Below are 56555 nucleotides of genomic sequence, written 5' to 3'. Positions count from 1 at the left end.
ATGATCGCGATGGACGATCCCCGCCACACCCGCCTGCGCAACATCGTGCGCAGCGCATTCACGCCGAGAGTGCTCGCAATGATCGAGGATTCGGTGCGACAACGCGCGCGGCGCCTGGTCGAGGAGATGATCGTCGCCCACCCCGACGGGCACGGCGATCTCGTCTCGGCGCTTGCAGGGCCACTCCCGCTCCAGATCATCTGCGACATGATGGGCATCCCCGAGCAGGACCATGCGCGAATCTTCCACTGGACGAATGTGATCCTGGGCTTCGGCGATCCCGACATCGCCACCGACTTCGACGATTTCATCACTGTGGCCATGGCGATCGGGGCCTACGCCAAGCAGCTCGCCGAGGATCGTCGGGATCAGCCGGGCGACGACCTGACGACCAGCCTCGTCCACGCCGAACTCGACGGTGAACGGCTGACATCGGCCGAGGTTGCGTCGTTCTTCATCCTGTTGGTCGTCGCAGGCAACGAGACCACCCGCAACGCGATCAGCCACGGGGTTCTTGCACTCAGCCGATATCCCGAGCAGCGTGAGCTGTGGTGGTCGGACTATGACGCCATTGCGCCGACCGCGGTGGAGGAGGTCGTCCGCTGGGCCTCCCCGGTGGCCTACATGAGACGCACCACCACCCGGGATCTCGAACTCGGCGGCGTGCCGATGGCAGCGGGTGACAAGGTCACGCTGTGGTACGGCTCAGCCAACCGCGACGAGTCGAAGTTCGTCGATCCGTGGATGTTCGACGTTCGCCGGCACCCCAACCCTCATCTCGGTTTCGGAGGCGGCGGCGCCCACTTCTGTCTCGGCGCCAACCTGGCCCGGCGGGAGATCACTGTGGCGTTCGAGGAACTGCACAACCGGGTGCCCGACATCCGGGCCGTCGACGAGCCCGACCTGCTGCACTCGGCGTTCATCCACGGAATCAAACGCCTGCCGGTGTCCTGGACGGGTTAGCGCGCGGAGGTGTCGCGCGCGGTGGTGTCCGGCTGCATCCGGTCCGCCGTGCCGGTGCCGGGATCCGGGGTGCGGGGATCCAACTCGTCGGCGCGTTCGCGTCGTGAGGAGAGTTCGTCGCGAGTGGTCGTGACGGCGTCGCGGTGGGTGGCGGCGGTGTCCGCGAGCCTGGCGGCTTCGGCGGCCTTGGCTTCCGCCTCGGCTTTCGCGGCCCGCGCTTTGGCCTCGGTCTCCTCGAGCAGGGCGGCCTTCTTCTCGACACGCCGGCTGTCCTGGTCCACCTCGTCGCGAATGCGGTCGGCTTCCTGCGCCTTGCGGCGGTCGCCGGCCTTGCGCGCCGCGAACACGACGGCTCCGATGACGACGATCGCGACGATCACGGCGATCACGATCCACACTGTGCTGTCCATGCGGGTTCCCTCCGATGAGGGGCGATCACGCTGACGGCCCCGTTGATTCGACGGGTGCCCGCGAGATCAGCGAACTAAACCGGTTATGCCGACCCCGCGCCTGATGTCCCGGTCCGGCACACCGCTCAGAGCGAGCCGGAGATCGGACCCTTCTCCTGGCAGAACTTCTGCGGCGGATTGCCTTTCACGGCGCAACCGCGGCCGGTGCTGATATAGGTGGTGCCCGGGCGGAAGGGCTGGAAGAACACCTGGGCAGGCAGGATCCCGTTGTTGCTCACGCACTGGCCACCGCCGTCGCTGCCCTGCATCTTGATGCATGCCACGCTCTGGATCACGACGGCGCCGTCGCAGTCCCGTGGCGAGACCGTTGCGGTGACCACGTCGGTGCCCGAGACGTTCACCACGCTGGGCGGCGACAGCTCGTATTTGCACGGTGACGGCGCCGGTTTGGCACCGGCGACCGCTACGGTCGAGCCGAACATCAGCGTGGTGGCCGCCAGCAGGGCGAACGTCCGAGACATCTCTGGATGGTAAGTCACCTCGGCGGGCGATTATCGGGCAATGCGCCGAGCGCATGCAGCATCCCCGCCGCCGAGCGCGGCCAGCTGAACTGCTCGGCGCGCCGGCGGGCGCTGCGCCGTCGCTGCGTTTCCGGTCGCACCATCACCGAGGTCACGGCACGCGCGATGGCGTCGGCGTCGTTGTCGGCGGTGGCGCCGCTGTCGGTGGTGAGTATCTCGGCCAGTGCCGAGGTGCGCGACACCACCGCCGGGGTGCCACACGCCAATGCCTCCAGCGCGGCCAGGCCGAACGTCTCGTGGGGCCCCGGCGCGAGGGCGATGTCGGCACTGGCGAGGATGCCCGCAACGGTGTCCCGACAGCCGATGTAACCGGTGAAGTCGACGGGCAGCCGAGCGGCCTGGCGTTCCAGACGTGTCCGCAGCGGCCCCTCGCCGACGATCACCAACCGGGCATCGATGCCCGAATGACGAAGCGCGCCAACGGTGTCGATGCTTCGGTGCGCGTGCTTCTCCACCGAGAGCCGCCCGCAGTGCACCAGCAGCAGTTGATCCGGGCCGGCCCAGCGTTGCCGAACGGTCGACGATCGCCGTCGTGGGTGGAACTGGTCGAGGTCGACCCCCAACGGCACCGTCAGCAGGTTCGTCGCACCGATCCGGTCGAACTCCTCGCGGGCGAACGCGGTGGTACACACCACGGCGTCGTAGTTGGCCGCGGTACGCCGGTTGGCGGCATCAGCCACCGCGCGGGCCAGTGTCACCGGAAGAAGTTGTCCGACCAGTCGGTCCAGACGTTCGTGGGAGATCATCACGGTCGAGACTCCGTGGCGCCGGCCCCACCCGCCCAACGAGCGCAGCGTCAGTCGGTCCGACACCTCGAGTGCGTCGGGGCCCAGGTGCTCGAGCAGCGCGACGACCGGACGCGGCAGCACCGCCCGGTACCCTGCCGTGAACGGGATCAGCCTGGCGGGCAGCGAGATCCGGATGACCCCCGACGGCAGGGTCGTCGTCTGGAAGCAGGGGCCCGGCACGATCAGGAACACCGTGTGTCCGGCAGCGCAGTACTCGGCGCCGAGGCGGTCGATCGCCGTGCGCAGGCCACCGGAGCGGGGGCCGTAGAAGTTCGCCACCTGGACCACGCGCATCGCTGCATCAGAACGCGGGAGCGTGTGCACGGTGCAACGCCCGACAGACCAGTCGCCGAACAGCAGGTTTCCGGTCGGTGCCGGTCCTATCCGACGTGCGTTTCGAGCCAGTCCGTCATCCTGCGCCACGCGTCGGCTGCCGCGGTCGGGTCGTACCGATCACCGGTGTCGTTGAAGAAGGCGTGGTTGGCGCCGGGTTCGGTGACGAGTTCGTGGACCAGGCCCGCTCGCTCGAGGGCCGCTTTGGCGACGGGTTCGGTCGCGTTGACCCGTTGATCGAGTTCGCCGTAGAAACCGAGTACCGCGACGTCCCGCGATCCGGAGAAGTCGGGGTCGTCGGGCGTCGGCCCGTAGAACGGGAACGCCGCGGCGAGTTCCGGTGTGCCGCTGGCGAGCAACCGCCACACCAGGCCGCCCCCCATGCAGAATCCGACCGCCGCGACGGCGACCCCGGGCGTGCGGCGCTGTACCTCGGCGATGCCCGACTCGAGGTCGGCGACCATGGCCTCCGGCTCCAGATTTCCCAGCGCGGCGGTCGCCTCTGCGGGGTCGGTGAACGTTGCGGTGCCGCCGTTTTCTGACAGGAGGTCGATCGCCAGGCTCGAGTAACCGGCACCGGCCAGGCGGCCGGCCACCGACCGGACCCAGTCGTTGAGTCCCTTGTTCTCGTGGATCACCAGGATCCCGCCCCGTGGTTCTGCGGCCTCGGCCCACGCGCCCTGCAGCTCACCACGCGGGCCTGCCCAGGTGATCGGAGCGGTCGGCAGGGCGGCGTCCATGCCCGGCGGCGCTGCGGCCGCGGAGGTGGGTGACTCCGACTCCGCGGACGCCGTGGTCGTCTCGGGGTCCTGCTGGTTGTTTCCGCACGCAGCGATCAGAGCTGTAGCGGCGCTCGCGCCGACGCCGAGCAGGGCCAGTCGGCGCAGGGCCTCCCGACGGGAGAGCAGACCGTCGACGTGGTCGGTGGCGATTTCCTCGGCGATGTAGCGCTGTAACGGAGTCACCTCCGCGATTATGCGCTCTTGTGGCGTCGGTGCAGTTCAGCGACGGAAGTAGACAGTCGAGAAAATCTGTTCACCGATTTCGTTGACACCCGCCGATGCGGGCTGTTCGATGGGCGTAGTGAGCACCGATGTGAACTACGACACGATCATCCGCAACGGCCGTTGGTTCGACGGCACAGGCGCACCGTCGGCCATCCGCACCCTCGGAATCCGCGAGGGCCACATCGTCGCCATCACCGCAGACGATCTCGACGAGACGGACTGCCCGCAGGTCATCGACGCCGGCGGCAAGTGGGTGTTGCCGGGCATGCTCGACATCCACACGCACTACGACGTCGAGGTGCTCGGTGGGCCGTCACTGTCGGAGTCGCTGCGCCACGGCGTGACGACGGTGCTGCTCGGGTCGTGCTCGCTGTCGACGGTCTACGTGGACGGTCTGGACGCCGGGGACATCTTCGGCCGCGTCGAGGCGATCCCGCGCGAATACGTCATCGACGCCGTGGATCGCCACAAGACCTGGGCCAATGGCGAGGAGTACATCGCGGCTCTGGAATCGCGTCCGCTCGGCCCCAACGTCGCGGCGTTCCTCGGACACTCCGACATGCGTGCATCGACGATGGGCCTGGACCGTGCCACCCGCAGGGACGAGCGTCCCACCCGGAGCGAGCAGGCGCAGATGGAACGAATGCTCACCGAGGCATTACGAGCCGGCTTCGTCGGAATGTCCTCTCAGCAGCTGCTTTTCGACAAGCTGGACGGTGACGTCTGCCGCTCTCGCACCCTGCCGTCGACGTATGCGAAGCCACGGGAGTTGCGCCGGCTCAAGTCGCTGCTGCGCCGCTCCGGCCGGGTTCTGCAGTCCGGACCCGACATCAAGAACCCGTTCAATCTGGGCTCCCAGCTGCTCCAGTCGCTCGGCATCGTCCGCAACCCACTCAAGACCAGCCTGCTGTCGGCCGCCGACGTCAAATCCAACCCGGTGGCGGTGAAGGCGCTCGGACCCGCTGCCCGGCTGATCAACCGGATGGGCGGAAACTTCCGCTGGCAGCACCTGCCCGTTCCGTTCGAGGTGTACGCGGACGGCATCGACCTGGTCATCTTCGAGGAGTTCGGTGCGGGAGCAGCCGCGCTGCACCTGCGCGACGAGGTGGACCGCAACGAACTGCTGCGCGACGAGGACTACCGGCGGCGCTTCCGCAAGGAGTACGAGAGCAAGTTCGGGCTGCGGGTGTGGCACCGGGACTTCTTCGACGCCGAGATCGTCGGCTGCCCCGACGAGTCGGTGATCGGTAAATCGTTCGGACAGGTGGGCCGAGATCGCGGCGGCATACATCCGGTGGACGCCTTCCTGGACCTGGTGCTCGAGCACGGCAGCGGTCTGCGGTGGCGCACGACCATCTCCAATCACCGCCCCGAGGTGCTCAAGAAGCTCGCCCGGGACTCCGGCATCCAGATGGGCTTCTCGGATGCCGGCGCGCACCTGCGCAACATGGCGTTCTACAACATGGGCCTGCGTCTCCTGCGGCATGTCCAGGAGGCCGCACGCTCGGGTGCGCCTTTCATGACCATCGAGCAGGCCGTGCATCGGTTGACCGGTGAGTTGGCGGACTGGTACCGCATCGACGCAGGCCACCTGCGGGTCGGCGACCGCGCTGACGTTGTCATCCTCGACCCTGAGCGGCTCGACGGCGCCCTGGACGACTACGCCGAGGCGCCGGTCGACCAGTACGGCGGCTTGCAGCGGATGGTGAACCGCAACGACGACACCGTGGTCGCCGTGTTCGTCGGCGGTCGTGCCGTGTTCCTCGACGGCGCGCTGACCGAGTTGGTCGGAACACGTCGCACAGGCAGATTCCTGCGGGCCGCCCACACCGCGCCGGCGTTGACAGAGCAGGAAGGGGCGTTGGCACATGTCGGTTGACGAGGTGAAGGAGACCACGCAGGCGGAGGCCGTGGTCCACGGGATGTGGGAGGCGCTGTCGGCCCGGGACTGGGACGCGCTGAAGACCTACCTGTCGCCGGAGTGTCTTTATCTGGACATGCCGGTGGGGCCCGCAGCGGCCGCCCGCGGACCCGAAGACATCGTCAAACGCCTGAAGATCGGGCTGGAGTCGCTGGCCTCCTATCAGAACTTCACCGGCCTGATGGTGTCCGACGGCGCTAACGTGATGTACGAGCATCACGAGGAATGGCATTGGCAGACAGGCGAATCCGCCGTGCTGCAGTTCGTCACCGTGCATCGTGTGGAGGACGGGAAAATCACCCTGTGGAAGGACTACTGGGACATGGGTGGGCTCGCCAACCACGCTCCCCCGACGTGGCTCGAAGACTTCGCCAACGCGGACATGAGCTGGGTCTTCGACGCCACCGGCCTGGTGTAGTCGCCCGGTTGCTCCGCGGAGTTGGTCAGGACGCCAACACCGCGTCGATCTGGTTGGCCGCTGACGTGGCGCCCTCTTCCACGCCCATGTCCAGAATCTGCTGCAGCGCCTCGGTGGAGTCGTAGGTGCTGACAAACGTCGACCGGGTGCCGCCCTGGTGTGCGCTGAACGTGAAGACGTTCTTCGACACCGGCAGGTTCGGGTCAGGGCTGAAGTCCGGATGGGCGAATCCGTCGTCGAAGGAAAAGCTGCGCGGTTCGTCCACCGCGGTGATCTGCCAGTAGCCCGAGTATTTGTCGCCGTCCGGTCCGGTCATGAAGTACGTGACCCGGCCGCCGGGACGCAGGTCGTGGTCGACCACGGTCGCCGGGTATTCCGGCGGACCCCAGATCTTCTCGAGTTGGCGTGGGTCGGCGTAGATCTGCCAGACCCGCTCCACGGGCGCCGCGAAATCGGCGACGATGGTCAGGGTCCGCTTGTCGAGGTCGTGCCGGACGTCGATCACGGGCATGGTTCAGTCCTCCGGTGGGGTCGGGTCGGATGCGATGAGTTCGTCGATACGCGCGATGCGGCCGCGCCAGATCTGCTCGAGTTCGTCGAGAAGTGACGCCACCGACCGCACCGCGGTGACTTCGCCGCTGGCCAGTTGCTCGCGGCCATGGCGCCGCTTGGTGAGCAGTCCGGCCCGGTCCAGCACCGCGACGTGTTTCTGCACGGCGGCAAAACTCATCCGGTAATGCGCCGCCAGCGTCGAGACCGAGTGTTCACCGGCCAGCACGCGGCGCATGATGTCGCGGCGGGTGCGGTCGGACAGGGCGTGGAAGAGCGCGTCCGCCCGGTCCTCGTCCTGATCGATCACGGGTCCAACATACAACCATTTGGTTGTACGTTGTCAAGCTACGTCAATTCGTAGACCCGCCGTGCGTTTCCGTGCGCGATCAGGTCGGCGACCCGGACGGCGTCGGGGTGGCTCCACTCGCCGGCGTCGACAAACTGCTGCATCACCGTGGCCATGCCACTGCGCCAGAGTCGCGCACCGAGGTAATGCAGTTCGGCGGGGCCGAACCCGTCTGAGGAATAGAGGATCTTGCGGAACGGCGCCATCTCGAGCAGGCGTTCGATGAAAGCGCCCGAGCGTGCGCCGAGGTGGTTGATGGCAAGGCCGCCGTCGAGGTAGACGTTGTTGAACGCCTGCGCCAGGTAGCCGGCCTCGCGTTCATAGGGATAACAGTGCAGAAGCATCACCGGCGTGTCACCGCTGACTCGCAGAAAATCGAGCAGATGAACGGGATTGGCGGTGTGCAGATCACAATCGCGGTCACCGAAACCGACGTGGAACTGCAGCGGCTTGCTGAGTCGCAGCGCGCGGTGCAACCCGAAGCGCAGCAACACCCGATCGGTCAGGTGGACACCGCCGGCGTCCCGCCACCGGGTCGCTGCCTGGGCGACCTCGGCGGGCGACGGGTCCGACAGGTCCCCGATGAAACCGCCGCGGTAGGCCAGGATCGACTTGGTCGCCACGGCATCCCGGGTCTGCCGCGACAGGAGCTCGTCGAAGGCCGACGCGTAGTCCCCCGGCGCGGCCGCGGCCTGTTCGGCAACCGACTCCAGCCGGACCACCTCGTGCACCTCACCGGCCATGAGAGTCGACATCTCGCCGAGATCTGAGACACCATCGGCGAATCCGGTGTCCACCAGCCAATCAGATGCGCCGGCGGCGGACAGGAACAAGCGTGCCAGATCGGGCTCGGCGACCTCGCCGCGGCGACGCCAGTAGACGTCGGCATCGGCGTGGCGGGGCAGGCCGAGCAGCGGGCTGCAGTGGGCCCGCACCGCGAAACCCAGCTGGGTGTCGAAGGCCGAGTCGTACGCCGCGAGCGGTTCGGTGTTGGCCTCATTGAGGGCGTTCTCGAACCGCGTGCGGTCGCCGGACGTGAGCCAGCATCCATGCACGTGATGATCTATCAGTGGGACTGCCTCGAGGTGCTCGCGCAGTGCCGTCACTCACCCACTCCAGGCGAGGCGGAACTTGTCGGCGAGCTCGTCGGCACTCAGATCGGCGAAGTTCTGATGTTCGTAGCGCCGCACCGCAACCACCGCGTCGACCACTTCGTCCCCGAGAACAGTTCTCAGCAGCGCGGATCGGTCGAGCGCGTCGATCGCCTCGGCTTGATCCTGCGACAGCAGACCGACGCCTGCCGATTCGCGCTGCGCGTCGGTCAGGGTGGCGGGGTCGACGGTGACCTGCTCGGGCAGAGTCAGCGCGCCCTCGATTCCGCCCAGCGCCGCGCCGAGGATCGCGGCCGATGCGAGGTACGGGTTCGCCGATGGATCAACCACTTTGACCTCGACGTGGCCGCCGTGCGGGTTGGCCGGACCGGCGGGCAGGAAGCGCACAGCGGCCTCCCGGTTCTCGGTGCCCCAGCAGGTGAAAGCACCCGACCAGTGACCGGGCTGCATGCGTAGACCCGACACGATCGAACCGCAGAACACGCCCTGGGCCTGCGTCAGTGCGGCGAGCACACCCGCGACCGCGGACGCTCCCTCAGTCGTCATCCCCTCGGCACCCTCGCCGCCGGAGAACAGCGGGGTGTCACCGCGGGTGAGTGAAAAGTGCTGATGGGCACCAGATCCGACGCTTCCGGCGAACGGGACCGGCGACAGACTGACCCGCATCCCGTACCGGCGGGCGACCCGGCCGACGATGATCCGCATCAAGATCAGCTGATCGGCTGCGGCCACGGGGTCCTGCGGGGCCAGCGAGATCTCGAACTGGTTCGCCCCGTACTCGGGATGGAACTGTTCGATCGCCACTCCGGACGCGGTGGCGGCGTCGGTGACATCGCGGACGAAGCCCTCGAATTCGAGCACCCCGGCCAACCCGTACTGCGCCCACATGTGCGAGGGCAGGCGCTCGCCGCCCGGACCCACGAGGACGAACTCCATCTCGTGACCGACCAGGGCGTCGATCCCGGCGTCGGACAGCCGGGTCTGGATCCGGTGCAGTGCCCCCCGGGCGCAGTAGGGATCCGGGGTGCCGTCCTGGCGGAAGAAAGAGCCGGGGGCCCAGGCGAACCCGTCACCGAGAATGCGCAGCGCGCCGAGGTCGATGCGGATTCGCTGGTCCCCCACCACTCCGGTGGATTCGCCGAAGACGATGCCGGCCTGATCGATGGCGAACACATGCCAGACCGGGCTCGCGCCCAGTCCGGGATCGGCGAATGCACCCATTCTGCGCAGTGGCACCGTCTTGGCATGGGTGAGTCCCGCGGAGTTGACGACCGTGCCGATCAGGGTGGAGACCCCATCCGAAACGAGATCGGTCTCCAGCTGAGCGATGGCTGCGGCGGCGAGCGGTTTGGCGGCCATGTCAGCCATCCCTACCAGGCCCGGTGCCGTCGCGCCACAGAACTACAGCGTGATCTTGCAGCTTTGGCCGATGTCGAGGGTCCGGAGCATGCGGCCCATGCCGACCCACATCGCACACGAGATCGCCAGATCCGTCAGCATCTCGTCGTCGAAGTGCACGCTCGCGCGCTCCCAGAAATCCTCGTCGTCCCGTAACCCGGTGTGGTCGGTGGCGAACCGGTGCGCGAACTCCATCGCGATGCGCTCGGTGTCGCTGTAGCCCGGCCAGGTCCGCCATTGCGTGGCGTAGTCGTAGAACTCCTCGTCGATGCCGTTGGCCTCGCCCTCCGAGTCGCGCGTGTTCTGGCAGACCACACACTCGTTCGCATAGGCGATCACGATCCGCGCCGCTTCCCGGACCCTCATCGGCAACCGGTTCTTGGTGTAGACCGCGTTGGAGAACTTCGCCATTGCGGTGCCCAGGTCGGGCGACTTGACCGCGAAAGCGCTCACGTCATCGTCGGCGAAGTCTCCGATTCGGCTCATCGATGAATTGTAACGTGTTTCACTTTCCGGTCGCGGCGAGTTCGGTCCGATCGTCATCCCAGTCCCGCTGCACCAGCAGCCGCATCGCGATCCGCTCCAGGGCCGCTTCCACGTCGTCTCGGTCCGGGCGACCGTCGAACGACGGGGAAGCAGCCAGCTTTTCCACGATCCGGCTGACCAGGGCCGCGGAAGCGGCCTCGACCTGCCGCGCGCCGTTCTGCGTCAACCACAGCTGGTCGTCGGTGCGCAGTGCATGGCCGCACTCCACGAGGCGGCCGAATGTCGGCTCGAGCACTTCGATCGGCAGTCGCAACCGCTCGGCGATCTCGGTCAACCGGGCGGATCCGAAAACCTGGCTCTGCCGGTAGATCTGGATCAACGCCCACAGCAGGGCCACATCCGATTCGCACCCGTGCTGCCCGGCGATGCTGCGGAGCCGGATCTCCGGAGACTGGCGCACCAGCCGGCCGACGGCGGCCTCGAGCATCTGTTCGGGCGAATCGGTCTGCGGCATGCCGAACCCCTCGCCCAGATCCACCGCGGCGCCCGAATCGATGTCGCGCAGCGGTACCTGTTTGAGCGTCAATGCCACCAGGAAGCCGACCAACGCCACCGGCGCCGCGCACAGGAACACCAGGCCGAGCGAATCGGCGTAGGCCGCGACGATCGGTCCCGCGACGTCGGGCGGGAGTTGGTGCAGCACCTGCGGCGACTCCGCGGCTTCGGGCGGCGCACCGCTGGCTGTCAGTGCCGAGGTGACACGGCCGCCGAGGAAATTTGCGAACAGGGAGCCGAAAATGGCTGCACCGAAAGAACTCCCGATGGTCCGGAAGAAGGTGACGCCGGACGTCGCGACGCCGAGGTCGGAGAAGGCAGCAGTGCTCTGGACGATCAGGATCAGCACCTGCATGCACAATCCGATGCCGGCGCCGAGGATGAACAGGTACACGCTCTGCTGCAGCAGCGGGGTGGTGGCATCCATCTGTGACAGCAGCACGAACCCGAGCATCATGACCGCAGTGCCGACCACAGGGAAGATCTTGTACCTGCCGGTTCGGCTGACCAGGACGCCACTGCCCATCGACGTCAGCAGTAGTCCACCGACCATCGGCAAGGTGCGCAACCCGGACTCCGTTGCCGAGACGCCGTCGACGAACTGCATGAAGGTCGGCAGAAACGTCAACGCTCCGAGCATCGCGAAACCGACGATGAAGCCGAGCACACAGCACACCGTGAACACCGGGCTGGCGAACAGCCGGATCGGCAGGATCGGCTCAGCGGTAAGCATTTCCACCCGCACGAACACCGCAAGCGCGACCACCGATGCGACGAACAGGCCGATGATGATCGGCGAGGACCACGCGTAGGTGCTGCCTCCCCAACTGGTGGCCAGGGTCAGGCCGGAGGCGCCGACGCCGATCAGCAGGATGCCGGCGTAGTCGATCACCGGACGGATGCGTTCGCCCAGCGCCGGGATCGTCGCCATGGCGACGGCGAACACGACGATGGCGATCGGCACGTTGATCCAGAACGCCCAGCGCCAGCTGAGGTGGTCGGTGAAGTAACCGCCGAGCAGAGGCCCGATCACGGTGGTCACGCCGAAGACCGCGCCGAGAGCACCCTGATAGCGGCCGCGGTCCCGCAGCGGGATGACCTCTCCGATCAGCGCCATGGCCGTGACCATGATGGCGCCCCCGCCGATGCCCTGGAGCGCGCGTGAGGCCACGAGCATGGTCATCGAGGACGCCATTCCGCACAGCACCGAGCCGACGAGGAAGAACACGATGGCCACACCGAAGACCGACTTGCGGCCGAACAGGTCGCCGAGCTTGCCCACCACCGCTGTCACGATGGTGGACGCCAACAGGTAGCTCGTCACGACCCAGGATTGGTGGCCGGCTCCGCCGAGGTCGGAAACAACCGTCGGTAGCGCCGTGGCCACGATCGTCTGGTCGAGCGCGGCGAGCAGCATGCCGAGCAGCACCGCAACAAAGATCAGGTTGCGGCGCTGCGGGCTGACCGGCTCGAGGTCGGTCGGCGAGTAGGGCACAGCCGTGGGCGGCGACATACCTACCTCTCCTGGGTGACCGGGGAACTCCCCATTACATCGTTAGGCCATCTAGGAAAGTTACGGCACCCAGCGAGATATTCCCCGCCGGGGCGCCGCCCGAACCGATAACGTCCGAACCGGTTACTTTGGCGGGCGGGCCACGCACTGGGCCGAGTACAGCTCCTCGCCGAGCTTGCCCATCAGCTCGAGTTGGGTCTCGAGGTAGTCGATGTGCAACTCCTCGTCGGCGAGGATCTTCTCGAGGAGGTTCGCCGAGGTGGCGTCACCTTTCTCGCGGCACATGATGACGCCCGGTCGCAGGCGGCCGACGACCTCGTACTCGATCGCGAGATCGGCTTCGAACTGTTCACGCAGGGTCTGGCCCACCCGCAGGGAGAACAGCCGCTGATAGTTGGGTAGTCCGTCCAGAATGAGAATGCGATCGGTGATTTCCTCGGCGTGCACCATTTCTTCGAATGATTCTTTGCGGGTGTGCTCCGCCAATTCGGTGAATCCCCAATTGTCCTGCATCTTGGAATGCAGGAAATACTGATTGATCGCCGTGAGTTCGCTCGTCAATTGCTCATTGAGCAGCTTGAGAACCTCGGGATCGCCTTGCATGACTACTCCTCAACACCTGGATGACTGTTCGCGTTCGCTATCTGCACGGGCTGTTGCGCGTACGTCCAATCTAGTGCAGAACGACCGCTGAGTGCGCGCCATTATCGCTGTGGGCGGCGTGTTTTGGCGGGAACTCTCGGACCGCGGGGGGCGATGGAACACATACCGGCCTGCCGGTCTGGACTGCCTAGGCTAAGTAAGGTTAGACTCTGCTAACTCTTCAGCGCGCCGCGATCAGGTAAGGATAACCAATGGGTGAGTATGATTTGCACTCATTCATTCTTGCCTGCGATTTCCGCGTCGATGATGTCGACCGAATGTGGGAATGGCTGAAGAAACACCACGACGGACTTCAGTCGATGGGCGCCCATCATGTGGTTCTCTATGAATCGATATGGGAACCGCGGCGGGTCCTGGTGACAATCGGAATTCGACATGCCAGCTCGATTCGGGATGTCCTCAGGTCGCCCGCGATCTTCGAATGGTTCGATATCTCCGGCGCCGACGATATTCCGCCGATCTTCGGAGGAGAAGTCGTCGAGAAGATCGATCTCGACCCGCCCACTCCCGAGGAACACATCGGCCGCGTCGTGGTGGGCGTCATGTCCTCGGTCGAGGATGTGCCCGCGCTGATGGTCAAGGTGCACGACGGCCTCGAGCGATTCAAGCAGGGCGGCGTCCGCAAGATCTGGGTCTACCGTGCCTTCGACGACGGCCACGAGGTGCTGATCCTGCAGGAAATCGACGGCGAGGCCAACGCGAGGCAGTGGATCGAGCACCCCGACGCGGCGGCCGAGTGGATGACGAACGCCGGACTGGGTGCCTATCCCACCCGGTTCGTCGGCAGGTTCGCTCATCTGATGAGTGTCGGCGAGCAGGGGTAGGGCCACCGATGTTCGTCTGTCTGTGCACCGGAACCACGAGCCACGTGGTCAGTGAGATCGTGGCCAACGGTGCGCGGACATCAAGAGAGATCGCCGCCGCGTGCGGCGCCGGCGGTGACTGCGGCAGATGTCGGCGAACGCTGCGAGCGATGATCGAGGCTCATTTTGCGGCGGTCGACTCCGCCGCGGAGACGGTCAGTCGTTAGCGCTCAGCCCTTGCGCTGACCGGTGAACTCCGCGAGGGCGGCGGCGTTGGCGGCTCCCCCGAGCAATTCCATGAAGTGGGCGTTCTCGCGTTCGGTGGCTGCTGCGATCCCCGCCCGGTACGGGTCGACGATCGTCTGTTTGACGGCCATCAGGCTCGGGATCGAGCGTGAGGCAAGGATTTCCGCGTGCCTACGGGCTTCCGGCATCAGATCCTCGGGCTCGCAGACCTTCCAGGCGATACCCATCCGCTGGGCCTCGGCTGCGTCAACCCATTCCGAGGACAACAGCAGCCACGACGCGTTCTGCCTGCCGATCAGCTGCGGCAGTAGATACGACGATGCCGCTTCCGGTGCGACACCGAGGCTGGTGAACGGGCACTTCAGCCGGGCGGTTGTCGACATGAACACCAGATCGGCGTAGCCGAGGAGCGTCGTGCCGATCCCCAGGCCGACACCGTTAACCGCGCAGATCAGCGGCTTCGGGAGTTCGGTCAGCGCACTGATCATCGTCGAAAAGTGGCTGCCGTCCGAGCTCAGCGACGAATCCTCGATACGTGCCTGCATCTCCTTGAGGTCGTTGCCGGCACTGAACGCCCGGCCCGCGCCGGTGATCAACACGACCGCGATCTCGGGGTCGTCGGCCGCGTCGCGCAACGCCGTCGCGGTGGCGAGGTAGAGCTCTTCGTTGAACGCGTTGAGCGCCTCGGGCCGGTCGAGAAGCAGGGTGCGGACCCGGTTGTCGTCGGTGATCTGCAGAGTCACGGCTGCAGCGTAGCCGCCGGCGCGAACGCCGTGCGAAGCACGTAGCGGCTCGTCGGCACGGTGTCGACGTCGCGGTTGGCCCCGAACGCCGACGTGCTGGCCACCATGCGTGTCATGCGGTCGTTGAGTTGGTCGTCGTCGGCTGCACCGAAGAACACGTGCAGATCAGAGGTCGCCTCGATCGGGAAGAGTTCCTCGACGATCGCCGAGATCGGCGGAGCGTCCTCGGTGAGTGCCCGGACCACAGCGTTCTGGACGTAACCGAAAGTCGACTGGGTGTCGATGGCGACCTGGGTGTGATTGTTGTGCCAGCGGTCCAGCCACGTCGCCTCGTCCAGTTCGGCCGGCCGACGCAGCAGCGCGACGTTGGCGAACCCCGGAGTCCGTTCGCCGGGCTCGGTGACCGGAGGCGGCAAGGGAACCGACTCGGTCACCAGGTATGCGGCGACGTGTTCGCACAGCCCGCTCAACAGAGTTGTGGCCGTGCGGATCTGCTCGCCGTAGCACTGCTGGGTCCACAGGGTGACCAATGCGATCACCGGTGGGTCGAGCGTCGTGAGCGTCATCAGTGAGTCGGCGACCACTGCGTCGCGGACGTTGATCGCCAGACCGGGCACCTCGGTGTCCAGCAGATCCTGGGCGATCTCGGTGCGCAGTCGGGTGCACCACGCGTCGTCGCCGGGGGTCCCCCGCAGGGTGATGATGACTTTCTCCACTGGGCGAACATAGCCCGGGCCAGAATGGACAGGTGATCAAGGGCTTGACGCTGCCGGAGGTGCCGGATCCCGCCGCGGTGCTGCGAAGCCTGCTGGGCATCGTGGCGGTCACGGTGATCGCGGTGAACTGGGGTCCGGGGGGCTCGGCCACTGCCGTTGCAGGGGCGGCCGCGATCGCCGGGGCCACCGCGTTGCAGGACAGTCCGCGGGCGCGTATCCCACTGGTCGCTGCGGTCTCGGCGCTGTTGGGTGTGGCTGTCCTGCTGGGGGCCTTGACGTCGGCGTACCCGGTGGTCTTCGTGATCGTGGCTGCGCTCTGGTGTTTCGGCGCGGCGATGCCGTGGGCTCTGGGCGCCCATGCCGGATTGATCGGAGCGGCATCGGCTGCGTTACTGGTCATCACGCCCCCCGTGCCGCCTACGGTGTCCTCGACCCTGGGGACGTCGGCACTGGTTGTCGTCGGCGGGTTGGTACAGGCTGGCCTCATCGCGGTCTCTCCGCCGCGCCGATGGCGTGCCCAGCGCCGCGCGCTCTCCGCGGCCTACCGCTCACTGGCCGCGGACGCCCGAGTGCTGTCCGAGGGAGCTGCCTTCTCGGGGCCGCCGATCGACTCCGAACCGCTGATCGCGCTGCGGGATGCGTTCACCCTCGAGGACGGGCAGGCCACATCGCGACCGGCCGAGTACCGCGACTGGTACGGCCTGCCCGAACGGATCGCCAAATCTCTGGTCGCCGTGGCCGGCAGGCCCGCCGCGACCGACGTGTTGGCTGCAGCCGCCGACACCTTGGCGGCGGTGGCCGAAACCCGTCGCTCCGCACGCGGGGACGCCGACGCCGCGATCCGGCGTCTGTACGCGGCCGCCGACGAGCTGGCCGGACCCGAGTCGGCGGTGGTGCAGCGGCTCTCGACGCAGTTGCACGAAGCGGTGGCGGTCCGGTTGGGCGATTTTGTGCCGTCCTCCCCCGACGCCCTCCGTCTTCGTCGGCCTGAGCTGAGGACCTCGGTGCGTTCGGCGCTGGATCTGACCCGCCGCCATCTCGACCGGCATTCCCCGGTGTTCCGGCATGCAGTGCGCCTGGCTGTCGCCGTCGCTGTGGGCTGCGCCATCGAGCGTTACGCCGAAGTGGCACAAGGTTACTGGATACCGCTGACCGTGTTGATGGTGCTGCGACCCGAGACCGCTCACACCTACACCCGTTGTGTGGGGCGGTTGGCGGGAAGCCTCGTCGGCATCGTGGTGGCGGCGGGCGCGCTCGTCTTGATCGATCCGGGCGCGGTGGTGTCGGCGGTGCTGGCGATCGCCTGCGTCGGGATCGCCTACGCCGCTTCCGGAGTCGGCTACCTGGCGCTGTCGGCGGCGCTGACGGCCGCCGTGGTCTTCCTGATCAACATCGACCGGACCGGCGACGCGGCCACCCCGAGTGCGCTGTTGTTCGCCTCGCTGGTCGGCGGCGCGATGGCGGTGATCGCCCACGTTCTGCTTCCTGATGACGCCTTGACCAGGTTGGGGCAGCGGGCCGGTGAGCTGTTGAAAACTGAGGTCGACTACGCCGCAACGGTGATCAGGGCCTGCGTGCACGAGGTCGACAACCCCGCCGACACGATGTCCGCGGCGTGGCAGCGGGCGTTCCGGGCGCGCGCGGCTTTTGAGGCCGCTGCGGGTGCCACGCGCATCGACACTCGCGAATTGCGACACTGGCTGAGGTCGTACCGGACGGCACTGAACGCCGTCACCGCATCCTGCACGACTCTGGAAGCCAACTTCCCCGGCAACCGCTCGGCGGACTGGAGTCGGGAATTCGTGCTGGCCGTCGACGAGTACGTCGAATCGCTCTGCGGTGACCCGCCGACGCCGGCGTCGCCGTGGTCGGTGGACACCGTGGAGTTGGCAGCCGCCGACCAGCGACTGCGCGATGCGGTGTCCGAGCGTGGCTCCGAGGACGGCGGGGCGCGACTGCTGGTGACGGAGATCGGCACGATCACCGTCCATCTGTCGGTGATCGCCGTCAGTCCCGGGCCCACCGCGGTTCGATGAAGACCCCTTCGGCCTCGACCGTCACACCCTCATCGTCGGCGAGGTGCCCTATGGCGTAGGTCTTGAAACCCTCGCTACGGGTGACCCTGGCCTCGGCGCGCACCCGGCCCAAAGGCGTCAGTCGCCGGTAGCGGACCGTGATCGTCCCGGTCAGACGGTGTTTGCCCGGTGTGCTCGCCGCATCCCCGAGTACGTGGTCGAGGATCATGGCCGAGACGCCGCCGTGGACGTGCCCCGGTGGACCTTCGAACGCCGCACCCAGATAGAAGTCGCTCGTCACGGACCCGTCGGGCATCCGTCGGATCACAAGTGGTGGAGCGGTCGGATTGCGCACGCCGATCACCGCGTTGCCCCACGGCATCGAATCCCCGTCGGCTCCGAACTGGATTCCGAAAGACCGATCCCGCTGCTTCACGCGCAACCGTGCTGTGGCCGAATCGATCTCGGCGGTGGCAGCGGCGACCGCGTCGGCGTCGACTTCGGTGCGGATGGTTGCGTCGACAAGATCGCGCACCGACGTCGTCAGCGGCTCGTAGACGGCGCGGAGCCGCTGCACATCGGCGGCGCTGAGGTTCTCGACACGGGTGTAATCCAGCACCCGTCGACTAGAACACGTTCCGGTTCGTCACCGCGGGGCGGGTCCCACCAGAAGGTCTCTGATGATCGGGCGCACCCACGCGAGAAGTTCGTCGTGGCCCATCGCCGTCGCCGCCGGAGCCTCGAGTACGTAGCGTGTCGTGGCCATCCCGAGAATCAGGGAGCCGATCAGCGCCGCCCTCTGACCCGGATTGTCGGGCGCAACCGCGGCGATGGTGGGCGCAACCTGTGTCGCGAACACCTTGCGCATCGTGTCGGTCGCCGTCGAACTCGTCATCGCAGCGCGCAACAGCGCGACGAAGGTGGACTCGGCCTCCCAGAGCGCGAAGAACCGTTGCATCATCGCCGCGGCCATGTCGTCGGGCTTCAACGTCGTCAGATCGGGCAGATCCAGTGTGAATTCGACGGCGGTGGCGAAGAGTTGCTGCTTGTTGCCGAAGTAGCGGATGACGAGCGCGGCGTCGACACCGACGTCCGCGGCGATCGCCCGCAGGGTGGTGCGCTCGTATCCGTCGCTTCCGAATCGCGCACGCGCGGCGGCCAGGATCTCAGCCCGAGTTCCCTCCGCATTGCGCGCCCGCGTCGTCGTCATCCCGACAGCATAAGTCACCGGGCGTTGACATTGGCGCTGGCGTGCGTATCGTAAGTCACCAGTTGTTGACTTAGTAGTGAGGAGCTCTCATGGCCACCTCTCCGGCCATCCCGGTCCTGATCGTCGGCGCGGGACCCACCGGTCTGACCGCAGCGCTGGAACTGTCGCGTCTCGGCGTCGCTGTCCGCATCGTCGACCGGTCCGCACAGCCGTCCTCGGAATCTCGCGCGCTGGCGGTTCAGGCGCGCACGTTGGAGCTGCTGCGGGTGCGCGGTGTCAGCGACACGATGCTCGCGCTGGGCAACCGGGCGCATGCCGCCGCACTGTATGCCGACGGGCGCAAACTCGCTCCGATCGAACTCCACCGCATGCCCAGCGATTTCAACTTCATCCTGATGCTCGCCCAATCCGAGACCGAGCGGCTGCTGGCCGAACAACTGGAGCGTCAGGGCGTCAAGGTCGAGCGCGGCGTGGAGGTGACCGCGGTCCGAGATCGGGGGGCTGAGCGGCCGGTCGAAGTCACGCTGAGCAGCGGTATCGGCGAGCGGGAGGCGCTGGCCGCGTCCTATGTGATCGCCGCCGACGGGCCACACAGCACGATCCGGAAGGCGCTGGGTGTGGGGTTCCCCGGCCGGACGCTCCCCCACAACTACGTACTCGCCGACCTCCGTGTCGAGGGCGCCGTTCCCCAGGATCAGGTGTCGATATTTCTCGCCGCCGGTGGCTTCATCGCCCTTTTCCCTATGGGAAACAGCAGGTTTCGGCTGATGGCTACCGATCCCCGGAAAACGGTCGGCGATGACGATCCGACGGTCGCGCAGATCCAGGAGCTGTACGACCGGGCGGCGCACATCCCTGCGCGGTTGCATTCGCCGAACTGGAGTTCGCGCTTCCGCATCAACAGCCGCCACGTGCCCGCGCTGAGGTCCGGCCGGGTGTTCCTCGGCGGTGACGCCGCGCACGTCCACAGCCCGGCCGGCGGACAGGGCATGAACCTCGGCATCCAGGACATGATCAATCTCGCGTGGAAGCTCGCCATGGTGCTCGACGGTCGGGCGAAGCCGGACCTGCTCGACACCTACAGTTCCGAGCGACTTCCCGTCATTCGTCGGCTCATCCGAGTCACCGAGATCGGCACCCGGATCTTCAACTCCACCAATCCGATGCTGCACGCGGTGCGGATCCGGATGGCGCCGCGAGCGCTGTCGCGCAACCGCATTCAGAATGCGGCCGCGTCGATGTTCGGTCAACTGTCCGCCGGCTACCGCGGTGACGCTCTCGCCCGGGCCGCCGGCGGCCTCGACGACCTGCGCGCCGGTGATCGGGTGCCGGACACTTCGGGCTTGTACGACGCGCTCGACCTGTCGGCGCTGACACTTTTTGTCGAAGACGGAGCGGTCGCCGAGGTGGGGCGCTCCTGGGACGGGATCGTCACGCTACGAAAGAACCCCGCTCCGGACGCCGGCACATGGATGCTGGTGCGGCCGGACGGCTACCTCGCCGCGGCGGGCGGGCCGGGTGACGGCGCAGCGTTGGATCAGTGGTTGTCCCGGTGGTTCGTCAAGCCTCGCTGATGCTCGGCGTCTGTCGAACTCACTTGTGTCACAGTGGTTTCTGGAGTCACATTGCGGACCGGATTTGTCGGTGGTCGAATGTATGTTCGAAGGATGTCGGGGACGGGTTTGCAGGAGGCGGTGACCGCGTTGCGGGCCGCCTTCGACGCCGTGGCCGCCTGCGACATCGACCTGCTGACCCGCGCTGAGCTGATCGGGCCCCTCGACGATCTGCAGACCCTGACCTGCCAGCTCCCCAGCGTGAGTCAGCGGCTGCTGGCCCGGCTACAGACCGAGACCACCCCGCAGCAGCTGGGCGCCAAATCCTGGAAAGACGTCCTGACCGTCCGCTGGCGCATCTCGGCTGCTGAGGCGAATCGTCGCCTGAACGAGGCCGCGGTGTTGGCGCCGCGACGCACGATCACCGGAGAGCCCCTCCCCGCGGTGTTGCCGGCGACCGCCGCCGCCCAGAGCCTGGGGCTGATCACTGGTGAGCATGTCGCGGTGATCCGCGCCGCGGTCACAAAGTTGCCGGGTTTCGTCGACGCGACCACCGCGGCCCAGTTCGAAGTCGATGTGGTGCGCGTCGCGGTCGGAGTGGGGCCGAAGGAACTCAAGGAGACCGCCGCGCTGAGGTTGTTCCTGCTCGACCAGGACGGCCCCGAACCCGACGACACCGAACGCGCCCGCACCCGCGGGCTCTCAGCAGGGAAACAACAGCGCAACGGGAACATCCCCGTCCGAGGGGAGTTGACCCCCGAGGCGTGGGCGACTCTGGAGGCGATCTTCGCCAAATTCGCCGCCCCCGGCATGTGCAACCCCGACGATCCCGAGCCGTGCACGTCGGGCACACCGAGTCAGGTCCAGATCGACAACGATCACCGGTCGCTGGCCCAACGCCAGCACGATGCGCTGGTGGTGGTCGGGCGGATCGCGTTGATGAGTGGCCTGGGCGACCTCAACGGGCTCCCGGTGTCGATCATCATCCGCACCACGCTGCAAGACCTCGAGAGCAGGGCCGGGGTCGGTGTCACCGGCGGTGGCACCGTCATCCCGATCACAGACGTGGTCCGCCTCGGCGCCCACGCCCACCACAGCCTCGCGGTGTTCGACGGCGTCACCGGATCAGCGCTGGACCTGTTCCGCACCAAACGCGTCGCCTCCCCCGCTCAGCGGCTCATGCTCATCGCCCGCGAGAACGGCTGCACCAAACCGTGCTGCACCGTCGGCGCCTACGGCACCCAGGTGCATCACGTCACCGCCGACTGGGCGGCCGGCGGCAACACCAACATCGACGACCTCGGCCTGGCCTGTGGACCCGACAACAGAATGGTCAACACCCACGGCGGCTGGACCACCCGGATGAACGACCGCCACGAGGTCGAATGGATCCCACCACCGGGACTGGACACCGGCCAAGCACGGATCAACTACTACCACCGCCCCGAAGCCCTACTCCGCCCACCAGAGGAACCGGAACCCGGCGACGCCGAACCGATCGCGTCGGCGACGATCGACCCTGAACCGATCGTCGCCGAGCGGGTTGCCCCCGAACCCATCACCCCCGAGGAACTCGACCCCCAACCGAGCGACCACACCAGCGAACCCGGCGGACCCGCACCCCCCGACAACCAAGCAGCCTGATCGCTGCAGGTTTCGAATGCGGACACCTCGCCTTTCCGCACCACCGGGGACTGTGGATCTATCGGTGATTCCGGCCTGACATGCTGAGCGTTCCTCGGCGGCGGAAGGTAGCCGAGGACGACACTGGGTGAGTTGACGGCTGGGCCGAGTGGGATGACTGTGCCTGGGCTCGTCGAGATCGACCCGGTCTTCCATGACGGCCAGACCGGCCAAACCCGCATCAACAACTACCACCACCCCGAGCGATACCTGCTGCCCGACGACGACACACCCAAAGAACGCCCGTCGGAAGATGACCGCGGCGGGCCATGAGAGACGTTGCGTAATAGATGATTCGGGGTGAGTCCACCGGATCCCAAGCACATGCGACATGGGCGTCGCGGGCGGTGTCGATGCGCCGGGGGGCAATAGTTCCTACCATTGTGTGCCATGGCCGCGCCGAGTGATGACCCGTCGCGCCCCTTGTTGCCCGCAACCCTGGTCGAACTGGCCGGACACCGACTCCGTGACGCGATCCTCAGCGGTGAGCTCGCGCCGGGCGACAAGATCGTCGAAGAGCAGCTGTGTGCCGATTTCGGCATCAGCAGGGCACCGCTGCGGGAAGCACTACGGCTGCTCGCGCAGCAAGGACTGGTCGAGCATCTCCCCCGGCGCGGATCGCGCGTGACCGAGTGGTCACCCGGCGACATCCTTCAGTTGTTCGGGCTTCGAGGGGTCCTGGAGCGGCACGCGATAGAAACCGCGCTCCCCTTACCCGACCCCGGGCAGGCTCTCGAGCCGGTCAGGGCGGCGCTCGAACGCATGGACACCGCGCAGGACGCTCTGGATCGCGACGATGCCCACCGAGCGTTCCACGCGGCGGTCGTGGCGCTGGCCGCCAACCGTCAACTCGACATCACTCTCGAACCCATCCTGCTCAAGCTGCAGCTGCCGATGGCCAGGAACCTGCGCGAAGAGGCCCGCCAGCGGGAGGGCGGCGACGGCATCGAGCGACACAAGGCGATCTTGTCCGCGCTCGAGATGAACGATCCCGCAGTCGTTGTCGAGGCTCTGCAGGACCACGGGCATCTGCACTACCTCGGCCTCGAGTCCGAGCGCTGAGGTGCTCGAGTCCGAGCGCTAACACAAACGACACACAGCTGACCCGCATTCGCCATCATTCTGTCGACAATCGACAGTTATGGCCGAAGCCTTCCATGGTCCCTCCATCGGACCCTCCGTGGCGGAGATCCTCGCGTCGCACGCGGGGGGCACGGGATCACCTGCAAAAACCGCTGCTCGCGTTGCCGATGCGATCGCCGCCCGCGGCGACGACGGCACCTGGTTGTCCACGGTTCCCCGTGACCAGTTGATTGCCGCGGCGGAGGCGATCGAGCAGCGCCCCGGCGCCAGGACGCTGCCGCTCTACGGCGTGCCGTTCGGGGTCAAGGACAGCATCGACGTCGAGGGCGTCGCCACGACGCTGTCATGTCCCGACTACGCCTATGTCGCGTCAGTCACCGCACCCGCCGTGCAGCGACTGCTCGACGCCGGGGCGCTGTATGTGGGCAAGACCAACCTCGACCAGTTCGCGACGGGACTGAACGGGACACGCACCCCCTACACCGTCCCCCGCAGCGTCTATGGCGGCGAGATGATCTCGGGCGGATCGAGTTCCGGCTCTGCTCTGGCAGTGGCGCTCGGGCAGGTGCCGTTTGCGGTCGCCACCGACACCGCCGGCTCCGGTCGGGTGCCGGCCGCGCTGAACGGGGTCGTGGGCTTCAAGCCGTCGCGGGGGCTGATCAGCACAGTCGGTCTCGTTCCCGCCTGCAAATCGCTGGACTGCCTCAGCGTCATGGCGGGTTGCATCGACGACGTCGACCGGGTGCTCGATGTGATGGTCGGTCGCGATGACGACGATGCCTGGTCGCGCGACCGCGGCCCCCGCTTCTCGGGTGCCCCGATCCGGGTGGGGTTGCCACCGGAGTCCGAGCTGGAGTTCTTCGGCGACGACGAGATGCGCAGCGCGCACCTGGCTTTCAGGGAGCACCTGTCGCGATCCGCCACGGTCGTCGACGTCTCGCTGGAACCGTTCCTCGCTGCCGGCTCATTGCTCTACCAAGGCCCCTGGGTGGCCGAGCGGTTGGTGGAGTTCGGCGATTTCCTCGCCGCACAACCGGAGTCGATACATCCGGTGGTGCGTGACATCTTCTCCAGTGGGCACAACTACACGGCGGTCGACGCCTTCGCCGCTCTGCAGAAGCTGCAGGAGCTCAAGGCGGTCGTGAGCCGCCTGTGGCGCCGCATGGATGTGCTGGTGCTGCCGACGATCGGCACCACCTTCACCGTCGACGAGGTTCGTGCCGCACCGATCGACTGCAACACGATGCTCGGCCACTACACACATTTCGGTAACTTGCTCGACCTCCTCGGCGCCGCGATTCCGCTCGGCGTGACCGCCGATGGGCGGCCCTACAGCGCCATGTTGCTGGGCGCCGCCCTCAGCGACGACACCGTACTGCAGCTCGCCGCGCAGCTACTCGACGAACCGCGAGCGCCGCAGACGGTGGCCGCCATGACCACAACCGATTCCAACGTCGCCGAGGAGCGCCTGTGACATCAACATTCGACGTGCCCGCCGAACCGACCTCCTTCCCGATCGTCGCGGACAGGACAGCGCTCATCGTCATCGACATGCAACGGGACTTCCTGTTGCCCGGTGGTTTCGGCGAAAGTCTCGGCAACGATGTGGATCAGTTGCTCAAGGTGGTGCCACCGCTGGCCGCCTTGATCGCAGCGGCGCGCGCATCGGGTGTCATGGTCATCCACACCCGCGAGGGGCATGAACCCGACCTTTCCGACTGTCCGCCGGCCAAACTCAACCGAGGTGCGCCATCGAAGCGCATCGGGGACCCGGGCAAGTACGGCCGCATCCTGATCCGCGGTGAATACGGCCACGACATCGTCGACGAGCTGGCCCCGATCGACGGCGAGGTCGTGATCGACAAGCCCGGGAAGGGCGCGTTCTACGCAACCGAGTTGTCGGAGATCCTCGCCGAGGCGGGAATCACCCAGCTCCTGATCACCGGTGTGACCACGGAGGTCTGCGTGCACACGACCACTCGCGAGGCCAACGACCGAGGGTACGAATGCCTGGTCGTATCCGACTGTGTGGGTTCCTATTTCCCCGATTTTCAGCGCATCGGACTGGAGATGATCAAAGCGCAGGGGGGCATTTTCGGTTGGGTGGCCGACAGTGCGGCGGTCATCCCGGCACTGAGTCAACTCGCCGCGACGGCAGCCTGAGAGAGGATCCGATGAGCACTGAAGTCACCAATCCGACCGCCGATTCCCCCACGGAGAAGCCGATCTCCATACCGTGGTGGACCCGCGGTGACACCAACGCGTTCTTCGGCCTCGGATTCAACATCCTGGTCAACGTCCTCACACTGACCGGGTTGATGATCGGCGTCATCGCCGTTCCCGCCGACGACGTCCTGGGCACCGTGCTGCCCGCGCTGGGCGTGGCACTCATTCTCGGCAACCTCTACTACACATTCCTGGCGCGTCGACTTGCTCAGCGAGAGAACAGATCTGATGTCACTGCTCTGCCGTACGGGCCGAGCGTGCCGCACATGTTCATCGTGGTCTTCGTCGTCATGCTGCCGGTCTATCTGGCCACCGACGACCCGATCCAGGCCTGGCAGGCCGGTCTGGCGTGGGCATTCCTGATCGGTGTCATCGTCATGATCGGCGCCTTCGTCGGTCCGTACATTCGAAAGCTGACACCGCGCGCGGCGATGCTGGGAACCCTTGCGGGCATTTCCATCACCTTCATCTCGATGCGGCCGGCGGCCCAGATGTGGGAGGTGGCCTGGATCGGCTTGCCCGTCCTGGCCATCATCCTCATCGGCTTCTTCACCAATGTGAAGCTGCCGGGCGGTGTTCCGATCGGATTGCTCGCGCTGCTGGTCGGCACCGCGATCGGCTGGGCGGGCGGCTACATGTCCGCTCCCGACGTCGGCCAGGCCGTCAGCGACATCGCCATCGGTATCCCCGACCTGCGATTCGATCTGCTGTTCAACGGGCTCTCCGACCTCGCGCCGCTGCTGGGCACCGCGATTCCGCTCGGCGTGTACAACTTCACCGAGGCGATGAGCAACGTCGAGAGCGCCGCCGCGGCCGGCGACAACTACAACCTGCGCAGCGTACTTCTCGCCGACGGTGCCGGAGCGGTGGTCGGTTCGGCGTTCGGGTCGCCGTTCCCGCCTGCGGTCTACATCGGTCACCCGGGGTGGAAGGACGCCGGTGGCCGGGCGAGTTACTCGCTGGCCAGCGGCGCCGCCATCGGAATTCTCTGTTTCGTCGGGCTTTTCGGGGTTCTTGCGGCACTGCTGCCGGTGCCTGCCATCGTGCCCATCCTGCTCTACATCGGGCTGCTGATCGGTGCGCAGGCGTTCCAGGCGGTACCCCGGCTGCACGCTGTGGCGGTGGTCGCCGCGCTGTTGCCCAACCTGGCCGAGTGGGGTCGAGGCATGATCGACAACGCGCTCAGCGCCGCGGGGACATCGGCGACCGAGGTGACCGCTGAAGCGTTGAACAACGCGGGTGTGGTCTATGACGGACTGAAGACGCTCGGCGAGGGCGCGGTGCTGGTCGGACTCATCCTGGGCACGATGGTCACGTTCATCCTGGACAAGAAGTTCCTCTACGCCGCTGGTGCGTCGGCAGTGGGAGCCGCGCTGTCCTTCATCGGGCTCATCCATGCCCCTGAGGTCGCGTGGGCGGCGAGTCCGCAGGTGGCGCTGGGCTACCTGTTCTTCGGGATCGTCTGTGTCGCCTTCTCGTTCCTGCCCGGGGCCAAGGACCCGGTGGAGGTCGACGAGTCCGATGTCGTGGCGGGGCACTGAGTCCGGCGCCGTCTCGCTGATGCGCAGCGGGGATGGCGGTCACACCGGGAACGCCACGTGACTTAGTTAACCTAATTTATCGTGGTCAGTTGTCTACGAAGTCCGCTAGCCTCGGGAGGTGCCGAACCGACTGCCCGATCGTGGCCTCAGCGCCGACCCCCGCGCCGAGCGAGTCCGCACGCGACTCCGAGCCGCGGCGTTCGAGCTGGCGCACGAGCGTGCGGTCGACGAGATCACCGTCGGGGAACTGGTCACCAGGGCCGACGTCAGCCGTCAGGTGTTCTACCGGCATTTCCGCGACCGCGACGACGCCGTCGCGGCGGCGTTCACCCACGCGTTCGCCGCGGCGGTGGCCGGCGACGCCGCCGCCGACGCGCGTGGCCGCATCCTGCAACTCTTCGGGTTCGCCTCCGAACACCGGGCGATGTACCACAACGTCATACCCAGTGCTGTCACGCAATCGGTGGTGACCGCGTTCCGCGCGGCGTTGCTCCCGGCATGCGCCGAGATCGCCGCGCAGGGCATGGCTGTGCTGGACACGATCGCCCCCCTGCCCCCGGAGTCGGTGACCCGCTTCCTCGTCGGCGGGTTCATGGAGGTGCTGCGGTCGTGGATGGAGGATCCCGAGGCCGCTGACCTGCACGCGCGCGTGAGCGCAGCCCTGGACACCGTCGACGCGCTGCTGGGCATCGCGTCCACTCAGAAAGGACCTCACCGTGGGTAGACACCACGACACTCCCGTCGTCCCGTCCTACCGCGATCGCTCTGCGCTGCGCACCACGGTGCTCGCGCTGGCAGCGTTGACCGTGTTCGTCATGGCGATGGTCGCGAGCTACTCCGGAGCATTCGCCAAACCGACCCTGCACCATCTGACGGTTGCGGTGTCTGCCCCGGCACCGGTCGTCGACGGTCTGCGGGCCGAGAATGCCCTGGCCGTCACAGAGGTCGGTGACCCCGCGGCCGCCCGACAGCAGGTGTACGAACGCAAGGCCGACGCCGCGTTCGCCGTGACCGGTGAGAACACGATGGCGATCTACGTCGCCGGTGGCGGCGGGCACAGCGTGGCGCTGGCGGCCACGACCGTGGGGCAGCAGGCGGCAGAGCAGGCGGGCCTGACACCTGTGGTCGAGGACGTCGCGCCGACGTCGGCCGGTGACCCGTCCGGCACCGTCGAGTTCTACGCCGTCATCTTCATCTCCATCGGCGCGTCGCTGGGAGCCGCGCTGCTCGGCAGGCTGATGGGCGCGGTGCGAACACCCGCGACACTGGGCCTGCGCACGCTGTCGCTCGCGGTGTTCTCGGCGGTCCTGGCCGGCGTGGTCACCGTGTACGTCGGACCCGTGCTGGACGCGTTGACGGCCCACCCCTGGCAGGTTTTCGGCGTGCTGTGGCTCTACGCGATGGCCGTCGGCGGCGCGGTCACCGGCGTCGCCGCGGCATTCGGTGCCGTGGCCTCGGTGCTGCTCGGACTGTTCCTCGTGGTGGTCGGCAACGCGGCAGCGGCCGGGCCCGTCGGGCGGCCCCTGCTGTCCGGCTTCTACTCGACGTTCACCGCCGTCGTCCCCCAGGGTTCGGGGGTTTCGCTGCTGCGTAGCGTGTCGTACTTCGGAGGCCATGGCGCCGCCGCACCTCTGGTCACGCTGGCTGTCTGGGCTGCCGCGGGATGCCTGCTCGCGGTGCTCGCCACCGCGGCGCGGGTGAACTATCGTGCCCTCTATGAACGCCGCGCCGGGGATGCTCGGCGAAGCCGAGGGCTACTACGATCTCGGCTCGTACCATCGACCGATTGAGACCTCCTCGGCCGCGGCCCAGGTCTGGTTCGACCGCGGCATGATCTGGTCGTATGCCTTCAATCACGACGAGGCGATCCGCTGCTTCGAGCGGGCGCTGGCGCTCGACGGCGACCTCGCGATCGCGAGGTGGGGTATCGCGTATGCCGTCGGACCGAACTACAACAAGGCTTGGGAGGCATTCGATCCCGTCGAGTTGGCGGCATCGCTGAGCCGGGCCAGGACGGAACTGCGACTGGCCCGCGACGGCCGCGCCTCCGCCGTGGAACGCGCCCTGATCGAGGCGCTGGCCGCCCGATTCCCCACCGATGATCCCGATGACAGCGAGGCCCTGCAGGCCGGGCACTCCGCGTATGCCGATGCGATGGCGGCGTTGGCGCCGGCTCATCCCGACGATATCGACGTGGCCGCCTTGACGGCCGATGCGTTGGTGAACGTCACGGCGTGGGCGCTGTGGGACAGCCGAACCGGCGAGCCCGCCCCAGGCTCACGGGTGGTGGAGGCCAAGAGGATCCTCGACGACGCGCTGGCCACCCCCGCCGGACGGGAACACCCGGGAATCCTGCACCTGTACCTGCACACGATGGAGATGTCGACGACGCCGCAGGAGGCATTGCCCGCGGCGGATCTGTTGCGCGACCTGGTTCCCGACGCCGGTCACCTCCGGCACATGCCCAGCCACATCGACGTGCTGTGCGGCAACTATCACGACTCGGTGCAGTCGAATCTGGCTGCGGTACAAGTGGATCGGCGATTTGTCGAGCGCGAGGGCGAGCTGAACTTCTATTCGCTCTACCGGGCGCACAATCTGCACTTCGTGGTGTACTCGGCGATGTTCGAGGGAAACTCCTCGATTGCCCTGAAGGCGGCCGAGGAACTCGCCGGCCAACTCTCCCCCGACCTGCTCGCCATCGAGTCACCGCCGATGGCCGACTGGCTTGAAGCGTTCGTGCCGCTGCGGGTTCACGTGCTGGTTCGCTTCGGCCGGTGGGACGAGCTGATCGGCACGCCGCTGCCCGAGGACCCCGACCTGTACTGCACGACCACGGCCACCATCCACTACGGGCGCGGTGTGGCCCTGGCGGCGTCGGGGCGAACCGCTGAGGCCAGGGCCGAGCGAGACCTGTTCGCGGCCGCCTACGCACGGATTCCGGAGAGCCGCTATCTGTTCAACAACACCAGCCGGGATATCCTGGCTGTCGCCGCCGCCATGTTGGACGGCGAGATCGCTTATCGTGCAAGTGCGTTCGACGATGCCTTTGCGCATCTGCGGCGCGCGGTGGAGCTCGACGACTCGCTCCCCTACGACGAACCATGGGGCTGGATGCAGCCCACCCGGCATGCGTACGGCGCGCTGCTGCTCGAGCAGGGCCGGGTCGAAGACGCGGCACAGGTCTACGCCGCGGATCTCGGGTTGGATCCGACACTGAGCAGGCCCTGCCAACACCCGGGCAATGTGTGGAGCCTGCACGGATACCACGAGTGCCTGACACGCCTCGGCCGCGATGCGGAAGCAGCCATCATCGGCAGGCAACTCGAGCTCGCGTCCGCGCGTGCCGACGTCCCGATCCGTGCGTCGTGTGCCTGCCGTCTCGAGGCCACTGACGCGCCTTCCGGCGGGGAGCAGGCCGACGACGCATGCTGTGAGACCCCCGTTCCGTAGACTCCGGATGTGGCAGTCAGCGGAGACGACCTCGAGCACCTGCGGCGGTGCACCGATCTGGCGCGTATCGCGCTGCAGGGAGGAGACGAGCCGTTCGGTTCACTGCTCGTCGACGGCTCAGGCACAGTGCGTTTCGAGGACCACAATCGAGTCCGGGACGGCGACGCCACCCGCCACCCGGAGTTCGCCATCGCCAAGTGGGCGGTCGACAACCTGACACCCGAGGAACGCGCCCGAAGCACGGTGTACACCTCGGGTGAGCACTGCCCGATGTGTGCAGCGGCACATGGCTGGGTGGGACTGGGGCGCATCGTCTATGCAGCGTCCTCGGCTCAGTTGACACAGTGGCTGCAGGCCTGGGGCGCGCCGTCGCCGCCGGTGGCCGCGCTGGCCATCACCACCATCGCGCCCGGCGTCGTCGTCGACGGCCCGGTGCCCGAACTCACGGAGACGATGAAGACGATGTATCAGCAGGCGTTCGCCCGATGACCATGGAGCGTGTGACAGAACCCGATTGGGTCGAGCACGTCATCTGGTGGCAGATCTATCCGCTGGGCTTCGTGGGGGCTCACCCGGCTGATCCGCCGCCGACGGCCGACGAGCACCGGATCCGCAGGATCGTCGACTGGCTCGACTACGCGGTCGAACTCGGTGCCTCCGGCTTGGCGCTGGGGCCGGTGTTCGCCTCACGCAGCCACGGGTACGACACCACCGACCATTACCGCATCGACCCCCGGTTGGGTGACGACGCCGACTTCGATCACCTTGTCTCCGAGGCTCATCAGAGGGGCCTGCGGCTGCTGCTCGACGGTGTCTTCAACCACGTCGGAACAGACTTCGCCCGCTATCGCGATGCCGTCGACGGCGGCGACACCTCGTGGTTCCGGGTGCGCGGCGGCACGTTCGCGAACTTCGAGGGTCACGACGGGTTGATCGCGCTCGATCATCGGAACCCGGAGGTCGTCGACTACACGGTGGACGTGATGCGGCACTGGCTCGGTCGCGGGGCCGACGGCTGGCGCCTCGACGCGGCCTACGCTGTGCCCGACAGTTTCTGGGCGGAGGTGCTGCCGCGGGTGCGTGCGGAGTTCCCGCAGGCGTGGTTCGTCGGGGAAGTCATCCACGGCGACTACGGTGCCCACGTCCGTAGAGCAGGGTTCGACTCCATCACGCAGTACGAACTCTGGAAGGCCATCTGGAGCAGCCTCAACGACGCGAACTTCCATGAGTTGGACTGGACGCTGACGAGGCACAACGAATTCCTCGACACCTTCGTCCCGTTGACGTTCATCGGCAACCACGACGTCACCCGGATCGCCAGCATGGTGGACAACCCGGCCCACGTCGAACACGCGCTGGCAATTCTGCTGACCATCGGAGGCACGCCCAGCGTCTACGCCGGCGACGAGTCCGCTTACCGCGGGGTCAAAGAGGAGCGGTTCGGCGGCGACGATGCGGTCCGGCCCGAATTCGGTTCTCCCCATGAGGGAGTGGGCGAGCACGGGCAGCAGGTGTTCCGGGCACACCAGCATCTCATCGGCCTGCGGCGGCGCCATCCCTGGTTGCACACTGCGCGGACCGCGCCGCTGCACGTCACCAACCATGGGTACGTATACGCGGCCCGAGACGGTGACAACACTCTGATCGTCGCACTCAACGTCGCCGACGAGCCGATGCCGGTGTCCTTGTCGGAGTTGGGGTTCGGCACCGCCGAAATGGTGGCCGGTTCCGGCGCGCCGCCGCCGGATGTCGTTGCCGAGGCGGTGGTGCCCGCCCACGGCTGGCTGGTGCTGGTGCCGCGCTGATCCGTCAGTCCAGCAGCTCCAACGTCGCGGGGTCGTGCTTCCCGTCGTAGAACGCGTCCAGCACCGCACCGAACACCGGGTCCCCGCCGGCTTGGGCGAACAACGTCATCGACGAGCGCACTTTGAGGTCGTCCGGATATCCGAAGATCTCGTGTGCCGTGCGGCCTGCGTGAGCGAGCAGCGTTGCGGCACAATCGCGTAACCGCGGTCCGAGAACGGGATGGTCGAGGTACGCCCGCGCCTCGGCCGTCGACGAGATTCCGAACTCGTGCGCTGTCGTGCTGTGGCCGAGGCCTCGCAGCTGCGGGAAGATGAACCAGATCCAGTGGCTGCGCTTGGTGCCCGCGCGCAGTTCGCCGAGCGCCGTCGGATACACCCGGTCCTGAGCTTCGACGAAGCGACCGAGGTCGAACGGGTCGGCGGACTTCGAATCGTCGACGGTCATCACCCCGAGCTTCGCAGAAGGCGGGGCACCCTTCAACAGGTGTTTGCCAGAGTCGCGGGCGACAGCCTGCGGCAGCTGACAGCCCCGAACTCGGGTCGGCTGCGTGCTGGCTGGTCATGACGTCGTTCGGGTGCGGAATCAACCACATATTTCACACTGGCCACAGGCCGACGCGGCCGGTCGCGAGTCCGTGCCGAGTCGCAACCGTTAGCCAACCGCGACATCGATTCGCTGTGTCGGATCGGCGACCGGGCCCTCGGAGCGTGTTGCATTACCCCTGCACACAAACGGCATCAATTGCCAGGCACGCAGGACTTGTACAGAAAGGTGGGTTGGTTGCCGGTATGGAGTTGAGAGAGAAGTTTCGAGGTAAGTGGGTGCGCCGGATGGCCGCTGCCGCCATGGCGGCTGCAGCACTACCCGGGCTGATCGGCTTCGCCGGGGGTCAGGCGACCGCGGGAGCGTTCTCCCGGCCGGGTCTTCCCGTCGAGTATCTGGATGTGTTCTCCCCGGCGATGAATCGCGACATCCGCGTTCAGTTCCAGGGTGGTGGGCCGAACGCGGTGTACCTGCTCGACGGCCTTCGTGCCCAGGACGATTACAACGGCTGGGACATCAACACGCCGGCGTTCGAGTGGTACTACCAGTCCGGTCTGTCGACGGTGATGCCGGTCGGCGGCCAGTCCAGCTTCTACACCGACTGGTATCAGCCGTCGCGTGGCAACGGCCAGGACTACACCTACAAGTGGGAGACGTTCCTGACCCAGGAACTCCCGGCGTGGTTGGAGGCCAACCGCGGTGTGTCGCAGAACGGCAACGCAGTTGTCGGTCTGTCGATGGCCGGCAGCGCGTCGATGAACTACGCGATCTACTACCCGCAGAAGTTCATCTACGCGGCTTCACTCTCGGGCTTCCTCAATCCGTCCGAGGGCTGGTGGCCGATGCTGATCGGCCTGGCGATGAACGACGCGGGCGGCTTCAACGCCGAGAGCATGTGGGGTCCGTCCTCGGATCCGGCGTGGAAGCGTAACGATCCGATGGTCAACATCGCTCAGCTGGTGGCCAACAACACCCGGATCTGGGTCTACTGCGGCACCGGCACCCCGTCGGAGCTGGATAGCGGAACCCCCGGCCAGAACCTGATGGCGGCACAGTTCCTCGAGGGCTTCACCTTGCGGACCAACATCAGCTTCCGTGACAACTACATCGCGGCGGGCGGCGCCAACGGCGTCTTCAACTTCCCGTCGAACGGCACGCACAGCTGGGGCTACTGGGGTCAGCAGCTGCAGCAGATGAAGCCGGACATCCAGCGGGTGCTCGGGGCACAGAACACCGCCTGACAACCCACACCCAGGGAGCCTGCCGTTTCCCCCGAACGGCAGGCTCCCTGCTGTGTTGGGGCGTGACGATTTCACAGCCGGGTGCGGCTGTCGATGTCCTCGTTGAACTCGTCGAGCATCGCCTCAGTCAAGGTCGGGCGGGTCTCCGCGATCGCTGCGAGGTAGTCGTCGGTGCACGCGGGCTCGCCTCGGCGGAACTCGATCTCGCGTTCGAACGCACATTGTGCGCCCTTGCGGGCGGCGAACTCGATGTCGGCCGGAGTGAACATGTCGGTGGCCTCCACGAGTTTGTCGATCTCGACCGAGTCCGCGGTGGCACCGAGGTATCGCATCCAGATGGCCCGGCGCGCGAGCACATCGGGTGGTCCGACCGGGATGATGTAGTCGAATCGGCCCGGCCTGAGAAACGCCGAATCCAGGGAGCGCACCGAGTTGGTCGCGCAGATCAGAAGCCGCTCCTCCTGCTGGCGGAACGTCGGTATGAGCTTGAGGAGTTCATTGGTGACACCGTGGGCAGGATCCGACCGGATCCCGGAGCGTAACCCGGCGATCTCCTCGACCTCGTCGATGAAAACCACCGCAGCATCGAGTTCGGTCAGCGTGTCGAACATCTCCCGCAGTGCCGTGGGCATCGTGACCTCCGGCGCCGCGAGTCGGGACGGGAAGAGCTCGACGAAAGGCCAACCGAGCCGTCCGGCAACTGCTTTGGCGAAACTGGTCTTGCCCGTTCCCGGCGGGCCGAACAGGATGACCGCCTTGGGAGGTGACACCCCATAACGGTCTGCCACGTCTGGCTGAGCCAGCGGCAACACGATGCGCCGCTCGATCATGAGCTTCTCGGTGTCCATGCCGGCCATGGCATCCCAGAGTCCGCGACCCATGATCCGGCCGCCGAGCGCAGTCAGCAATCCGGCGTCGGACGGCCCGACATGATCGACGCTCTCGAAGTAACTCAGATCGGTGCGCTCCACGTAGCCGGAGTTGCGCAGGGCGGCGGTCCCGGTGGCTGTTGCCGGCAGCAGCGCACTGATCCGTCGCGCCCCTAGGGTACGTAGTCGCAACTCCAGTTCGGCAAGCAGAGCGCTGCCGATGCCCCGATCACGCCAGCGATTGCTCAACGCCATCATCGATATCCAAGCGCGATCGCCGCTGACCCGGGCGACCGCCATTCCGACCAGTTGATCCCCCACGACTGCCACCACCGCGGGTTGACCGCAGCGCGCGGTTGCCACCACCTCGGAGACCGGGAACGCGTGCGGTGCGTCTGTAGCGTCGCGGCTCTGATCCCAGACCGAGATGGCCTGGTCGAGGTCGTCGTCGTGGAAGTCGCGTAGGCGCCATGGGGGCATACAGAACAGATCTACCGACTCGTCCGCGTCGCCACATCTCCCCCACGGGTGGTTTTGTGGGGGAACCCGAATCAGCCCTGGGCGGTCGGGCGGATGGTCAGGTCGCCGATCTCCACGTCGTGCGGTTGTTCGATGACAAAGGCGACGGCTCGCGCGACTGCTTCCGGTTCGAGCCCGAAAGCATCCATGTCGGAGCGGATCCGGGCCCGCAGGGCCGGGTCGCTGATTCCCCCGTCCAGTTCGGTGCGGACGAATCCCGGCGAGATGGACGTGGTGCGGATGACGCCGTCCGTGGATTCCTGGCGCAGTGCCTCCATCACGGTGCGTACAGCGTTCTTCGTGGCGGCATACACCCCCATATCGGGCACGATCTTCAGACCGGCCGTCGACACCGTCGTGACGAAGTGGCCGCGCTTCTGCTTGCGGAATACGGGTGTGGCTGCGGCGATTCCGTGCAGCACCCCGCGTAGGTTGACGTCGATCATGGCGTCCCAGGCGTCGACGTCACCGTCGCCGAGCGGACCGATGTCGCTGATGCCGGCGTTGGCGACCAGGACGTCGAGCCCTCCGAAATCGTCCACCGCCGTGTTGATCAGGTGCGTCATGTCCCCCGCACGGGTGACGTCGACGGTGACGGTGGCCACCTGCCCGCCGCCTGCTCGTAGTTCGTCGGCAAGAGTTTCCAGCCGTTCGGTGCGGCGGGCGCCGAGCACGAGCCGTGCGCCCCGGCGCGCCAGCAATCGGGCAGTGGCCTCTCCGATGCCGCTGCTCGCTCCTGTGATCGCGACGATGGAGCCACTGATCGGGTCGTCGCCTATCGGGTGTTCGGTCATCTTGCTAGAGACACCTCGACGGGATCGGCTATTCCACCGTTCTGCTCTCGGCGATATGGGGGCGTGCGGAGCGCTCCGGGGAACAATCGGGCCGCGGCCAGGGTTGAGCGCATCAGATTCAACTTTGGAGGATTCATGGCTGAAGCCACATCAGTGCCGGTCTTGTTCATCAGCGAACCGATCGTGTTGCCGGGAATGGTGGTGCCGATCGAACTCGATGACGCCGCCCGCGCGGCCGTCGACGCGGCTCAGGCAAGCGACAGTGGGAAGTTGCTGATCGCACCGCGCCTTGCCGATCGTTACCCCACCTATGGCGTCCTCGCCTCGATCGTCCAGGTCGGACGGGTGCCCGGCGGCGGGGCCGCCGCAGTCGTACGCGGCGAGAAGCGCGCGCACATCGGCTCCGGGACCACCGGCCCCGGTGCGGCGCTGTGGGTCTCGGTGGAAGAGGTCGCCGAGACAGCCGAGGCCACCGAGGAGACCGTAGCGTCCGCCGCGGAGTACAAGAAGCTGCTGCTGGCAATGCTGCAGCGGCGCGAGGCATGGCAGATCGTGGACGTGGTCAACAAGATCACCGATCCGTCGGCGCTGGCGGACACGGCGGGTTACGCCGCGTACCTCACCGACGTCCAGAAGAGGCAACTGCTGGAGACCGAGGATGTGCAGGCGCGGCTGCGTGCGCTCATCGACTGGACCAGCGAGCACCTGGCCGAGGTCGAGGTGAACGACAAGATCGCCGAGGACGTCCGCTCCGGGATGGACAAGCAGCAGAAAGAGTTCCTGCTGCGTCAGCAGCTCGCGGCGATCCGTAAGGAGCTGGGCGAAGGCGAGCCCGACGGCTCCGACGACTACCGGTCCCGGATCGAAGCCGCCGATCTGCCCGACAACGTGCGCGAGGCCGCGTTGCGGGAGGTCGGGAAGCTGGAACGCTCGAGCGACCAGAGCCCCGAGGGCGGTTGGATCCGCACGTGGCTCGACACGGTCCTGGACCTGCCGTGGAATACGACGACGGAGGACTCGACGGACCTGAAATCGGCCCGGGAGATCCTCGACGCCGACCACCACGGCTTGGAGGACGTGAAGGATCGCATCGTCGAATACCTCGCTGTGCGGGCCCGGCGCGCGCAGCGGGGCATGGCCGTGGTCGGTGGCCGCGGCTCCGGCGCAGTCATGGTGCTCGCAGGCCCTCCGGGCGTCGGCAAAACCTCGCTCGGTGAATCCGTGGCCCGCGCGCTGGGCCGGAAGTTCGTCCGTGTCGCCCTCGGTGGGGTGCGCGACGAGGCCGAGATCCGTGGCCACCGGCGCACCTACGTCGGTGCACTACCGGGCCGGATCGTGCGGGCCATCGGCGAAGCAGGATCGATGAATCCGGTTGTGCTGCTGGACGAGATCGACAAGGTGGGCTCCGACTACCGCGGTGATCCGAGCGCGGCGCTGCTCGAGGTGCTGGACCCCGCGCAGAACCACACCTTCCGTGATCACTACCTCGATCTCGATCTGGATCTGTCCGATGTGGTGTTCCTGGCCACGGCCAACGTGATCGAGAACATCCCGTCGGCGCTTCTGGACCGCATGGAGCTGGTGCAGATCGACGGTTACACCGAAGACGACAAGGTCGCCATCGCCCGTGACTACCTGCTCCCCCGGCAGGCCGAACGCGCGGCCCTGACCCCCGACGAGGTCACGGTCACCGACGCTGCACTGCGCAAGATCGCAGCCGACTACACCCGCGAACCGGGCGTGCGGCAGTTCGAGCGACTGCTGGCCAAGGCGCTGCGGAAAGCCACCACCAAACTGGCAGCCGACCCCGCGCCGTTGACCGTCGACGAGCCGGATCTTGTTGGTTACCTGGGCCGTCCGCGCTTCACGCCCGACTCCGAAGAGCGCACGGCGGTTCCCGGTGTGGCGACCGGGCTGGCCGTCACCGGGCTCGGTGGTGATGTCCTCTACATCGAGGCCGGCGCCACCGATGGAGAACCCGGCCTGCAGTTGACCGGTCAGCTGGGCGACGTGATGAAGGAGTCGGCGCAGATCGCGCTGTCCTACGTCCGCGCGCACGCCGACCAGTTGGGTGTCGATCCCAAGGCGCTGGACCGCAAGATCCACGTGCACGTGCCCGCGGGCGCGGTGCCCAAGGACGGTCCGTCGGCCGGGGTGACGATGGTGACGGCGCTGGTCTCGATGGCCACCGGACGCCAGGTGCGTGCCGACGTCGGAATGACCGGCGAGGTCACGCTGAACGGCCGGGTGCTGCCGATCGGCGGGGTGAAACAGAAGTTGCTGGCCGCTCAACGTGCCGGACTGTCAACCGTTTTCATCCCGCAGCGCAACGAGCCGGATCTCGACGACGTGCCGGCCGAGGTGCTGGCGGCACTCGAGGTGAAGCCGATGACCGACGTGGCCGAGATCGTCGCGCAGGCTCTCGAGCCCGCCACCGAGGCGGCATTCGTCGCGGCCTGACAGCGGCCGCGGTAGCGTCGCGCCATGGCCTACGACGTCGATCTCGCCGACCGGGTCAGGGAACTGCTCGCCGCCGAACGGGGCGTCGAGGAGAAGCTGATGTTCGGCGGCCTGGCCTTCCTCGTCAACGGCAACATGTCGGTCGCGGTCAGCTCCTCCGGCGGCATCATGGTGAGGGTGCCACCGGAGGAGACCGAGCGGCTGCTGGCCCGGACATACGTGGAACCAATGATCATGGCGGGCAGGCCTACCCGCGGCTGGGTGCGCGTGCTCGCCGACGGGATCACGACGAAGCGCCAGCTCCTGCCGTGGGTCACCCGCGGCGTGGGTTTCGCCAAGAGCCTGCCCCCGAAGTAGCGATTCGGCACGCCGGCACCCGGGTAGACGGTGGCCATGGGCTATCAGGACACCACCCGCCGCCTCCTCGAGGCTGCCGGTGAGACATACGCCGAAGAAGCCGGCATCCGGCTCGACGACAAGCCGATGCCGCTGTTCGAACTGCTGGTGCTGTGCATGCTCGCCAGCAAGCCGATCGATGCCACGACCGCGACACGTGCCGCGCACGAGCTTTTCGCCGAGAAGCTGCGCACTCCCGCCACCGTGCTCGAGGCCGACCGCGCGACGATGATCGAGGCCTTCGGGCGGGCGGGCTACGCGCGCTACGACGAGAGCTCGGCCACTCGTCTGGTCGACATTGCGACCGCGGTTCGGGACGACTACGACGGAGATCTGCGGAGTCTGGCTTCGCGGTCCGGCCACGACGTCGCGCAGGCCACAAAGCTTCTCAAGGAGTTCAAGGGCATCGGTGACACCGGCGCCGACATCTTCCTGCGCGAAGTTCAGGACGTCTGGACATGGGTGCGCCCGCACTTCGACGAGCGGGCCACCCGCGCCGCGACGCAGCTCGGCCTGCCGGGTGAGGCCGACAAGCTGGCCGAGCTGGGCGGCACCGGGTGCGCTCGGCTGGCGGCGGCGCTGGTGCGGATTTCGCTGGACACTCGGCTCCGGGAGAAGGTCGCGGCCTAGGGTGGGGCCCATGTCAGCACAGTCACCGACGCCGGTCACCGTCGCTGTTACCGGCGCTGCAGGCCAGATCGGCTACGCCGCCCTGTTCCGCATCGCTGCCGGAGCGATGTTGGGGCACGACACTCCGGTTGTGCTGAGGTTGTTGGAGCTGCCCGGTGCGGTGCGCGCCGCCGAGGGTGTGGTGATGGAACTCGACGACGGTGCGTTCCCGCTGCTGGCCGGCACCGAGGTATTTGATGATCCGGTCAAAGGATTCGACGGGGTGGACGTCGCCCTGCTGATCGGCGCGAAACCGCGCACCAAAGGAATGGAGCGCGCCGACCTGCTCGAAGCCAACGCGCAGATCTTCGCCACCGCGGGAAAGGCGCTCAACGCCGGAGCCGGTGCTGACGTCAGGGTGCTGGTCGTCGGTAACCCGGCCAACACCAACACGATGGTGGCCGCCGCCCACGCCCCCGAGATTCCCGGTGAGCGATTCACGGCGTTGACCCGCCTGGACCACAACCGCGCGATCGCGGCGATGGCCCGCCACGCGGATGTGCCGGTTTCCGACATCAGCAAGATGACCATCTGGGGCAACCACTCACCCACGCAGTATCCGGACGTCTTCCACGCTGTCGTGGGTGGCCGGTCCGGAGCTGACTATGCGGCTGACACTCGTTGGCTCACTGATGATTTCATCCCGACGGTCGCGCGTCGGGGCACCGCGATCATCGAGGCACGCGGTGCGAGTTCGGCGGCGTCAGCGGCCAACGGTGCGATCGACCACATCGACGACTGGATACACGGGACTCCCGACGGCGACTGGACCTCGGTGGCGTTACCCTCCCCCGGCGCCTACGGCATCGACGAGGGCCTGGTGTGTTCGTTCCCGTGTCGCTCCGTCGGTGGACGTTGGGAGATCGTCGAGGGCCTGGACGTCAATGCGTTCTCCCGCTCCCGTATCGACGCCTCGGTCGCCGAACTGCGCGCCGAACGTGACGCGGTGGCCGCGCTCGGGCTGCTGTGACCGGCAGCGCTACGTGAGCGAGGCCGTCCCGTCGGGGTGAACCCGGACCGACGCACCCGCGATGTCGTCACGCACGGTCGCCGAGGCGCCGTCCGCGTCGGTGATGACTGCGAGCACCCGGGCGTCCTCGGGTGTGCGGACAGCCAGAAAAGCCTTCTCGGGCCGCCCGTCCCGGTCGACGGGCGTGGTCCATGACTCGACGGTGCCCACCCCGGACCAATCCACCAGCGCGGTTCGGGTGGGTTCCCGGTCGACCGCGGGTTGGACATCCTCCCATCGGAACTCATGCTCCGGGGGTTGGGTTCCGTAGACGCCGAAACTGTGTTTGGTGAGGTATCCGCCGTTGGCGGTGATCAACCCGCGGGTGCCGGGTTGCGCGACGAGTTGCTCGGCCATCGTGGCGATCGAGTGGCTGACATAGTTGTTCCACGGTCCGCCCGCGAAGGTGAGTCCACCTGTGACGGTCAGCGGGCGGCCCGGATCCCCGACCGGCAATCCGAGTTCTCCGGCCGCGACCTGGACCGCGGACGGAAAACAGGAGTAGACGTCGACGAGCTCGATGTCGTCGATGGTGGTTCCGGCGAGCTCCAGGGCCCGCGCACCGGCGATCCTGATCGCCGGTGAGGTGTGGAACTCGGCTCGCTCGCCGATCGCATAGGTGTCATGCGAATCGGCGCCCGCGTACGGGAAAACCCAACCATCTGAGGCGATCTGGAGATGTGTGGCCTTCTCTGCCGAGGCGAGGACCAGCACCGCGCCCTGGTCGACCATGTTGTTGGAGTTCATCAGCTTGGTGTACGGCCAGCTGATCATCCGGTTGCTCGGCGAAGGCTGCCATATCTGTTCCGCCGTCAGCGCTTCGCGGTTCCAGGCATGCGGGTTGGTTGCGGCGACCGCGCTGAATTGCGCCCACAGCTCACCGATCCGGCGCCGGTGGTCATCGGGCGTCTCACCGGCGGCGATCCGCACCGCCTGTTCGAACATCGGGTAGACGTAAGCCGGTCGATCGAGGTTGATGCGGAGTTCCGCGGGCCCGGCCATCGGGACTCCCTCATCGGATCCCGGCGCCAGTGGAACCGAATCGTCCTGCTGCGTCCAGTCCGGCTTCTTCCCGGCGGCGCGGAGTCGGCTCCTCGTGCGCCAGGTCTCCGCGCCGGCGATCAGCACGACGTCGGCCCGGCCCTGCTGGATGTCCAGACAGGCGAGGTTGACCAGCGTCTGGGGTACGTTGCCGCCGACGCCGGTGTTGCGTGTCTCCGCCCCGTTCGCCCGAATGCGTTGTGCAAGAAGCAGTCCCGGGTCACGGTACCGCCACGACAGCAGATTGACGATGCGCACCGAGTCGACCGCTTCGAGCACCCGCGGGTCGGCCGCAGCGCGCGCCGCCTGCACCATCAAGTCGATGGGTTCGACGCTGGGATCCTCGGTGTGCTGATTGATCTGACCGTAGCCGACGAGCACCGGTGTCCTGGGGTCCAGTGTCATGGAAGACCTTTCTCGCTCTGATTCTCGTAGGTGAACAGCGCGCCGTCGGCGATCAGCCCGTCGATCTGTGCGGCGCTGAGCCCGAGGGCCTTCTGGCAGACCATCCTGGTGTGTTCGCCGGGCATGGGCGCGGGACGCAACTCCGACCGCGGTATGCCGACATACGGTGCCGGGCCGGTCTCCGACGGGATCGGTGTATCCAGCAGCGGATGCACCATATCGGTGAGTAGTCGCCTGGAGATGATCTGCGGGTCCGCGGCGACGTCGGCCGCCCGATTCATCGGCGCGGCGGCGACGCCGAGACCCTGGAGTCGAGCCGCGACCTCGTGCTTGTCCCGGTTCGCTGTCCACCGTGACAGTGCAGTGATCACCTCGGCGCGGTCCCCGGGCAGGTCGGTGTCACCCATCAGCCCCGCGACAGTCCCGCGCTGCGCGTCCGGTATCGAGATGACGCACCATTCGTCGTCGCCGGCGCACGGGCAGACCGCGTGAATCGTCTCGTCCCCCACCACGGAGATCCCCGCGGCTGCGGCAGACTCGGTCACATACGCGCCCGCGAGCTGATTGATGGCGGCTTCGGCCTGTGAGATGTGCACGTGAGCACCGGCGCCGGTGCGCGTGCGACGGATCAGCGCTCCCACAGCGGCGATCGCAGTGAGTCTGCCGACGACATGGTCCGGAAAGATCGTGGTCGCGTCGTAGAACGTGTCGGGTTCGGCGTCGCGGGATGTCCACAACCGGGTGATGCCGGTGGAGGCCCGCACGAGTGGGCCGTAGCCCATCTGTGCACTCCACGGCCCGCGATCGCCGAATGCGCTGCTCTCGGCAAGCACGATGGCGGGGTTCAGCGCCCGAAGCCGGTCGTAGGAGAACCCCAGCGCGGCCAGCGTCCCGGGCTTGAAGTTCGCGAACACCGCGTCGGCGCCCTCGACCAGTCGACCGAACAGTTCGGCGCCGGACCGGTGCCGCAGATCCAGGCCGAGGCTGTACTCGTTGCGGTGGGTCAGAGCCCAGGATCGGCTCATCGGCCTGCCCGGCGGGGCCTGCCGAAGTCCGTCGGGATAGACCGGACTCTCGACCTTGATGACCTCGGCACCCAGATCGGCGAACAACCGGCCCAATTCACCGCCGGCGACGATCACTCCGAGGTCGAGGATCCTGATGCCGTCGAACGGGCGCGACGGGTGCCAGGAATCCCCTGCCGGCGAGGGTGACGGCCGGGGTACCGACCATTCGGGCTCGTCGGTGCCTGCGGGCGGCGCCGCGTGCCGGTACCCGTGGTGGTGTCCGTCGACCACCAGCGGACCGACCGGCACGGTCACCGTGACGTCGGGGGCCAGGGTGGCCTCGGACAACGCTCCCACGCTGCGAAAGTGCTCTGCCGACAACGCTTCTGTGGGCGTCAGCACTGCCGCGATCGGCACCCCGCGCGCCTGGCCCTGCGTGACCAGATCGGCCATCGTCTCCGGTGCGAACAGTTCGGCGATGGCGGCGTTGAGTTCACCGGAGGCGGCGTACCGTGCGGCGATGGTGTCGAATTCGGGGCCTGCGAACTGCGCGGGCTCACCCAGCCAAGCCCTCATCCCCCGCCACTGCCGGGCAGACAGCAGGCAGATCCGGACGAAGCCGTCGCTGCACTCGAAGATGGGGTAGATCTGCTGGTTGCGCGGGCGGCCACGCCACAGTTCCGTGGTGGCACGCAGGCCGACGGCCGCCTGCCCCTCGGATCCGAAGGGCGGGTCGAGAGCCTGAACCACGGCCTCGAATCGGGAGAAGTCGATGAAATCACCGGTGCCGCTGCGCAATCGATGGAAGTACGCCGCCAGCACCGCCCATGCCGCCTGCACCGCCGCGGTGGCGGACGCGACACCGTCGGGTGGCAGCACCGGGGTGCCGGATGTCGGCCCGGTCCGTGACAGAGCCGACGACAGCGCATAGAACACCGCGTCGGTGGCACACCAGGATGCGTGGGGCCCCGTAGTGCCGAAGTCGGTGACCGACAGGGTGACCAGATGTCCGAACTCCTCGGACAGGGCCCTGCACGATGTGCCGAATGCCGCTGTGCCGCTGACAGTTCCGGAATCGATCACGATATCGGCACTGCCCGCCAGCGAGATCAGGCGCCGGCAGTCGTCCGGGCGATCCGGGTCCAGTTGCGCGCAGCGCTTGTTGGCGTTGTTCAACAAGAACGTGATACCGACGCCGGCGACACTGGGGGCTGCGCGCCGAACTGAACTTTCACCGGGCTGTTCGATCTTGAGCACCTCGGCGCCGAGGTCGGCCAGGATCCTGCTGACGCCGTCGCCCGCTCCCGAAGCCAGATCGAGCACCCGCACAGCGGCCAGCAACGGTTCCTCACCCATTCACCGTCCTGCCCTTCTGCCGCCGTCGGTGACTGCCCACCATAACGATGCGCAGAAGATTAACGTCCGGGCCATCGGGTACGGGTTGGACCACACCCCGATGCAGAGTTGGATGGAGACATGACTGCCTCGACCGCATGGAAGTCCGTCGACCGGAGCCCGCTGAGCGAGGAAGCGGTCGGACAGATCGACCGATGGTGGCGCGCGGCGAACTACCTTTCCGTCGGGCAGATATACCTGCTGGACAACCCGTTGCTGCGGACTCCCCTGACCCGGGAGGATGTGAAACCGCGTCTGCTGGGGCACTGGGGCACCACGCCCGGCCTGAACTTCCTCTACGCCCATCTGAATCGGGCGATCAAGCAGCGGTCGCAGTCCACCATCTATCTCACCGGGCCGGGACACGGCGGACCCGGACTGGTGGCCAACGCCTATCTCGACGGCACCTACAGCGAGGTCTACCCCGACATCACCGAAGACGCCGAGGGGATGCGCAGACTGTTCCGGCAGTTCTCGTTTCCCGGCGGCATCCCGTCGCATGTGGCCCCGGAGACCCCGGGATCGATCCACGAGGGTGGTGAACTCGGCTACGCCCTGTCGCACGCCTACGGTGCCGCCTTCGACAACCCCGATCTGCTGGTGGCCACCGTGATCGGCGACGGAGAGGCGGAGACCGGGGCGCTGGCCACCGGCTGGCATTCCAGCAAGCTGGCGAATCCTGTCGCGGACGGTGTGGTGCTGCCGATCCTTCACCTCAACGGCTACAAGATCGCCAATCCGACTGTGCTGGCGCGTATTCCGGCCGATGAGCTGCGAAGCCTGATGATCGGCTACGGGCACAATCCGTACTTCTTCGAGGTGCCCGACGAGGCGGCCGCCGATCATGCCGATGCCCACCGCCGGTTTGCAGCACTGCTCGACGATGTGCTCGAGGAGATCGCGGCGATCAAAGCCCGGGCGGCCGCGGGTGACGAGTCCAGACCTGCCTGGCCGATGATCGTGTTCCGCACGCCGAAGGGCTGGACAGGACCCGACTACATCGACGGCAAGAAGACGACGGGTTCCTGGCGCGCACATCAGGTACCGCTGGCCAACGCCCGGGACACCGCCGAGCACCTCCAGGTGCTCTCCGACTGGCTTGCCGGCTACCGGGCCGACGAACTGTTCGACGCCGACGGCACGTTGCTCCCCGATATCGCCGAGTTGGCCCCGCAGGGTCAGCTCAGGATGAGCGACAACCCCCACACCAACGGTGGTCTGCTGCTCAAGGACCTGCGGCTGCCGGACTTCCGGGACTTCGCGGTGGACGTGCCTGCCCCGGGCGCCTCGGTCTCCGAGGCCACCCGGGTGCTGGGCGGATGGCTCACCGAAGTGATCAGACGCAACCCCGACAACTTCCGAATCTTCGGACCCGACGAGACGGCGTCCAACCGGTTGCAGGCGGTCTTCGAGGCCACCGACAAACAGTGGAACGCCGAACTTCTCGGACCCGAGGTCGACGAGCACCTGGCCCGCGCCGGCCGGGTGGTGGAGATGCTGTCCGAACATCAGTGCCAGGGCTGGCTGGAGGGCTATCTACTGACCGGCAGGCACGGCCTGTTCAACTGCTACGAGGCGTTCATCCACATCATCGACTCGATGTTCAACCAGCACGCCAAATGGCTCAAGGTCACCGACCACATCCCATGGCGGCGCCCCATCGCGAGCTTGAACTACCTTCTGTCGAGCCATGTCTGGCGCCAGGATCACAACGGGTTCTCCCATCAGGACCCGGGGTTCATCGACCACGTCGTCAACAAGAGCGCCAACGTGGTGCGGGTGTACCTTCCGCCGGACGCCAACACGCTGCTGTCGACCTACGACCACTGCCTGCGGTCGCGGCAGTACGTCAACGTCGTCGTCTCGGGCAAGCAGCCCGCGCCCAATTTCCTGACCATGGAGCAGGCGATCGCACACTGCACCCGCGGGCTGGGCATCTGGGAATGGGCGGGCACCGAGGTGCTGGGCACCGATCCCGATGTCGTGATCGCGGCGGCCGGGGACGTACCGACCGTGGAGGCGCTGGCAGCCGCCGACATCCTGCGCACCCGTCTGCCGGAATTGAAGGTCCGGTTCGTCAACGTCGTCGATCTGATGCGACTGCAGGACAGCACCGAGCATCCGCACGGGCTGTCGAGCCGGGAGTTCGACATGATCTTCACGACCGACAAACCGATCGTCTTCGCCTACCACGGTTACCCCTGGCTCATTCACCGCCTCACCTACCGACGCACCGGCCATGGAAATCTGCATGTCCGCGGGTACAAGGAGGAGGGCACCACGACGACGCCGTTCGACATGGTGATGCTCAACGATCTGGACCGCTATCACCTGGTCATGGACGTCATCGACCGGGTGCCGGCGCTGGGGTCGAGGTGTGCCACGCTGCGCCAGGAGATGGCCGACAAGCGAATCGCCGCCCGCGAGTACACGCGCGCTCACGGAGACGACATACCCGAGGTCAAGGAGTGGGTGTGGCCGGCGGCCGCGGAAGCCGGAGTAGCGCCCGGGCAGGCCGCGGGCGCAGCAGACACGGGCGGGGACAACGAGTGACCGGCGCACCGCCGTGAGGTGAACCACAGCTGAACTGCAAGGATGCCGCGGGCGGTACTCTTGAGCGGATATGTCTGACGTCAGCGGGGCCGCCGCAGCTGCAGAGCCCCATCCGCTGGTTGCTCAGCTCTCCGCGCTGCATCACTTCCGGATCTACGCCGACATCGCGATCGTGGTTGTGGTCCTGGTGCTGACCAATGTGCTGGCCCACTTCACCACGCCGTGGGCGAGCGTCGTTGCAGTGCCCGCGGCGGCCGTCGCGCTGCTGGTCCTGGTCCGCTCGACGGGATTGGGCTGGACGGAGCTCGGGCTCGGACGCGAGCACTGGAGATCAGGTGCCGGTTACGCGCTCGCGGCGGTGGCACTCGTCGCGACGGTGATCGCCATCGGCGCCCTGCTGCCCTGGACGCGACCGATGTTCCTGAACAACAACTACGCGACGTTGTCGGGTGCGCTGATCGCGTCGATGATCATCATCCCGTTGCAGACCGTCATCCCGGAGGAACTCGCTTTCCGCGGCGTTCTGCACGGAGCACTCGACCGTGCGTGGGGCTGGCGCGGTGTGGCAGCGGCCGGATCGCTGCTGTTCGGACTCTGGCACATCGCGACATCGATGGGGCTGACCGCGAGCAACGTCGGCTTCACGAAGATTCTGGGCGGCGGGGTCTTCGGCACCGTGGTCGGCGTGGTCGGTGCCGTACTGGCAACCGCCGCAGCCGGTTTCGTCTTCACCTGGCTGCGCCGTCGCAGCGGAAGTTTGATCGCGCCCATCGCTCTGCACTGGTCGCTCAACGGGCTGGGTGCGCTGGCTGCCGCAATGGTGTGGCACCTGTCCTGACGCGGATCAGGTGCGATTGCGCGCTCTCGCTCTGCGCGCGCGGAACTCCCGGTTCTTGAGTTTGTTGCCACACGACGACATGTCGCACCACGTTCCCCCGTGATTGCGCGACAGGTCGTAGAACGCCCACTGGCACTCGTTGTTGCCGCACGCCTTGAGCAGCGACCAGGTTCCGTCCTTCTGCGCATCGCGGATCGGCAGCAGCAGTGCCGCCAGGCGTTCGGGCACACCATCGCCGGAAACTGTCAGCTGAACCCGGCCGTCGGCATCGACGGCGGTGTGCACAGCCGCCGCGGCCGCGATCCGCTGCAACGGGGCGAGCTGGCGTGGTGTTGGTGCCGGGCCGCCGGCATTGCCGACGAGCAAGGTCCGCAACGCCTCGCGGACGTCGACGACGAGCGCCAAGTCGGGTTCGCCCACGTGGGCCGTCGGTGCCAGTAATTCGTTGAGAATCAACCAGGGCCGTGCGTCCTCGGTGTTGCCGAGTCGGTCTGCGCCGTCGGGCCGCTCGACGGTGTTGACCAACGCCTGGATCCGCCGTAGCGGTGGCGGCGCGGGCTTCGTCTCATCGTCACCCGGCCATGGCCGAGGTACAGGACCCATCTCGACAGGGTAACACTCATGACCGGTATATCGTGTTGACTGGTCATGCATGACCGGTATAACGTTTTAAACAGTCACTATCACTGTCGCCCGGAGAGTCAGACCATGGCTGATCACAGCATCACCCCCGAAGAACTGCGACTCGCCATCGCACGTCATGCACCTGCGCGGTCCCCGGAGTCCCGGCCGTCGCCGATCGCCCGACTCATTGCCCGGATACGAGCGTGCGACTACGACCGATTGCTCGCGGTGGGAGTCGTCGCAGAACCCGGCAGTGCACTGTCCGTCCACCGTGCGCGCCTGGCCTCGAGAACCGAACGGCATGCCATCGCGGCGTCGCTGCGCCGGGCGATACGCGAGGCGCAGCAGCCGGGCGGTTCGTGGTCGTCCCGGGTCTGGTTCAACGTCCCGAACGTCCTCGGCGCCGAAGACCTCATCGACAGGGCCGCCCGGCGACTCGATTCGCACTGGCCGGTCGGCGTGCTGGGAATGGCCCGGTTGAGGTTGGTGCTCTCGGACGGGGCCGGTCCCCTCTATCGATTCGGGCGGGGAGACCTCCGGGGGCGTCTCGGGGCGGCACTGGCCGAGCTCTGACCGCTACACGATCAGCACAGCGGCGCCCGAGACCCGCCCGGCACTGAGATCGGCGAGTGCCTCGTCCGCCCGGTCGAGAGGGTAACCGGGCCCTGTGACCTGGAGCCGATGGCGTGCCGCGAAGTCCAGGAAAGCCTGCGCATCGGCCCGGGTGTTCGACGTCACCGACCGAAGCTGTCGCTCCTGGAACAGATGGCGTTGATAGTTCAGCGGCGGGATGTCGCTGAGATGGATGCCTGCGATCGCCAAGGTCCCGCCCCGATCGAGCGATTCGAGGGCGGGCAGCACCAGATCGCCGACAGGCGCGAACAGGATCGCCGAGTCCAGCGGTACCGGTGGCCGATCGTCGGCCCCCTGTGCGGAGGCCGCACCCAGAGACAGCGCCAGCTCGCGGGCGCTCTCGCCGCGCGTCATCACGTGCACCTCCGCGCCCTCTGCCAGGGCAACCTGTGCGGCGAGATGAGCGCTACCGCCGAACCCGTAGATGCCGAGTCGGCCACCGGCGGGCAACTGGGAGCGCAGCAGCGCCCGGTATCCGATGATGCCCGCGCACAGCAGCGGTGCAAGCTCGGTGTCGGAGTAGCCGACGGGCAGACGGAGCGCGAAAGCAGCAGATACCGTGGCAAACTCGGCATAGCCGCCGTCGGCGTCCCAACCGGTGTACCGGGACTCGGCGCAGAGGTTCTCCTGACCGCGCACGCAGTACGCGCACATCCCGCAGGTGTGGCGCAACCATGCGATGCCCACTTGGTCACCCACCGCGAACCCGGCGGCTGCGTCGGATCCGATCGCGACCACCTCCCCCACGACTTCGTGTCCGGGGACCACGTGGGGGCGGTGCACGGGCAGATCGCCCTCGGTGACATGCAGATCGGTGCGACACACGCCGCAGGCACGCACGGCCACGAGCAGTTCGTCCGGTCCCGGCCGCGGAACAGCAAGGGTGGCCCGAACGAGCGGGTGCTCTGCCATCGGGCCGGGCCGGTGTACCTGCCAGGCGCGCATCGACGGTCCGGTCACGGACCCACGATGCCCACGGGTCCGGCTAGACCTTCTTCCTCTGCACCATGCCGACGATCCACAACAGGATCACCGAGCCCAGGATCGCGGTGAAGAGGGTGAACCACCATCCGCCGCCTGCGGTGTCGAGGAAGAAGCTGAGCAGGAAACCACCGATCAGTGCGCCGATGATTCCGATGACGATGTTCATCAGAATGCCGGAACCGCCGCCCTTGACGATCTTTCCGGCGATCCATCCGGCGATCGCACCGATGATGATGTAGCCGATCCAACCGACGCTCGTCATGGTCGACGATCGTGCGAGGAATTCAGAAGCAACAACGATGTCCATGGAGATCTCCTGCCTGTTGCCAGCGGAGTCCGCAGCGGTTGCTGCTGACCCATGACCCAGATATACCCCTCACGGGTAACGGTCCGGCCACCGAAACGGAAACGATCACAGATGGCCGTCGGCTATGCCGGCGGGAGCATCCCCGGGGCCGTGTTCGGATCGACGGGAACCGGCACTCCGACCTCGGGCCGCGGCGGCGGGGCGTTCGGGTCCGGAGGAGGAGCGTTCGGATCCGGAGGCGGCGGCGGGGCGTTCGGGTCCGCGGGCGGGGGCGGAGGCGGAGGCGTCCATGCCCGCACCGAGCTGGCCAGGGTCACCGCTTCCTGCTGCGGTACCGGGTTGGCCGCGGTACCCAGCCACACGACGAACCACCGCTCGGGTGCCCGCTGCCCACGAGGCGTCCCCGCAGCAGTCGGCGCGCCGACGACGCCGGCCCAGATCTGGCCGTTCGGCTTGGCGGTGTCGGTGAACTCGACCTCGTAGTACGACGCGACGCCGGTCATCCCCCCGGCTTCCAGAGGCACGGTCTGCTGGTTCACCCGCGTTCCGGGGAAGGGCATGAAGAACTCGCCCATGTCGGAGGCCAACCGCTGAGCGGCCTTGGTGTTGTCGGTCTCGGCGCCGGCGAACAGCTTCAGGTCGAGCCTGCCGAGCAGCACGCTGGTGTCGTTGGGCGGCTGCGCGTCGGGCGGTGATCCTTCCGGAGGCAACTTGGTCAGCAGCGCTTGGCCGTACGACAACTGGGTGGCGTCGGAGACCTCCCAGCCGGCGGGCACGACATAGCTGAAGCCGCCTGCGGCGTTGTCCACGCGGCCGGGCTCGGGAGCCGGCGGCGGCGGTGGCGCATTGGGATCAACCGGCGCCGCGTTCGGATCGGCCGGCGGTGGTGGCGGCGCGTTGGGGTCGGCCGGCGGCGGGGGCGGCGCGTTGGGGTCGGCCGGCGGCGGGGGCGGCGCGTTGGGGTCGGCCGGCGGCGGGGGCGGCGCGTTCGGATCGGCCGGCGGTGGTGGCGGCGCATTGGGATCGGCCGGCGGTGGCGCCGGGCTCGCGGGCGGCGGGGCGCCTTCGACGACGCCCGGAGGCGGCGGCGGGGGTGGCGGCGGCGCGGGCTGAGCGTGTGCCATCCCGGGAAGGGTCAACGCTGCCATCACCGCAGCGGTCGACGCACCACTCAGCGCTGCGAGCCCCAGCGACTTCGGGCGACTCTTACGGCGGTGATCATTTGCGTCAGGCAGAACCATGTGGAAGAAACTACCGTGTTACGGCCGTGACGCAAGTGTGAGTTGCTCATTGGATGTCAAATTGAGACATTGCTGTTGGCGTTGAATGCTATGGCAGAAGCACCTTTTATCAGTTGCTGACAGCAGAATGACCCCGCGCGTTGCGCGGGGTGGCGTCCGATCTGCAGAGTCCTTGGTGATGCCGTTTCATTGCTTTGATCGTGGCGGTCGGCGCCGCCGTTACTCGCGGCCGGGCGAATGCCTGCCACCACCGCGGGCGCGTCGAGTTTCGCCGCCTAGCTACTGTCCAGTAACATCGGGCCCACTCGCTGGCGTTCAGCGTCGAACACAACAGGAGGGGCCGACGATGGATGTTCTGGTCACGGGATGCGATACGGATCTGGGGCGCACGGTCGCCCAGAGCTTCTGCGAAGCCGGCCACACGGTCGTGATCGCAGGTAGTCGCCGCGACGACGTCGAGGTCACCGCGAAGGAACTCGAGGTCAGCACCGACCGGGTGATCGTGTTCGACAACACCGACCCCGCCTCGATCGCGCAGGTGCAGGGGCAGTTCCCCGCACACCTCGACACGATCGTCAACGTCCCCGTTCCGAAGTGGACCGGCGGCGACCCGCGGACCTACACGCTGGCCGACCATGTCACCGAATGGCACAGCATTTTCGACAACGCCCTGGTCTCGGCCGTGCTGACAGTGCAGGTTCTCGGTGACCACCTCCGCTCGGGAGGCTCGGTGATCACGGTGATCCCGGACCCCGCGAGCGAGGGTTCAGCCGACGCCGCCGTCAAGGCTGCGGTCTCCGAGTGGACCGCCGGACAGGCGCATCACTTCGGCACCAGGGGCATCACCGTCAATGCGGTGGCTGCCGGTCGGGGTGTCGAACCCGGTTACGACGGCTTGGCGACCACGCCGGCGTCGGTCAGCACCGAGATCGCCCGGCTGTCGCTGTTCCTCGCCACCCCCGCCGCGCGCCACATCACCGGCCAGACGCTGCACGTCAGCCATGGCGCGTTGGCCAAGTTCGGCTGATCGCCGTCGCCCCCCAACGGCTCGATCGTCGGAATTATTCCGGCCTTCGCGTCGGGTGAAACGGACGACCTCGCACTGCGTCGGATGGTTAGGGTTTGAAGCGTGACGATTCGACTCGGACTCCAGATCAACAATTTCTCCTACGGCGCATCCGGCCAGGGTGAGGTGGCCGACCTCTTCCCCACCGTCACCGCGCAGGCGCGCGAAGCGGACACCTCAGGGTTCGACTCGGTCTTCCTGATGGACCACTTCTACCAACTGCCGGGTATCGGCACTCCGGACCAGCCGATGCTGGAGGCCTACACCGCGCTCGGCGCGTTGGCGGCATCCACCGAGAACGTCCAACTGGGCACGCTGGTCACCGGCAACACCTACCGAAATCCCACGCACCTGGCCAAGTCGATCACCACGCTCGACGTGATCAGCCAGGGCAGGGCGATCCTCGGTATCGGCACCGGGTGGTTCGAACTCGAGCACGACCAGCTCGGTTACGAGTTCGGTACCTTCACCGACCGTTTCAACAAGCTCGGCGAGGCGCTGCAGATCATCCTGCCGATGATCAAGGGCGAACACCCCACATTTTCCGGGAAGTACTACCGCACTGAGAATGCCATGGCCAATCCCCGCTTCCGCGAACACATTCCGCTGATGATCGGCGGCAGTGGTGAGAAGAAGACCATCCCGCTGGCCGCTCGGCACTTCGACCACCTCAACGTCATCGCCGGCTTCGATGAGCTGGCCAAGAAGGTCGCGGTGGTCAAGCAGCGCTGCGAGGAGATCGACCGCGACCCGGCCACGCTGGAGACCAGCATGCTGGTCGGCGCAGTGGTCGGTGACATGAGTCCCGACATGATCCCCGACGACTTCAAGCAGCGAATGGTCGTCGGAAGCGTCGACCAGATCGCCGATCAGATCAAGACCAAGGTCTTGGACGCGGGCATCGACGGCGTCATCGTCTTCGTGCCCACGCAGACCGTCGGGTACCAGCCGGGTCAGATCACGGCGCTGGGAGAAGCGCTCAAGCCGCTGGTGGCCGGCTGACGGTATGCCCGGTGGGCCATCTCACCGCGCCCACCGGAAGCGTGGCGGCTAACGTATTCGTTGTACTGAACAGGTAATCCGCCAAGGAGTAATGATGAGCCATCCCGGAGCCACGGTGTCGGATCGGCACAAAGTGGTCATCATCGGATCGGGATTTGGTGGGCTGACCGCGGCCAAGACCCTGAAGAGGGCAGACGTCGACATCAAGATGATCGCCCGCACCACCCACCACCTGTTCCAGCCGCTGCTGTACCAGGTCGCGACCGGCATCATCTCCGAGGGCGAGATCGCCCCGGCGACGCGGGTCATCTTGCGCAACCAGAAGAACGCGCAGGTGTTGCTCGGCGACGTCACGCATGTCGATCTGAAGACCAAGACCGTCCGCTCCGAACTGCTCGGGCACACCTACGTGACGCCGTACGACAGCCTGGTCATCGCCGCGGGCGCAGGCCAGTCCTACTTCGGCAACGACCACTTCGCCGAGTTCGCGCCCGGCATGAAGTCCATCGACGACGCGCTCGAACTCCGCGGCCGCATTCTCGGGGCGTTCGAGCAGGCCGAGCGGTCCAGCGACCCGGCCCGACGCGAGAAGCTCCTAACGTTCGTCGTTGTCGGTGCAGGTCCGACGGGTGTGGAGATGGCCGGTCAGATCGCCGAACTCGCAGACCACACGCTCAAGGGCGCCTTTCGCCACATCGATTCGACCAAGGCCCGGGTCATCCTGCTCGACGCGGCGCCGGCGGTGCTCCCCCCGATGGGTGAGAAGCTCGGCAAGAAGGCGCAGGCCCGGTTGGAGAAGATGGGCGTCGAGATACAGCTCAACGCCATGGTCACCGATGTCGACCGCAACGGCATCACTGTCAAGAACCCCGACGGCTCGCTCCGTCGCATCGAGTCGGCCACGAAGGTGTGGTCGGCCGGTGTGTCCGCCAGCCCGCTCGGGCGCGACCTGGCCAACCAGTCAGGCGTGGAACTCGACCGGGCGGGCCGGGTGAAGGTGCTGCCCGATCTGTCGGTCCCCGGCAACCCTGACGTGTTCGTCGTCGGTGACATGGCGGCGGTCGAAGGGGTCCCCGGTATGGCGCAGGGTGCGATCCAGGGCGGGAAGTATGCCGCGAAGGCGATCATGTCCGGCCTCAAGGGTGCCGACCCGGCCCAGCGTGAACCTTTCAGCTATTTCGACAAGGGCTCGATGGCCACGGTGTCGAAGTTCAATGCGGTCGCCAAGATCGGGCCGTTGGAGTTCGGCGGCTTCATCGCCTGGTTGGCCTGGTTGTTCCTGCACTTGATCTACCTGGTGGGCTTCAAGACCAAGATCGTCACCATGCTGTCGTGGACCGTGACGTTCCTGGGACGAAACCGCGGCCAGCTGACCATCACCGAGCAGCAGGCGTACGCAAGGACCCGGATCGAGGAACTCGAGGAGATCGCGGCGTCCGTGCAGGACACCGAAAGAGCCGCGAGCTAGTTCACAGTGTGTCGCCCTGCCAGGTGGACAGGCACCCTCCGCCGGCCAACGCCAGCGTCGTTCCGGTGGTCTGCACCGCGCTGTGTGGGTAGTGAAGCTCGCTGACACACGCTCGTGGTGCGGCGATCGCGTCGTCGGTGATCGACCCGTCGCCGAGCTCGATCCGATGTCGCAGCAGTGGTTGCCCGCCTACGTCGGCATGTAGGGATCCCGACCAGAAGCCTTGGCGCTCACCGCTTCTGCCGATCTGTACGCGCTCAACGATCCTGACGTCGGCGCCGTCGGCAACCTCCAGGCGGGTGGCGACGTAGTGCCGCGAGGTGGCGGCGACGACGGTGGGTTGCGGTTCTAGGTCCAGCTCCCCCCCGACCTCCAGCGTCCAGATCGCATGCGATTCGAGAGTGTTCGGTCCGGGCAGCACCACCGTCGCTGCCACAGTGCGGAGCTTCAGGCGAGCTCCGGGCTCCACCACGAGCCGGATCCGGATCGAGTCTCCGCCCAGCGGCGTCGCAGCCGCCGAGACCAGATGGACCGTGTCAGCTTCGGTGCGACGGGCCGCGAGTCCGCCGCTGCACTCGATGCGCGGTGAGCGGTGCGGCCGCGCAACGATCACGACATCGGATCGCATCTAGAGCGCCGGGGCGACTTCGAGTTGTTCGCGCACCCACCCGAGGACCGCGGTGGCGGCCGGGTCGGCGGTCAGCGAGATCAGCACCGTGGGGCGTTCACCTCTCACTGTCGCCGCGTCGCGGCGCATCACCTCGAGGTCGGCGCCGACCATCGGTGCGAGGTCGGTCTTGTTGACCACCAACAGATCCGAGAAGGTGACACCCGGCCCGCCCTTACGGGGCACCTTGTCCCCTCCGGCGACGTCGATGACGAAGATCTGGACATCCACCAGCCCGGAGGAGAACGTCGCCGTGAGGTTGTCGCCGCCTGATTCCACCAGGATGAGGTCGAGTTCGTCGTGGGCGGCCACGAGGTCGTCGATGGCGTCCAGGTTGGCGGTGATGTCGTCGCGGATCGCGGTGTGCGGGCAGCCACCCGTCTGCACCGCAGCGATGCGGTCATCGGGCAGCACCGCGTTGCGGCGAAGGAAATCCGCGTCCTCGGTGGTGTAGATGTCGTTGGTCAGCACCGCGAGCGACAGCTCGTCACGAAGCTGACGGCACAGGGCGGCAACCAGAGCGGTCTTGCCGGAGCCGACGGGACCGCCGACGCCGATGCGCAGCGGCTCCCCTGGTCGGCGCTCGCGGCGGGGGCGATCGGCGTGGCCGTGCGGCTGGCCGTCAAGGAAATGTGGGGGCATACCAAGACCTTCTCTAAGAGGCGAACAACGGTCGATCGCGTTCGATGTGGCGCTGCGC

Annotated in this window: 56 protein-coding genes (2 of these 56 cut by a window edge); 29 read left to right on the top strand and 27 right to left on the bottom strand. The window is 67.1% G+C overall.

Annotated elements, in window-relative coordinates; all coding sequences use genetic code 11:
* On the top strand, positions 1 to 963 hold the 3' portion of the coding sequence (locus ABDC78_RS15165; protein WP_178356835.1) for a cytochrome P450. Its footprint begins 324 nt before the window's first position; the window shows 963 of its 1287 coding nt (coding positions 325-1287); its start codon lies beyond the left edge, outside the window; its stop codon occupies positions 961 to 963.
* On the opposite strand, the gene ABDC78_RS15160 is transcribed toward ABDC78_RS15165, so the two are convergent.
* From ABDC78_RS15160 to ABDC78_RS15145, 4 genes are all read right to left on the bottom strand, one after another.
* Positions 960 to 1373, bottom strand: a complete 414-nt coding sequence (locus ABDC78_RS15160) for a hypothetical protein (protein WP_178356836.1) — start codon at positions 1371 to 1373, stop codon at positions 960 to 962. The genes ABDC78_RS15165 and ABDC78_RS15160 overlap by 4 nt on opposite strands.
* Before the next feature lie 125 nt (positions 1374 to 1498).
* Positions 1499 to 1894: a hypothetical protein gene (locus tag ABDC78_RS15155; protein ID WP_178356837.1), complete on the bottom strand. Its 396-nt coding sequence runs from the start codon at positions 1892 to 1894 to the stop codon at positions 1499 to 1501.
* A gap of 14 nt (positions 1895 to 1908) precedes the next feature.
* Positions 1909 to 3036 carry a glycosyltransferase gene (locus ABDC78_RS15150; RefSeq protein ID WP_178356838.1) on the bottom strand — a complete coding sequence of 376 codons (1128 nt, stop codon included), beginning with the start codon at positions 3034 to 3036 and terminating at the stop codon, positions 1909 to 1911.
* An 86-nt stretch (positions 3037 to 3122) separates the two neighbouring features.
* Positions 3123 to 4040 (bottom strand): dienelactone hydrolase family protein, encoded by a 918-nt coding sequence (locus ABDC78_RS15145; protein WP_178356839.1) that lies wholly within the window; start codon positions 4038 to 4040, stop codon positions 3123 to 3125.
* A gap of 130 nt (positions 4041 to 4170) precedes the next feature.
* On the opposite strand from ABDC78_RS15145, the gene ABDC78_RS15140 reads away from it, so the two are divergent.
* Complete coding sequence (locus ABDC78_RS15140; protein ID WP_178356882.1) at positions 4171 to 5961, top strand: amidohydrolase family protein; 1791 nt, start codon at positions 4171 to 4173, stop codon at positions 5959 to 5961.
* Positions 5951 to 6421 (top strand): nuclear transport factor 2 family protein, encoded by a 471-nt coding sequence (locus tag ABDC78_RS15135; RefSeq protein WP_178356840.1) that lies wholly within the window; start codon positions 5951 to 5953, stop codon positions 6419 to 6421. The genes ABDC78_RS15140 and ABDC78_RS15135 overlap by 11 nt, the downstream gene beginning before the upstream one ends.
* Positions 6422 to 6446: 25 nt before the next feature.
* Here the strand turns inward: ABDC78_RS15135 and ABDC78_RS15130 are convergent, their stop codons facing one another.
* The 7 genes from ABDC78_RS15130 to bfr all read right to left on the bottom strand — a co-directional run bounded on the left by ABDC78_RS15130 (position 6447) and on the right by bfr (position 12986).
* The gene (locus ABDC78_RS15130; RefSeq protein ID WP_178356841.1) at positions 6447 to 6932 is read right to left on the bottom strand and encodes an SRPBCC domain-containing protein; all 486 of its coding nucleotides are present in this window, start codon (positions 6930 to 6932) and stop codon (positions 6447 to 6449) included.
* A gap of 3 nt (positions 6933 to 6935) precedes the next feature.
* Positions 6936 to 7280, bottom strand: a complete 345-nt coding sequence (locus ABDC78_RS15125) for a metalloregulator ArsR/SmtB family transcription factor (RefSeq protein WP_178356842.1) — start codon at positions 7278 to 7280, stop codon at positions 6936 to 6938.
* A gap of 38 nt (positions 7281 to 7318) precedes the next feature.
* Positions 7319 to 8425, bottom strand: a complete 1107-nt coding sequence (locus ABDC78_RS15120) for an amidohydrolase family protein (RefSeq protein ID WP_178356843.1) — start codon at positions 8423 to 8425, stop codon at positions 7319 to 7321.
* Positions 8426 to 9799, bottom strand: coding sequence for a glutamine synthetase family protein (locus ABDC78_RS15115; protein ID WP_178356844.1), 1374 nt, complete (start codon positions 9797 to 9799; stop codon positions 8426 to 8428).
* Positions 9800 to 9832: 33 nt separating this feature from the next.
* Entirely contained in the window at positions 9833 to 10315 is a 483-nt protein-coding gene (locus tag ABDC78_RS15110) for a carboxymuconolactone decarboxylase family protein (protein ID WP_178356845.1), read from the bottom strand.
* A 19-nt stretch (positions 10316 to 10334) separates the two neighbouring features.
* Entirely contained in the window at positions 10335 to 12383 is a 2049-nt protein-coding gene (locus ABDC78_RS15105; protein WP_178356846.1) for an MDR family MFS transporter, read from the bottom strand.
* A 123-nt stretch (positions 12384 to 12506) separates the two neighbouring features.
* Positions 12507 to 12986, bottom strand: a complete 480-nt coding sequence (bfr, locus tag ABDC78_RS15100) for a bacterioferritin (RefSeq protein WP_178356847.1) — start codon at positions 12984 to 12986, stop codon at positions 12507 to 12509.
* 251 nt (positions 12987 to 13237) lie between these two features.
* Between bfr and ABDC78_RS15095 the strand changes: the two genes are divergently transcribed.
* Together ABDC78_RS15095 and ABDC78_RS15090 are read left to right on the top strand one after the other, a co-directional pair.
* Complete coding sequence (locus tag ABDC78_RS15095) at positions 13238 to 13870, top strand: fatty-acid--CoA ligase (protein ID WP_178356848.1); 633 nt, start codon at positions 13238 to 13240, stop codon at positions 13868 to 13870.
* A gap of 8 nt (positions 13871 to 13878) precedes the next feature.
* Entirely contained in the window at positions 13879 to 14076 is a 198-nt protein-coding gene (locus ABDC78_RS15090; RefSeq protein WP_178356849.1) for a (2Fe-2S)-binding protein, read from the top strand.
* Positions 14077 to 14079: 3 nt separating this feature from the next.
* On the opposite strand, the gene ABDC78_RS15085 is transcribed toward ABDC78_RS15090, so the two are convergent.
* Complete coding sequence (locus ABDC78_RS15085) at positions 14080 to 14838, bottom strand: enoyl-CoA hydratase-related protein (RefSeq protein ID WP_178356850.1); 759 nt, start codon at positions 14836 to 14838, stop codon at positions 14080 to 14082.
* Positions 14835 to 15554 (bottom strand): EthD domain-containing protein, encoded by a 720-nt coding sequence (locus ABDC78_RS15080; RefSeq protein WP_178356851.1) that lies wholly within the window; start codon positions 15552 to 15554, stop codon positions 14835 to 14837. The genes ABDC78_RS15085 and ABDC78_RS15080 overlap by 4 nt, the downstream gene beginning before the upstream one ends.
* A gap of 32 nt (positions 15555 to 15586) precedes the next feature.
* On the opposite strand from ABDC78_RS15080, the gene ABDC78_RS15075 reads away from it, so the two are divergent.
* A complete protein-coding gene (locus ABDC78_RS15075) occupies positions 15587 to 17590 on the top strand; it encodes an FUSC family protein (protein WP_178356852.1) in 2004 nt (667 codons plus the stop codon).
* Here ABDC78_RS15075 and ABDC78_RS15070 read toward each other — a convergent pair.
* Both ABDC78_RS15070 and ABDC78_RS15065 read right to left on the bottom strand, forming a co-directional pair.
* A complete protein-coding gene (locus ABDC78_RS15070; protein WP_178356853.1) occupies positions 17562 to 18188 on the bottom strand; it encodes a PaaI family thioesterase in 627 nt (208 codons plus the stop codon). The genes ABDC78_RS15075 and ABDC78_RS15070 overlap by 29 nt on opposite strands.
* A gap of 27 nt (positions 18189 to 18215) precedes the next feature.
* On the bottom strand, positions 18216 to 18779 hold the full coding sequence (locus ABDC78_RS15065) for a TetR family transcriptional regulator (RefSeq protein ID WP_178356854.1): 564 nt from the start codon (positions 18777 to 18779) through the stop codon (positions 18216 to 18218).
* 89 nt (positions 18780 to 18868) lie between these two features.
* On the opposite strand from ABDC78_RS15065, the gene ABDC78_RS15060 reads away from it, so the two are divergent.
* From ABDC78_RS15060 to ABDC78_RS15005, 12 genes are all read left to right on the top strand, one after another.
* Positions 18869 to 20353 carry an FAD-dependent oxidoreductase gene (locus ABDC78_RS15060; RefSeq protein WP_178356855.1) on the top strand — a complete coding sequence of 495 codons (1485 nt, stop codon included), beginning with the start codon at positions 18869 to 18871 and terminating at the stop codon, positions 20351 to 20353.
* Positions 20354 to 20431: 78 nt separating this feature from the next.
* On the top strand, positions 20432 to 21976 hold the full coding sequence (locus ABDC78_RS15055; protein WP_178356856.1) for an HNH endonuclease signature motif containing protein: 1545 nt from the start codon (positions 20432 to 20434) through the stop codon (positions 21974 to 21976).
* A 153-nt stretch (positions 21977 to 22129) separates the two neighbouring features.
* The gene (locus tag ABDC78_RS15050; RefSeq protein ID WP_178356857.1) at positions 22130 to 22288 is read left to right on the top strand and encodes a hypothetical protein; all 159 of its coding nucleotides are present in this window, start codon (positions 22130 to 22132) and stop codon (positions 22286 to 22288) included.
* A gap of 117 nt (positions 22289 to 22405) precedes the next feature.
* Positions 22406 to 23077, top strand: a complete 672-nt coding sequence (locus ABDC78_RS15045) for a GntR family transcriptional regulator (RefSeq protein ID WP_178356858.1) — start codon at positions 22406 to 22408, stop codon at positions 23075 to 23077.
* 79 nt (positions 23078 to 23156) lie between these two features.
* A complete protein-coding gene (locus tag ABDC78_RS15040) occupies positions 23157 to 24572 on the top strand; it encodes an allophanate hydrolase (RefSeq protein ID WP_178356859.1) in 1416 nt (471 codons plus the stop codon).
* Complete coding sequence (locus tag ABDC78_RS15035) at positions 24569 to 25261, top strand: cysteine hydrolase (protein ID WP_178356860.1); 693 nt, start codon at positions 24569 to 24571, stop codon at positions 25259 to 25261. The genes ABDC78_RS15040 and ABDC78_RS15035 overlap by 4 nt, the downstream gene beginning before the upstream one ends.
* A gap of 11 nt (positions 25262 to 25272) precedes the next feature.
* The gene (locus ABDC78_RS15030) at positions 25273 to 26865 is read left to right on the top strand and encodes a regulator (protein ID WP_178356861.1); all 1593 of its coding nucleotides are present in this window, start codon (positions 25273 to 25275) and stop codon (positions 26863 to 26865) included.
* A gap of 130 nt (positions 26866 to 26995) precedes the next feature.
* Complete coding sequence (locus ABDC78_RS15025; protein ID WP_178356884.1) at positions 26996 to 27589, top strand: helix-turn-helix domain-containing protein; 594 nt, start codon at positions 26996 to 26998, stop codon at positions 27587 to 27589.
* Positions 27582 to 28655 (top strand): hypothetical protein, encoded by a 1074-nt coding sequence (locus ABDC78_RS15020; RefSeq protein WP_178356862.1) that lies wholly within the window; start codon positions 27582 to 27584, stop codon positions 28653 to 28655. The genes ABDC78_RS15025 and ABDC78_RS15020 overlap by 8 nt, the downstream gene beginning before the upstream one ends.
* Positions 28582 to 30318, top strand: coding sequence for a tetratricopeptide repeat protein (locus ABDC78_RS15015; RefSeq protein WP_256735827.1), 1737 nt, complete (start codon positions 28582 to 28584; stop codon positions 30316 to 30318). Before ABDC78_RS15020 ends, ABDC78_RS15015 begins: the two co-directional genes overlap by 74 nt.
* 9 nt (positions 30319 to 30327) lie before the next feature.
* Complete coding sequence (locus ABDC78_RS15010; RefSeq protein ID WP_178356863.1) at positions 30328 to 30807, top strand: nucleoside deaminase; 480 nt, start codon at positions 30328 to 30330, stop codon at positions 30805 to 30807.
* Positions 30808 to 30809: 2 nt separating this feature from the next.
* Complete coding sequence (locus ABDC78_RS15005; RefSeq protein WP_256735831.1) at positions 30810 to 32123, top strand: alpha-amylase family protein; 1314 nt, start codon at positions 30810 to 30812, stop codon at positions 32121 to 32123.
* Positions 32124 to 32127: 4 nt separating this feature from the next.
* On the opposite strand, the gene ABDC78_RS15000 is transcribed toward ABDC78_RS15005, so the two are convergent.
* Positions 32128 to 32568: a DUF1810 domain-containing protein gene (locus ABDC78_RS15000; RefSeq protein WP_178356865.1), complete on the bottom strand. Its 441-nt coding sequence runs from the start codon at positions 32566 to 32568 to the stop codon at positions 32128 to 32130.
* Between the two features lie 344 nt (positions 32569 to 32912).
* Here ABDC78_RS15000 and ABDC78_RS14995 point away from each other — a divergent pair, with 344 nt between their 5' ends.
* The gene (locus tag ABDC78_RS14995) at positions 32913 to 33908 is read left to right on the top strand and encodes an alpha/beta hydrolase family protein (protein WP_178356866.1); all 996 of its coding nucleotides are present in this window, start codon (positions 32913 to 32915) and stop codon (positions 33906 to 33908) included.
* Between the two features lie 71 nt (positions 33909 to 33979).
* Here ABDC78_RS14995 and ABDC78_RS14990 read toward each other — a convergent pair whose 3' ends face one another.
* On the bottom strand, positions 33980 to 35257 hold the full coding sequence (locus tag ABDC78_RS14990) for a GNAT family N-acetyltransferase (protein ID WP_178356867.1): 1278 nt from the start codon (positions 35255 to 35257) through the stop codon (positions 33980 to 33982).
* 71 nt (positions 35258 to 35328) lie between these two features.
* Positions 35329 to 36090, bottom strand: coding sequence for an SDR family oxidoreductase (locus ABDC78_RS14985; RefSeq protein ID WP_178356868.1), 762 nt, complete (start codon positions 36088 to 36090; stop codon positions 35329 to 35331).
* A gap of 135 nt (positions 36091 to 36225) precedes the next feature.
* On the opposite strand from ABDC78_RS14985, the gene lon reads away from it, so the two are divergent.
* Genes lon through ABDC78_RS14965 form a run of 4 tightly spaced genes read left to right on the top strand, consistent with a single transcriptional unit; the run spans position 36226 to position 40585 of the window.
* Complete coding sequence (lon, locus tag ABDC78_RS14980) at positions 36226 to 38550, top strand: endopeptidase La (protein WP_178356869.1); 2325 nt, start codon at positions 36226 to 36228, stop codon at positions 38548 to 38550.
* 24 nt (positions 38551 to 38574) lie between these two features.
* Positions 38575 to 38907, top strand: a complete 333-nt coding sequence (locus ABDC78_RS14975) for a TfoX/Sxy family protein (protein ID WP_178356870.1) — start codon at positions 38575 to 38577, stop codon at positions 38905 to 38907.
* Positions 38908 to 38943: 36 nt separating this feature from the next.
* Complete coding sequence (locus tag ABDC78_RS14970) at positions 38944 to 39576, top strand: endonuclease (RefSeq protein ID WP_178356871.1); 633 nt, start codon at positions 38944 to 38946, stop codon at positions 39574 to 39576.
* 10 nt (positions 39577 to 39586) lie between these two features.
* Complete coding sequence (locus tag ABDC78_RS14965) at positions 39587 to 40585, top strand: malate dehydrogenase (RefSeq protein WP_178356872.1); 999 nt, start codon at positions 39587 to 39589, stop codon at positions 40583 to 40585.
* 9 nt (positions 40586 to 40594) lie between these two features.
* Here the strand turns inward: ABDC78_RS14965 and ABDC78_RS14960 are convergent, their stop codons facing one another.
* The gene (locus ABDC78_RS14960; protein ID WP_178356873.1) at positions 40595 to 42070 is read right to left on the bottom strand and encodes an acetyl-CoA acetyltransferase; all 1476 of its coding nucleotides are present in this window, start codon (positions 42068 to 42070) and stop codon (positions 40595 to 40597) included.
* Entirely contained in the window at positions 42067 to 44433 is a 2367-nt protein-coding gene (locus ABDC78_RS14955; RefSeq protein ID WP_178356874.1) for a CoA transferase, read from the bottom strand. The genes ABDC78_RS14960 and ABDC78_RS14955 overlap by 4 nt, the downstream gene beginning before the upstream one ends.
* Positions 44434 to 44553: 120 nt before the next feature.
* Here ABDC78_RS14955 and ABDC78_RS14950 point away from each other — a divergent pair, with 120 nt between their 5' ends.
* Together ABDC78_RS14950 and ABDC78_RS14945 are read left to right on the top strand one after the other, a co-directional pair.
* Positions 44554 to 47025: a phosphoketolase family protein gene (locus tag ABDC78_RS14950; RefSeq protein WP_178356875.1), complete on the top strand. Its 2472-nt coding sequence runs from the start codon at positions 44554 to 44556 to the stop codon at positions 47023 to 47025.
* A gap of 70 nt (positions 47026 to 47095) precedes the next feature.
* A complete protein-coding gene (locus tag ABDC78_RS14945; protein WP_178356876.1) occupies positions 47096 to 47863 on the top strand; it encodes a CPBP family intramembrane glutamic endopeptidase in 768 nt (255 codons plus the stop codon).
* 6 nt (positions 47864 to 47869) lie between these two features.
* On the opposite strand, the gene ABDC78_RS14940 is transcribed toward ABDC78_RS14945, so the two are convergent.
* Positions 47870 to 48466, bottom strand: a complete 597-nt coding sequence (locus ABDC78_RS14940) for a CGNR zinc finger domain-containing protein (protein WP_178356877.1) — start codon at positions 48464 to 48466, stop codon at positions 47870 to 47872.
* 105 nt (positions 48467 to 48571) lie between these two features.
* Here ABDC78_RS14940 and ABDC78_RS14935 point away from each other — a divergent pair, with 105 nt between their 5' ends.
* Positions 48572 to 49060, top strand: a complete 489-nt coding sequence (locus tag ABDC78_RS14935) for a hypothetical protein (RefSeq protein WP_178356878.1) — start codon at positions 48572 to 48574, stop codon at positions 49058 to 49060.
* 3 nt (positions 49061 to 49063) lie between these two features.
* Here the strand turns inward: ABDC78_RS14935 and ABDC78_RS14930 are convergent, their stop codons facing one another.
* The 3 genes from ABDC78_RS14930 to ABDC78_RS14920 form a co-directional block, all read right to left on the bottom strand.
* The gene (locus ABDC78_RS14930) at positions 49064 to 50065 is read right to left on the bottom strand and encodes a zinc-binding alcohol dehydrogenase family protein (RefSeq protein ID WP_178356885.1); all 1002 of its coding nucleotides are present in this window, start codon (positions 50063 to 50065) and stop codon (positions 49064 to 49066) included.
* Positions 50066 to 50105: 40 nt separating this feature from the next.
* Positions 50106 to 50411 (bottom strand): GlsB/YeaQ/YmgE family stress response membrane protein, encoded by a 306-nt coding sequence (locus ABDC78_RS14925; protein WP_178356879.1) that lies wholly within the window; start codon positions 50409 to 50411, stop codon positions 50106 to 50108.
* A 122-nt stretch (positions 50412 to 50533) separates the two neighbouring features.
* Entirely contained in the window at positions 50534 to 51652 is a 1119-nt protein-coding gene (locus ABDC78_RS14920; protein WP_347133096.1) for an APA family fibronectin-binding glycoprotein, read from the bottom strand.
* 346 nt (positions 51653 to 51998) lie between these two features.
* Here ABDC78_RS14920 and ABDC78_RS14915 point away from each other — a divergent pair, with 346 nt between their 5' ends.
* From ABDC78_RS14915 to ABDC78_RS14905, 3 genes are all read left to right on the top strand, one after another.
* On the top strand, positions 51999 to 52679 hold the full coding sequence (locus ABDC78_RS14915) for an SDR family oxidoreductase (protein ID WP_178357256.1): 681 nt from the start codon (positions 51999 to 52001) through the stop codon (positions 52677 to 52679).
* Between the two features lie 102 nt (positions 52680 to 52781).
* Positions 52782 to 53720, top strand: coding sequence for an LLM class F420-dependent oxidoreductase (locus tag ABDC78_RS14910; RefSeq protein WP_178357257.1), 939 nt, complete (start codon positions 52782 to 52784; stop codon positions 53718 to 53720).
* A 94-nt stretch (positions 53721 to 53814) separates the two neighbouring features.
* On the top strand, positions 53815 to 55188 hold the full coding sequence (locus ABDC78_RS14905; RefSeq protein ID WP_178357258.1) for an NAD(P)/FAD-dependent oxidoreductase: 1374 nt from the start codon (positions 53815 to 53817) through the stop codon (positions 55186 to 55188).
* Position 55189: 1 nt separating this feature from the next.
* On the opposite strand, the gene ABDC78_RS14900 is transcribed toward ABDC78_RS14905, so the two are convergent.
* The 3 genes in view from ABDC78_RS14900 to ABDC78_RS14890 are tightly spaced (at most 13 nt apart) and all read right to left on the bottom strand, a layout consistent with a single transcriptional unit that may run on beyond the window.
* On the bottom strand, positions 55190 to 55816 hold the full coding sequence (locus ABDC78_RS14900; RefSeq protein WP_178357259.1) for an urease accessory protein UreD: 627 nt from the start codon (positions 55814 to 55816) through the stop codon (positions 55190 to 55192).
* A complete protein-coding gene (gene ureG / locus ABDC78_RS14895) occupies positions 55817 to 56497 on the bottom strand; it encodes an urease accessory protein UreG (protein ID WP_178357260.1) in 681 nt (226 codons plus the stop codon).
* A gap of 13 nt (positions 56498 to 56510) precedes the next feature.
* Positions 56511 to 56555, bottom strand: partial view of an urease accessory UreF family protein gene (locus ABDC78_RS14890; protein ID WP_178357261.1) — the 3' portion only. It continues 600 nt past the right edge of the window; only the last 45 of its 645 coding nucleotides appear in the window; the start codon falls outside the window, past its right edge; its stop codon occupies positions 56511 to 56513.

This window comes from Mycobacterium sp. DL (assembly GCF_039729195.1).
Taxonomy (GTDB): domain Bacteria; phylum Actinomycetota; class Actinomycetes; order Mycobacteriales; family Mycobacteriaceae; genus Mycobacterium; species Mycobacterium hippocampi_A.
The sequence above is the reverse complement of the archived record's forward strand: the minus strand, read 5'-3'. Positions and strand labels throughout refer to the sequence as shown.

Coding starts and splice junctions, on each gene's coding strand:
- ABDC78_RS15160 (WP_178356836.1), bottom strand. CDS start 1,373: ATGGACAGCACAGTGTGGATCGTGATCGCCGTGATCGTCGCGATCGTC.
- ABDC78_RS15155 (WP_178356837.1), bottom strand. CDS start 1,894: ATGTCTCGGACGTTCGCCCTGCTGGCGGCCACCACGCTGATGTTCGGC.
- ABDC78_RS15150 (WP_178356838.1), bottom strand. CDS start 3,036: ATGCGCGTGGTCCAGGTGGCGAACTTCTACGGCCCCCGCTCCGGTGGC.
- ABDC78_RS15135 (WP_178356840.1), top strand. CDS start 5,951: ATGTCGGTTGACGAGGTGAAGGAGACCACGCAGGCGGAGGCCGTGGTC.
- ABDC78_RS15130 (WP_178356841.1), bottom strand. CDS start 6,932: ATGCCCGTGATCGACGTCCGGCACGACCTCGACAAGCGGACCCTGACC.
- ABDC78_RS15115 (WP_178356844.1), bottom strand. CDS start 9,799: ATGGCTGACATGGCCGCCAAACCGCTCGCCGCCGCAGCCATCGCTCAG.
- ABDC78_RS15110 (WP_178356845.1), bottom strand. CDS start 10,315: ATGAGCCGAATCGGAGACTTCGCCGACGATGACGTGAGCGCTTTCGCG.
- ABDC78_RS15105 (WP_178356846.1), bottom strand. CDS start 12,383: ATGTCGCCGCCCACGGCTGTGCCCTACTCGCCGACCGACCTCGAGCCG.
- bfr (WP_178356847.1), bottom strand. CDS start 12,986: ATGCAAGGCGATCCCGAGGTTCTCAAGCTGCTCAATGAGCAATTGACG.
- ABDC78_RS15095 (WP_178356848.1), top strand. CDS start 13,238: ATGGGTGAGTATGATTTGCACTCATTCATTCTTGCCTGCGATTTCCGC.
- ABDC78_RS15090 (WP_178356849.1), top strand. CDS start 13,879: ATGTTCGTCTGTCTGTGCACCGGAACCACGAGCCACGTGGTCAGTGAG.
- ABDC78_RS15065 (WP_178356854.1), bottom strand. CDS start 18,779: ATGACGACGACGCGGGCGCGCAATGCGGAGGGAACTCGGGCTGAGATC.
- ABDC78_RS15060 (WP_178356855.1), top strand. CDS start 18,869: ATGGCCACCTCTCCGGCCATCCCGGTCCTGATCGTCGGCGCGGGACCC.
- ABDC78_RS15055 (WP_178356856.1), top strand. CDS start 20,432: ATGTATGTTCGAAGGATGTCGGGGACGGGTTTGCAGGAGGCGGTGACC.
- ABDC78_RS15050 (WP_178356857.1), top strand. CDS start 22,130: ATGACTGTGCCTGGGCTCGTCGAGATCGACCCGGTCTTCCATGACGGC.
- ABDC78_RS15045 (WP_178356858.1), top strand. CDS start 22,406: ATGGCCGCGCCGAGTGATGACCCGTCGCGCCCCTTGTTGCCCGCAACC.
- ABDC78_RS15040 (WP_178356859.1), top strand. CDS start 23,157: ATGGCCGAAGCCTTCCATGGTCCCTCCATCGGACCCTCCGTGGCGGAG.
- ABDC78_RS15030 (WP_178356861.1), top strand. CDS start 25,273: ATGAGCACTGAAGTCACCAATCCGACCGCCGATTCCCCCACGGAGAAG.
- ABDC78_RS15015 (WP_256735827.1), top strand. CDS start 28,582: ATGAACGCCGCGCCGGGGATGCTCGGCGAAGCCGAGGGCTACTACGAT.
- ABDC78_RS15005 (WP_256735831.1), top strand. CDS start 30,810: ATGGAGCGTGTGACAGAACCCGATTGGGTCGAGCACGTCATCTGGTGG.
- ABDC78_RS15000 (WP_178356865.1), bottom strand. CDS start 32,568: ATGACCGTCGACGATTCGAAGTCCGCCGACCCGTTCGACCTCGGTCGC.
- ABDC78_RS14995 (WP_178356866.1), top strand. CDS start 32,913: ATGGAGTTGAGAGAGAAGTTTCGAGGTAAGTGGGTGCGCCGGATGGCC.
- ABDC78_RS14990 (WP_178356867.1), bottom strand. CDS start 35,257: ATGCCCCCATGGCGCCTACGCGACTTCCACGACGACGACCTCGACCAG.
- ABDC78_RS14985 (WP_178356868.1), bottom strand. CDS start 36,090: ATGACCGAACACCCGATAGGCGACGACCCGATCAGTGGCTCCATCGTC.
- lon (WP_178356869.1), top strand. CDS start 36,226: ATGGCTGAAGCCACATCAGTGCCGGTCTTGTTCATCAGCGAACCGATC.
- ABDC78_RS14975 (WP_178356870.1), top strand. CDS start 38,575: ATGGCCTACGACGTCGATCTCGCCGACCGGGTCAGGGAACTGCTCGCC.
- ABDC78_RS14970 (WP_178356871.1), top strand. CDS start 38,944: ATGGGCTATCAGGACACCACCCGCCGCCTCCTCGAGGCTGCCGGTGAG.
- ABDC78_RS14965 (WP_178356872.1), top strand. CDS start 39,587: ATGTCAGCACAGTCACCGACGCCGGTCACCGTCGCTGTTACCGGCGCT.
- ABDC78_RS14960 (WP_178356873.1), bottom strand. CDS start 42,070: ATGACACTGGACCCCAGGACACCGGTGCTCGTCGGCTACGGTCAGATC.
- ABDC78_RS14955 (WP_178356874.1), bottom strand. CDS start 44,433: ATGGGTGAGGAACCGTTGCTGGCCGCTGTGCGGGTGCTCGATCTGGCT.
- ABDC78_RS14950 (WP_178356875.1), top strand. CDS start 44,554: ATGACTGCCTCGACCGCATGGAAGTCCGTCGACCGGAGCCCGCTGAGC.
- ABDC78_RS14945 (WP_178356876.1), top strand. CDS start 47,096: ATGTCTGACGTCAGCGGGGCCGCCGCAGCTGCAGAGCCCCATCCGCTG.
- ABDC78_RS14940 (WP_178356877.1), bottom strand. CDS start 48,466: ATGGGTCCTGTACCTCGGCCATGGCCGGGTGACGATGAGACGAAGCCC.
- ABDC78_RS14935 (WP_178356878.1), top strand. CDS start 48,572: ATGGCTGATCACAGCATCACCCCCGAAGAACTGCGACTCGCCATCGCA.
- ABDC78_RS14930 (WP_178356885.1), bottom strand. CDS start 50,065: ATGCGCGCCTGGCAGGTACACCGGCCCGGCCCGATGGCAGAGCACCCG.
- ABDC78_RS14925 (WP_178356879.1), bottom strand. CDS start 50,411: ATGGACATCGTTGTTGCTTCTGAATTCCTCGCACGATCGTCGACCATG.
- ABDC78_RS14920 (WP_347133096.1), bottom strand. CDS start 51,652: ATGGTTCTGCCTGACGCAAATGATCACCGCCGTAAGAGTCGCCCGAAG.
- ABDC78_RS14915 (WP_178357256.1), top strand. CDS start 51,999: ATGGATGTTCTGGTCACGGGATGCGATACGGATCTGGGGCGCACGGTC.
- ABDC78_RS14905 (WP_178357258.1), top strand. CDS start 53,815: ATGAGCCATCCCGGAGCCACGGTGTCGGATCGGCACAAAGTGGTCATC.
- ABDC78_RS14900 (WP_178357259.1), bottom strand. CDS start 55,816: ATGCGATCCGATGTCGTGATCGTTGCGCGGCCGCACCGCTCACCGCGC.
- ureG (WP_178357260.1), bottom strand. CDS start 56,497: ATGCCCCCACATTTCCTTGACGGCCAGCCGCACGGCCACGCCGATCGC.